This is a genomic window from Acanthopleuribacter pedis (assembly GCF_017377855.1).
In the GTDB taxonomy this organism is placed as follows: Bacteria; Acidobacteriota; Holophagae; order Acanthopleuribacterales; family Acanthopleuribacteraceae; genus Acanthopleuribacter; species Acanthopleuribacter pedis.
Genome location: NZ_JAFREP010000001.1, coordinates 1 through 57,671 on the forward strand (window position 1 = coordinate 1; position 57,671 = coordinate 57,671).

The 57,671-nt window shown below is 56.1% G+C and carries 39 protein-coding genes and 1 tRNA gene (1 of these 40 running past the window's edge); 18 read left to right on the forward strand and 22 right to left on the reverse strand.

Annotated features, from left to right (window positions below):
• The 4 genes from J3U88_RS00005 to J3U88_RS35180 all read left to right on the forward strand — a co-directional run.
• A partial coding sequence (locus J3U88_RS00005; RefSeq protein ID WP_207856056.1) for an RHS repeat domain-containing protein occupies positions 1 to 1,904 on the forward strand: 1,904 nt, incomplete at its 5' end.
• A 41-nt stretch (positions 1,905 to 1,945) separates the two neighbouring features.
• Positions 1,946 to 2,524: a hypothetical protein gene (locus J3U88_RS00010; protein ID WP_207856057.1), complete on the forward strand. Its 579-nt coding sequence runs from the start codon at positions 1,946 to 1,948 to the stop codon at positions 2,522 to 2,524.
• A gap of 81 nt (positions 2,525 to 2,605) precedes the next feature.
• Entirely contained in the window at positions 2,606 to 2,788 is a 183-nt protein-coding gene (locus tag J3U88_RS00015; RefSeq protein WP_207856058.1) for a hypothetical protein, read from the forward strand.
• Positions 2,789 to 2,806: 18 nt separating this feature from the next.
• Positions 2,807 to 2,983 (forward strand): immunity protein Imm33 domain-containing protein, encoded by a 177-nt coding sequence (locus J3U88_RS35180; RefSeq protein WP_423842024.1) that lies wholly within the window; start codon positions 2,807 to 2,809, stop codon positions 2,981 to 2,983.
• A gap of 146 nt (positions 2,984 to 3,129) precedes the next feature.
• On the opposite strand, the gene J3U88_RS00020 is transcribed toward J3U88_RS35180, so the two are convergent.
• Together J3U88_RS00020 and J3U88_RS00025 are read right to left on the reverse strand one after the other, a co-directional pair.
• The gene (locus J3U88_RS00020; RefSeq protein ID WP_207856059.1) at positions 3,130 to 5,850 is read right to left on the reverse strand and encodes a response regulator; all 2,721 of its coding nucleotides are present in this window, start codon (positions 5,848 to 5,850) and stop codon (positions 3,130 to 3,132) included.
• A 4-nt stretch (positions 5,851 to 5,854) separates the two neighbouring features.
• Positions 5,855 to 6,928, reverse strand: a complete 1,074-nt coding sequence (locus J3U88_RS00025) for a BMP family ABC transporter substrate-binding protein (protein WP_207856060.1) — start codon at positions 6,926 to 6,928, stop codon at positions 5,855 to 5,857.
• A 386-nt stretch (positions 6,929 to 7,314) separates the two neighbouring features.
• Between J3U88_RS00025 and J3U88_RS00030 the strand changes: the two genes are divergently transcribed.
• Entirely contained in the window at positions 7,315 to 7,830 is a 516-nt protein-coding gene (locus J3U88_RS00030; protein ID WP_207856061.1) for an adenine phosphoribosyltransferase, read from the forward strand.
• Between the two features lie 45 nt (positions 7,831 to 7,875).
• Here J3U88_RS00030 and J3U88_RS00035 read toward each other — a convergent pair whose 3' ends face one another.
• Positions 7,876 to 10,461 (reverse strand): beta-N-acetylhexosaminidase, encoded by a 2,586-nt coding sequence (locus J3U88_RS00035; protein ID WP_207856062.1) that lies wholly within the window; start codon positions 10,459 to 10,461, stop codon positions 7,876 to 7,878.
• Between the two features lie 195 nt (positions 10,462 to 10,656).
• Here J3U88_RS00035 and J3U88_RS00040 point away from each other — a divergent pair, with 195 nt between their 5' ends.
• Together J3U88_RS00040 and J3U88_RS00045 are read left to right on the forward strand one after the other, a co-directional pair.
• Entirely contained in the window at positions 10,657 to 11,868 is a 1,212-nt protein-coding gene (locus J3U88_RS00040) for an ROK family protein (RefSeq protein ID WP_207856063.1), read from the forward strand.
• A 115-nt stretch (positions 11,869 to 11,983) separates the two neighbouring features.
• Entirely contained in the window at positions 11,984 to 13,498 is a 1,515-nt protein-coding gene (locus tag J3U88_RS00045; RefSeq protein ID WP_207856064.1) for a hypothetical protein, read from the forward strand.
• A gap of 219 nt (positions 13,499 to 13,717) precedes the next feature.
• Here J3U88_RS00045 and J3U88_RS00050 read toward each other — a convergent pair whose 3' ends face one another.
• Positions 13,718 to 16,663, reverse strand: coding sequence for a glycosyl hydrolase family 18 protein (locus J3U88_RS00050; protein WP_207856065.1), 2,946 nt, complete (start codon positions 16,661 to 16,663; stop codon positions 13,718 to 13,720).
• 1,285 nt (positions 16,664 to 17,948) lie between these two features.
• Between J3U88_RS00050 and J3U88_RS00055 the strand changes: the two genes are divergently transcribed.
• The gene (locus tag J3U88_RS00055; RefSeq protein WP_207856066.1) at positions 17,949 to 20,699 is read left to right on the forward strand and encodes a TonB-dependent receptor; all 2,751 of its coding nucleotides are present in this window, start codon (positions 17,949 to 17,951) and stop codon (positions 20,697 to 20,699) included.
• A gap of 500 nt (positions 20,700 to 21,199) precedes the next feature.
• Here the strand turns inward: J3U88_RS00055 and J3U88_RS00060 are convergent, their stop codons facing one another.
• Positions 21,200 to 22,774: a TonB family protein gene (locus J3U88_RS00060; protein WP_207856067.1), complete on the reverse strand. Its 1,575-nt coding sequence runs from the start codon at positions 22,772 to 22,774 to the stop codon at positions 21,200 to 21,202.
• Between the two features lie 263 nt (positions 22,775 to 23,037).
• The gene (locus J3U88_RS00065; protein WP_207856068.1) at positions 23,038 to 23,940 is read right to left on the reverse strand and encodes a LysR family transcriptional regulator; all 903 of its coding nucleotides are present in this window, start codon (positions 23,938 to 23,940) and stop codon (positions 23,038 to 23,040) included.
• A 108-nt stretch (positions 23,941 to 24,048) separates the two neighbouring features.
• On the opposite strand from J3U88_RS00065, the gene J3U88_RS00070 reads away from it, so the two are divergent.
• Positions 24,049 to 24,840: an SDR family NAD(P)-dependent oxidoreductase gene (locus J3U88_RS00070; protein WP_423842025.1), complete on the forward strand. Its 792-nt coding sequence runs from the start codon at positions 24,049 to 24,051 to the stop codon at positions 24,838 to 24,840.
• A 313-nt stretch (positions 24,841 to 25,153) separates the two neighbouring features.
• On the forward strand, positions 25,154 to 27,115 hold the full coding sequence (locus J3U88_RS00075) for a fascin domain-containing protein (protein ID WP_207856070.1): 1,962 nt from the start codon (positions 25,154 to 25,156) through the stop codon (positions 27,113 to 27,115).
• 171 nt (positions 27,116 to 27,286) lie between these two features.
• Here the strand turns inward: J3U88_RS00075 and J3U88_RS00080 are convergent, their stop codons facing one another.
• The 3 genes from J3U88_RS00080 to J3U88_RS00090 all read right to left on the reverse strand — a co-directional run bounded on the left by J3U88_RS00080 (position 27,287) and on the right by J3U88_RS00090 (position 31,668).
• Positions 27,287 to 29,002: a hypothetical protein gene (locus J3U88_RS00080; protein ID WP_207856071.1), complete on the reverse strand. Its 1,716-nt coding sequence runs from the start codon at positions 29,000 to 29,002 to the stop codon at positions 27,287 to 27,289.
• A gap of 156 nt (positions 29,003 to 29,158) precedes the next feature.
• Positions 29,159 to 31,450: a PhoX family protein gene (locus J3U88_RS00085; protein ID WP_207856072.1), complete on the reverse strand. Its 2,292-nt coding sequence runs from the start codon at positions 31,448 to 31,450 to the stop codon at positions 29,159 to 29,161.
• A 20-nt stretch (positions 31,451 to 31,470) separates the two neighbouring features.
• Positions 31,471 to 31,668, reverse strand: a complete 198-nt coding sequence (locus tag J3U88_RS00090; RefSeq protein WP_207856073.1) for a hypothetical protein — start codon at positions 31,666 to 31,668, stop codon at positions 31,471 to 31,473.
• Between the two features lie 715 nt (positions 31,669 to 32,383).
• Between J3U88_RS00090 and J3U88_RS00095 the strand changes: the two genes are divergently transcribed.
• Positions 32,384 to 32,623 carry a hypothetical protein gene (locus tag J3U88_RS00095; protein WP_207856074.1) on the forward strand — a complete coding sequence of 80 codons (240 nt, stop codon included), beginning with the start codon at positions 32,384 to 32,386 and terminating at the stop codon, positions 32,621 to 32,623.
• A gap of 14 nt (positions 32,624 to 32,637) precedes the next feature.
• On the opposite strand, the gene mltG is transcribed toward J3U88_RS00095, so the two are convergent.
• The 4 genes from mltG to J3U88_RS00115 form a co-directional block, all read right to left on the reverse strand.
• Positions 32,638 to 33,687, reverse strand: a complete 1,050-nt coding sequence (gene mltG / locus J3U88_RS00100) for an endolytic transglycosylase MltG (RefSeq protein WP_207856075.1) — start codon at positions 33,685 to 33,687, stop codon at positions 32,638 to 32,640.
• Between the two features lie 470 nt (positions 33,688 to 34,157).
• Positions 34,158 to 35,963, reverse strand: a complete 1,806-nt coding sequence (locus J3U88_RS00105) for a tetratricopeptide repeat protein (RefSeq protein ID WP_207856076.1) — start codon at positions 35,961 to 35,963, stop codon at positions 34,158 to 34,160.
• 387 nt (positions 35,964 to 36,350) lie between these two features.
• Positions 36,351 to 36,788 carry a ribose 5-phosphate isomerase B gene (gene rpiB / locus J3U88_RS00110; protein WP_207856077.1) on the reverse strand — a complete coding sequence of 146 codons (438 nt, stop codon included), beginning with the start codon at positions 36,786 to 36,788 and terminating at the stop codon, positions 36,351 to 36,353.
• A 68-nt stretch (positions 36,789 to 36,856) separates the two neighbouring features.
• Entirely contained in the window at positions 36,857 to 38,089 is a 1,233-nt protein-coding gene (locus J3U88_RS00115; protein WP_207856078.1) for a TraB/GumN family protein, read from the reverse strand.
• An 818-nt stretch (positions 38,090 to 38,907) separates the two neighbouring features.
• Here J3U88_RS00115 and pruA point away from each other — a divergent pair.
• The 6 genes from pruA (at position 38,908) to J3U88_RS00145 (ending at position 49,418) form a co-directional block, all read left to right on the forward strand.
• Positions 38,908 to 40,542: an L-glutamate gamma-semialdehyde dehydrogenase gene (gene pruA / locus J3U88_RS00120; protein ID WP_207856079.1), complete on the forward strand. Its 1,635-nt coding sequence runs from the start codon at positions 38,908 to 38,910 to the stop codon at positions 40,540 to 40,542.
• Positions 40,543 to 40,628: 86 nt separating this feature from the next.
• Entirely contained in the window at positions 40,629 to 41,753 is a 1,125-nt protein-coding gene (locus J3U88_RS00125; protein ID WP_207856080.1) for a DUF4388 domain-containing protein, read from the forward strand.
• Positions 41,750 to 42,916 carry a coiled-coil domain-containing protein gene (locus J3U88_RS00130; RefSeq protein ID WP_207856081.1) on the forward strand — a complete coding sequence of 389 codons (1,167 nt, stop codon included), beginning with the start codon at positions 41,750 to 41,752 and terminating at the stop codon, positions 42,914 to 42,916. Before J3U88_RS00125 ends, J3U88_RS00130 begins: the two co-directional genes overlap by 4 nt.
• A 129-nt stretch (positions 42,917 to 43,045) precedes the next feature.
• On the forward strand, positions 43,046 to 45,067 hold the full coding sequence (gene dnaG, locus J3U88_RS00135; protein ID WP_207856082.1) for a DNA primase: 2,022 nt from the start codon (positions 43,046 to 43,048) through the stop codon (positions 45,065 to 45,067).
• A 2-nt stretch (positions 45,068 to 45,069) separates the two neighbouring features.
• Positions 45,070 to 45,927 (forward strand): hypothetical protein, encoded by an 858-nt coding sequence (locus J3U88_RS00140; RefSeq protein WP_207856083.1) that lies wholly within the window; start codon positions 45,070 to 45,072, stop codon positions 45,925 to 45,927.
• An 842-nt stretch (positions 45,928 to 46,769) separates the two neighbouring features.
• Positions 46,770 to 49,418: an immunoglobulin domain-containing protein gene (locus J3U88_RS00145; protein ID WP_341535168.1), complete on the forward strand. Its 2,649-nt coding sequence runs from the start codon at positions 46,770 to 46,772 to the stop codon at positions 49,416 to 49,418.
• 58 nt (positions 49,419 to 49,476) lie between these two features.
• Here J3U88_RS00145 and J3U88_RS00150 read toward each other — a convergent pair whose 3' ends face one another.
• The 9 genes from J3U88_RS00150 to J3U88_RS00190 all read right to left on the reverse strand — a co-directional run bounded on the left by J3U88_RS00150 (position 49,477) and on the right by J3U88_RS00190 (position 57,228).
• The gene (locus J3U88_RS00150; RefSeq protein ID WP_207856085.1) at positions 49,477 to 49,800 is read right to left on the reverse strand and encodes a methylated-DNA--[protein]-cysteine S-methyltransferase; all 324 of its coding nucleotides are present in this window, start codon (positions 49,798 to 49,800) and stop codon (positions 49,477 to 49,479) included.
• A gap of 179 nt (positions 49,801 to 49,979) precedes the next feature.
• Entirely contained in the window at positions 49,980 to 51,746 is a 1,767-nt protein-coding gene (locus J3U88_RS00155) for a HEAT repeat domain-containing protein (RefSeq protein WP_207856086.1), read from the reverse strand.
• Between the two features lie 509 nt (positions 51,747 to 52,255).
• Positions 52,256 to 52,957 carry a hypothetical protein gene (locus J3U88_RS00160; protein WP_207856087.1) on the reverse strand — a complete coding sequence of 234 codons (702 nt, stop codon included), beginning with the start codon at positions 52,955 to 52,957 and terminating at the stop codon, positions 52,256 to 52,258.
• 123 nt (positions 52,958 to 53,080) lie between these two features.
• Entirely contained in the window at positions 53,081 to 54,340 is a 1,260-nt protein-coding gene (gene hutI, locus J3U88_RS00165) for an imidazolonepropionase (RefSeq protein WP_207856088.1), read from the reverse strand.
• Entirely contained in the window at positions 54,337 to 54,930 is a 594-nt protein-coding gene (locus J3U88_RS00170) for a DivIVA domain-containing protein (protein ID WP_207856089.1), read from the reverse strand. Before J3U88_RS00170 ends, hutI begins: the two co-directional genes overlap by 4 nt.
• A gap of 304 nt (positions 54,931 to 55,234) precedes the next feature.
• Positions 55,235 to 55,513: a YggT family protein gene (locus J3U88_RS00175; RefSeq protein ID WP_207856090.1), complete on the reverse strand. Its 279-nt coding sequence runs from the start codon at positions 55,511 to 55,513 to the stop codon at positions 55,235 to 55,237.
• Positions 55,514 to 56,209: a YggS family pyridoxal phosphate-dependent enzyme gene (locus tag J3U88_RS00180; RefSeq protein WP_207856091.1), complete on the reverse strand. Its 696-nt coding sequence runs from the start codon at positions 56,207 to 56,209 to the stop codon at positions 55,514 to 55,516.
• A 5-nt stretch (positions 56,210 to 56,214) separates the two neighbouring features.
• Positions 56,215 to 56,925 (reverse strand): zinc ribbon domain-containing protein, encoded by a 711-nt coding sequence (locus J3U88_RS00185; protein ID WP_207856092.1) that lies wholly within the window; start codon positions 56,923 to 56,925, stop codon positions 56,215 to 56,217.
• A 229-nt stretch (positions 56,926 to 57,154) separates the two neighbouring features.
• A tRNA-Ile gene (locus J3U88_RS00190) sits at positions 57,155 to 57,228 on the reverse strand.
• Between the two features lie 415 nt (positions 57,229 to 57,643).
• Here J3U88_RS00190 and J3U88_RS00195 point away from each other — a divergent pair.
• Positions 57,644 to 57,671: the 5' portion of a ribonuclease HII gene (locus tag J3U88_RS00195; RefSeq protein WP_207856093.1), read on the forward strand. Its footprint extends 836 nt past the window's final position; 28 of the gene's 864 nt are visible here — the first part of the coding sequence; its start codon is at positions 57,644 to 57,646; its stop codon lies off the right edge, out of view.

The following is a 57,671-nucleotide window of genomic DNA, read 5'->3' on the forward strand; positions in this document are numbered from 1 at the left end:
ATCCGCAAGGGCCGGATTTCGTCCAAGTCATCGACCTGGCGCGGTTTCATCCATACAACGGCAACAACTTGAGCGCCGCCTATGATTTGGATCGTTGCCAATCAAAGGGCTGTAACGAAACCTTGCGCGCCATGACGGCGCCCGAGTTGGACCAACGCCATGGATTTGACGGCCAGGTCTTCACCACCACCGACGCCTACCTGACCTCGTTCGAGCAGAACACGCGATCCTTCGCACAATATCCCAACGTACCCTTCTTCGCGATCCAAGCGGTTGACAGTCTCGGTCGCCCTCGGCTCCACCGCCTGTTCGACATCCTCTCGACCGGCGACGCCCTTTTTACCGAAGCCACCATCCAGTACAACGCCTTCGGGTTCGTAGACCATTTGATTCGGCGCGACAACCTGTTCAGCTCGCGCTTGTTTTTCTACGACTACACCGAGCTGGGCCAACTCGCGAAACTCACCATGGGTCCGGCGACGGTTGATTACCGCTACGATCCACGCGGGAACTTGATTTCCCGATCCGGGTTAAACACAAACGTCGGCGGCGATACCCTGCAACTGCCAAGCTTTTCCGCGAGTTACAGCGGGGGCAACCCGTATCATCATGACAGCAACGGGATGGACTACGACGGGGCCGGACGCCTAACGCGGAAGTTCGCCTCGGAACATCACTACGACGCCGCCGGTTTTTTTGAGCTGGGGAAAAAGGCCGGAACCACGACCCAAGGCGCCGCCCAAACCGATGATTGGGAGGAATACTACCTCTACGACGCGTTCGGCCAACGGGTCGCCAAATGGGAAACCGCGTCCAACAAGGTGACCTATTCGGTGCGCGACTTAAACGGCGCCATCCTGACCGAGGAGGACTTCAGCACCGCCGCGACAAACAAAGGCCAACTGAAAAGCCGGCGCCAGTACATCCTATTCGACGACAAAGCGGTGTACACCGAGGAAACAAGCTTCTCAGCCAAAGGCACGCAAACCGGCCGCAAGGAAACCTACCGTTTCCATGATCGCTTAGGCAACCCGGCAGTCATTTGGGACGCGGACCAGGAACAACCCCAATCCCAGTTCTACGAGCCCTACGGAACACCAACGGTTTCGTCGGTGAAAACCAAAGGGGCTCACGGATTCACCGGCCACGACGAGGACAACACCGGCCTGGTGTACATGAAGGCACGTTACTACGAGCCGAGGATGGGCTGTTTCCTGCAACCCGATGAAGCGCGTGACTTCAATCCATTCCTACCCAACAGCTACAACCTCTACAGCTACACGTACCAAAACCCGGCCAACGCCTACGATCCCGACGGGAACGCGGTAGAAACGGCATGGGATGTCGCCAATATCGGAATCGGCGTGGCGTCCTTTGTGTACAACGTGAGCGAGGGTAATTGGTTGGACGCAACCATTGACGCGGGTGGCGTGATCATCGACACCGCGGCAGCTGCAACGCCTTTTGTGCCGGGTGGGGCCGGTGCGGTGATCAAAGCGGCTCGGGCTGGTGATAAAATAGCCGATGGTGCTCGGGCTGCAGACAATGTAATTGATGTGCGACAAGCCGCCTCTGCCGCGGACACAGCAAGTGACACAAGCAAAACGGTAAAGAAGCCCCCAAGAAACCCATATGGTTCCAAGGGAAAACCCGATCACCAAAAGAAGGTTCGGGAGCTTCAGGGAAAGGCTAGATCAGAGACAAAGCCGGGCGAGCAAGTCTTAAGCGAAAGGAGAATTCAAGGCCACCCATCTAACCGAAGGCCTGATGTTCAAATCTTGAACAAAGATGGCACAACCCGAAAGGTGTTTGAGGCAGAACGAAAACCCAATAGCAAGAGAAACAAAAATCGAGAAAAAGAGTACGATGACCTTAGTATAGAACACGAAACCCATGGCCTTTGAATCCACTTTCAATAATTACACAAAGAGAGCAGGTAAAACACATGTCCCAGTGTGACTTTTTTATAGAAGACAAGGATTTCGAAAATATAGTCTCCTTCTTTCTGGAGAGATCTTGCTCGCTCGTTCCTGACCTGGATTACGAGGAGCCGAAACTAAAAACTTTCAAAAGCCTTGATGAAATAACCGAGACTAGGAAAACAAAAATGTGTGCTCTCTTCTTCGTGATCCATGATGAATGGCTTGAAATGCCATTGAACTTTTCTGAAATCAAGAAAGATGGGCGCACCGTCTACTTCATCCCCCAGCGAGATGGAGGGCCGTCTATTCATTTGTTTTCCCCATTAGAATACAAGAATGCGAATAGAGCTTTTCTGCCCCACGGATTTCTCGGGCTTTACAAAAGCTACTGGAACTATAAAACAGAAACTTTTGTTGAAAACCCCGAGAAAATCAAAGCTGCATACAAAGTCGCACTGAAGTTCATGAAGACCAATTCAAAGAGAATACGAACAAGGAAGCGAGCTTACTTTGTTTGCCAAAATGCACTTAGACGGACTAGCTCAACGCTCTTTCTTGGAGCGCCCTTTGATGAACTAACCCAACCGCACCTTAAAGACTAGTCTCGCAGGAATTCCAACCATGGTAAGCAGCCCCTTCCTTTAGGGATGAGCGCTAGACTTGTTGAACCATATGGAGACTTTGTGCGTGACAATATTGAAGAACTGATTTCAAAATTAGATGGATCAGATAGTGAACGGGAAATAGTTGATCGATTAAAACGGATTTTGGCTAAAGATCTGGAGCGAAATGGTTTGGAAAAAGCGGAGGCGCACCCGTTGGGTGCGGTGAGCATTTTTACAGGCCGTTGCAGCCCAGAGGTTTAGCCAAAATCACCGCGAGTTATCGCGCTTCTTAGGTTAAAGGTTGGCATCTCGCTGCATGTAAAGTCTGAAATCCAGCCCTTGAATGGCTTGAGACACCAACCCGAAAAGGGAACTTCAGGATGGTACATATGGGCGGGGGTCGAAATCGTCTGTTTTTGGCATATAGCCGGGAAGGTCCCATACTTGGTGCAATGAAGTGGACGTCCATTTGGGTGTTTTTTTATTAGATGGAGAAAGCGAACACTGCTGTTTTGGTGATGCACTAGCGTAAAAAAATGATTTAAATAAAATACTCAGTATTGGCTTTCTCTATCCCTTTCACCCCTGGTCTTCTTCGCGGGTTAGGCGTCGACGATTTGCGCTTCCTCCCGGCATTGGTCCGCCGCCTCGAAAACTGCTTGCAGGTCGGTGTCGAGTTGGGCGATTAATGCGGCCAAACCTTCTCGCTCTTGTCCCTTCAGGCGTTTTTCCAAGGGGAGGATGGTTTGGTACAGCTTGTCCGCGCCCAGGTTCCCGCCGACACCTTTTAAATTGTGGACAATGGTGGCGGCTTCGAGGAAGGCCTCCTCTGCAACCGCGGCTTTGATGCGGGCGATTGCGTCGCGATGTTCGTTGCAAAACGAGGCCAAGACCCGCAGGTACAATGCACGGTTGTTGCCCATGCGGTGAATGCCCATGGCCGTGTCGAGGATGCTTGCTTCCCCCGCTCGGGGCGTTGGGGATGCGGTGGGGTTGTTTGAGGTGGCCGGCGGGCCCTCGCCTTGCCAACCCGCCCAACAGGCCAGCGTTTCAAACAGCACCGCCGGTTCGATGGGTTTGCTGACGAAGGCGTCCATGCCCGAGGCGAAGCAGCGTTCGCTTTCGCCGTCCATGGCGTGGGCGGTGAGCGCGATGATCGGCAGGCGGCCTTTTTCGGTTCCTCGTGTTTGCTCCCATTCGCGGACGGCCCGCGTGGCTTGGTGCCCGTCCAAAACCGGCATTTGCAAATCCATTAGCACCGCGTGCCAGGCGGGCCTGTTGGGGTCTTGGATGCGGTCAAGCGCCTCGCGACCGTTCTCGGCCAGGTCGACGATGACGCCCTCGCCTCGCAAGAGCTCGCTAACGACCTGGCGGTTGATTTCGTTGTCTTCCACAACCAAAACGCGCAAACCGGAGAGGCCGACCCTTGTGGTTGACGGGCCGCGGACCCGGTGGGGTTGGACCTCTTGGGCGCGGCCCCGTCCAAGCGCGGCCACCACGGCATCAAACAAAGAGGAAGGCGTGACCGGTTTGGTGAGAAACAAGGTGGTACCGGCCGAGACGGCTTTGACGCGGTCCTCCTCCGAATACAGGGTCGGCACCATGGTGATCAGCACGGCTTGGGTGAGCGCGGCGTGGGCTTTGACGGTGCGCCACAGCGCGAGCCCGTCGCGGCCTGCCAAGGTGCGGTTGAGCAGGACCAATTCGAAACGGGGCGGTTGTCTGCGGTGCAACACGGTACGCAAGGTTTCGGGGCTGTCGGCACCGGCGACCACCAAACCGAAGTGTTTGAGCAGTTGGGTGAGCGTGGCCAGCACGGCGGGGTTGTCCTCACAAACCAAAATGCGTGAGCCGGCCAGGTATGGTGGACACAGGAAACGTTGCGGTGCAGGGTGTTTGGGCATGGGGAACCGCGCGGTGAAGGTGAAGGTACTGCCTTCGCCCTCGGCACTGTTCACCGAAATCTCGCCGTCCATGAGTTCCACCAGGTACTTCGAAATGGTGAGACCCAGGCCGGTGCCGCCGTATTTACGGGTGATCGAGTTGTCGGCCTGGGAGAACGACTGGAAAAGTTTGTCGATTTGGGTTTGGGACATGCCGATCCCGCTGTCTTCGATATAAAAACGAACGGTGCAGATTGCCGCCGGCCCTTCACTCGGCGCGCGTTCCAGGGTGGCGCGCACGGTGACCATGCCTGTCTCGGTAAATTTCACGGCGTTGCCCGCCAGGTTGAGCAGCACCTGACCAAGACGCAAGGGATCACCGCACAACTGGACCGGCACGTCCAGGTCGATGTCGAAATGAATTTCCAGCCCTTTTTCCTCCGCGCGAAAGGCGATCACGTTGGCCAAGTTCTGAAACACGTTTTCCATGTTGAAGGCCACTGTTTCTAGTTCCATTTTGCCGGCTTCGATTTTTGAAAAATCCAAAATGTCGTTGATGATGCCGAGCAGGTTTTTGGCGGCCAGTTCAATTTTTGAAAGGTAGTCAAACAGCTTGGGCGGCAGGTTACCGCGCAAGGCGAGGCCGGAGAAGCCGATGATGGCGTTCATCGGCGTGCGGATTTCGTGGCTCATGTTGGCCAGGAATTCTGATTTGGTCTGGCTGGCTTTTTCCGCGATTTGTTTGGCGCTGGTCAACTCGGTGCTGACCTGTTTAAGGTGGGCGGTCATGTCGTTGAAATCACCGGCGAGGGTGCCCAGGTCGTCGTCCGCGAAAATCCGTGCGCGACGGTCGAAATTACCCATCTTGACTTCACCGACGGATTCGATGAGCTCGTCAATGGGTACTTTGATCAGGTTTTGCAGCAGAATCACGACCATCAGCGTGGTCATGGCCATGGTTAGGATGACCATGGAAATCAGGAACCAACGAACCTGGCGCACCTCCTCGAGGAGGTCGTCGGCTTTAAAGGTCATCACAACTTCCCCGATGGGGATGCCCTTGCTTTGGTTCCCGGCTTTGATGTAAATGGTGTTGCGGTATTCCACGGTTTGGAAGGCACGCGTGGTCGCGGCGGATTTGGCGGGAATGAGGTTGATGCCTTTGTCGTTGTAAACGGCGATTTGCTCCAAATTTTCGCTTTCGAGGAAACCGAGCGTTAGGGAGAGCACCGTGGCGTAATCGCTTTGGGCCAGGGGCGAGGCGTAGATGTCGGCCGCGAGTTTGCAAAGGTAACTGTTTTGCTCATCGTGTTCCTCGCGAAGATGTTTGACGATGAGTTCAATAAAAAAGAGTCCGGGAACCAGCATGAAACAGACGAGGCAACCAATCACCACCAGGTTCATTTTGGCGGAAATGGAACGCCGATTGATCCATTTCATGGGCTTACTCGTCGACAGCTTTGGCCGCGGCCTGACGCCAGGCCGAGGTGACTGAAATTTCGCCGGCGATGATCGCGGCTTTGGCGGCGGCGACCTTGGCGTGGGTCTCGGCGGGGATTTGTTCGTAGGTGTACCGCATGGGTGAGAGGCTGACGCCGTCTTGGGCCAAACCCGCGCCGTGGGCACCGGCGAGGAAGCGTCCGTTCACACATTGTTTGACGGTTTGCTCAAGCACGGTATCGAGTTTTTTGATGACGCTGGTGAGGATCACGCCCTTGGCGAGATGATCCTGGTCGGTATCGCAGCCAATGGCTTTGATGCCCAGCTCTTTGCATTTGTTAAATACGCCGAGATTGGATCCGCCGGCAACTGCAAACACGATGTCGGCGCGGTGTTCTTCCGCGAGCGCCTGGGTCAGGTTGGCGGCGGTGACCGGGTTGAACCAAGGCAGGGTGGTGGGGTCGGCGGCGTCGACCCAGCGTTTTTCGATGACGATGTCGGGGCGGGTCGCTTTGGCACCCTGCTCGAAACCGACCACAAAATCCAAGACGGTGTTTTCTTGTTTGCCACCGACGATCCCGAGCACCCCGCTTTGACTGAGGTCGGCCGCGATGATTCCGGCCAGGTAAGCCGCCTCCGCCGTGATGAAGTAGCGTGAAGTGAGGTTGGGCAGACCTTCGACTACTTTTTCGTCCATGAGAATGAAGCGGCGGTCGGGATGGACGGCGGCCAAACGTTCGACGGGTTCTTTGACCGAATAACCCTCGGTGGTGAGGATGATTTTACAATCGGCGGCGATGCATTTTTCGAGCACGCGTTCGCTGGGGGTTTCGTTGTCGGGGGTGAATAGTTCGAGGCGAAAGCCTTCCTCGACTTGTGCTTTGGCCATGGCGGTGTACTGCATGTCGTTAAAACCCTTATCGCCGAGTTGGTACTCTTGGAAGGCCATGCACACGCGCGGTCGCGTGGGATCATGGGCGACTTGGTTCGGCGTGGCGGGTTCGGGCGGTTGCGGCTGCTGGGAACAGTGGCACAAACAAACGGCAAGCAAGACGGCAAACCAGATGGTCCGTTTCACGTGATTTCCCCCAATGACATTTCCATGGTTGGTACTCTATAAACTGTCGGCACCGGGACGAATAAATTCAAATAAAAGATGTGTGAGAAAAACTTCGCATGGGGGTGCCTTCGCGGCAATGCGTTAGAATGGGGTCTCTCGATCATGGCAGCCCGTTTCACGGTTCTTTGTTCCTAAGTGCCATGTTGTTTCGATCCGGTGTGTGCACTGCCGGTGATCTCCATTTCGTTCGCCATGGGTGTAAAAGGTGTCGGTCAAAGTCGTTGTGGCCGTGGCACGGTCGACGCGGTTCTTCAAAAACGCCTCAGCCCCGGCGATGGTGGGAGGGTCCCGAAAAATTCGCGCACCCTGGACGCAAGCCACTATCTCATCAAAGGATTTCGACCATGGATTATCAGTCCCTGATTCGCGATATTCCCGACTTTCCCAAACCCGGTATTATTTTTAAAGACATCACGCCCCTGCTCGCCAACGCCGAGGCGCTTGACGCGGTTATTAAAGACATGGCGGCCCCGTTTAAAGACCAAAAAATCGACCTGGTGGTTGGTATCGAATCGCGCGGGTTCATTTTTGGACCCGGCGTGGCCCGTCAGTTAGGCTGTGGTTTCGCCCCGGTTCGCAAACCTGGCAAACTTCCCTACCACACGCATTCGCTAACCTACGATTTGGAGTACGGTACGGATACCTTGGAAATCCATGTGGATGCGGTGGTTAAAGACCACCGTGTACTGATCATCGATGACTTGCTGGCCACGGGCGGCACGGCGGAGGCGGCCGGTAAACTGATCGCCAAAATCGATGGGATTGTGGTCGGTTTCGGGTTCGTGATCGAACTCGGGTTCCTTAACGGCCGTGAAAAACTCGGCAACACCCAAGTTGAATCTCTGATTAACTACACCTAAGTAGGGGAAAAGGTGTGGCCGTCGTCCGATCACACCTTTTCCGCGTTAGGGCGTGGGCGCGCCTTTTTGTTCCGCTTCTTGTGGGACGGTTACCGTGGTGATGCGGCTGCCGCGGCCGCGTTGATCAAAGACGGCCAAGCGTACGCTTTGTGTTGCCCGAAAGGGTTTTGTATAGACGGGCGATTGCTCGGTGGGCGCGCCGCCGTCGGTGCTGTAGCGGATGGTCAGCCCGGGAAAGGCGGTGTTGGCGTGCACCAAACCGTCGCGCAATACGGCGCCGGGTGGCGGCAGGCGGTAGGCATAACCGCCGTTCAGTCGGTCCAGGCGCGGTAGTTCGACCTGTCCCAAACGGTGGGCGAAGCGGCGCCAGTCACGGAACAAGGCCTGTTCGCGCCCTGGCGAAGTGGGCAGCATTTCCCAAGCGGGTTTGGGGGACCATGCCCGTTCGGCCAGCCCGAAGAGTTTCGGTAACATCATGTATTCGAGCCGTTCCCGGTTGGGTACGGTTTCGCTCCACAACTGGCCTTGAATACCGATCACCCGTTTGCTGCCGGCTTCACTCAGGCGTTCGTGCCGGGTGTAAAAGGCGGGATCGATGGGTCGGCCCATGCGGTCAAAGGCGCCGCCCGCGTAAACGTTGTGGGGTGAAAACCGGAACACCTTAAAGGTATCGGTGTAGCCGGCCCAGTAATAGCCCGGCTCGAGATAATCCTTTTCGTAGGCCAAATCGAAGTAGAGATGGGCGGCCGAGGACAAAACCACCTCAAATCCGTTGTTGGCCAGTTGGTAGGCCAGCGCCTCGCGACCGAAACCGGGGATATCGTTCCACACGTGGGTTCTGGCGGGGGGTTGCTTGAGTTTTGGGTTGAATTCGCGGTTGGGATCGTCGGCGCCGTGGTCCTCCAGCAGCGCGATTTCTTCCCAGCCGGCCAGCGTGACACCGCGCTTGGTTAGGGCGGCGTGCAGTTGCTCGAAAAAGAAGGCAAACAGGTGTTTGCTTTCGGTGAAGCCGTGTTTGGCCATAAAGGTTTTGCAGGCGGGTGAATCGAGCCAAGCGCCCTTGGGGACCTCGTCACCGCCGGCGTGGACCACCTTCAGCGTCAAACCGGCTTCCCGATACATGGCCTCCAAGTCGGTGATCACGCTTTCGATGAAGCGGTAGCTGTCGGGACGGCAGACGCAGATGACGTTGTCTTTCCAGCCTTGCACCGATTTGTATTCGGACTGATCCTCGGGGTCGCGCAGGTTGGTGACTTGCTCGAAGGGTTTGGTCGCGGAGTCGCCACCTTTCTGCGCGCGTTTCTCAATGGCCTGAATGGCGGCTCGTGCGTGGCCTGGCAAATCAATTTCGGGGATGACCTCGATGTGGCGTTCGGCGGCGTAGCGCAGTAAGGAAACAAAGGTTTCGCGATCATAGGCGCCTGAACCGGCGTCGTTGTCGCGGGCGCCACTGCCGAAGCTGGGCAGGAGGTCGTCGGGACCGGTGCCGCGGGTGGCGCCGTAGTTGGTGAGTTCGGGGTAGTCCTTAATCGCCAAACGCCAGCCCTCGTCGTCGGTGAGGTGGAAATGGAATCGGTTCAGTTTGTACAGTGCCATCACGTCGAGGGTGCGGCGCACGGATTCGGGGCCGTGGAAATGGCGCGCTACATCGAGATGAAAACCGCGGTAAGCAAAGCGCGGTTCGTCGTCGACGCTGATCTCCGGCAAGCGCAAGGTGTCCGCCTTGCCGCCGTAGGCGGCGGGTGGAACCAAGGTCAACAGGCTTTGCAGTGCGTAAAACACACCGGCGGGAGCGTGAGCGGCGGCTTCAATGGGTTGGCCCTTGGCGATGCGGAGTTGGTACCCTTCCTCGCGTTTGCGCGGGGAATCGGCCGTGTTTTTTTCGAGGCGGCGCAGCAGGATGTGTCCGGCTTTGGCGGTTTGCCCTTCTTTGAGGGAGGCGCGGTGTTGAAAACGCTGTTGCAAGGTGTTTTGGAGGAAACGAGCCTCCGCGGCGAAATCGGGATGGTAGACAATCACGGTGTTGGCGCCGAGGTTGACGAACCCGGCGCCGAGGGTCTGTTGTTTGGGGGTTGGGAAAACGCCGGCGACGTCGACTTCTGCTTCCCCGTCGGCTTTCTGATTGCGTTGGAAGCGGTCGCTCGCGTCGGCCGCGGGCATGGTGTCGACCGGGCCGCGGCTAAGCAAGGAGGCGGGCGGGGTGGTATGGCTGACGGTAAGTGGGGTGACCGGTTGCTCGGCGGCGGGCCGGAAATAAGCGCCGTTGGGACCGAGGCTGAAATTCAGTGCCGCGGCCTCGAAAGCGAGTTCTAGGGCGAACGATTTGCCAGGTTTGAAGGTTTTTAGAGGCGCGATTTCCCAGACATCGCCGTTGACATGGTGCAGAAGCAAACCTGTTTCGGGTGCGAGCGGTTGGAACGCGAGCGGGAAATTAAAACGCAAAGACCAGGTGGGTGCGCTGAGATCAAAGCGCGTGTGACTGGGCCATTCGAGCCGGGCGCGGCTCCCGGGATTGTTCGTGTCGGGTGCGGCGGTAAGCCGCCAGGTCAAATCGCTGGGTGGGGTGGCGTGGAGAAACGCACACCAAATTGGAAGGAAAAGGACAAAAAGGGCGGGACGAAAAGGAGACATCGTGCTCACTCCCGAATTTGTTTTGTTAATTAACTAACATACTCGTGCGATTCTGCCAAGCTTTGGTCGCACCTGTTGGAAAAAAGCACGCTTTGTGAACGAATTGGCGCGGGGGCACAGCTTTTGATTGATTCAGTGCGGGTCTTTGCTAAGATGAGACGGTGTTAAACCTCGGAAACATCAGTCGGATATTTTGTGAATAAAGTTATTTCAGCCTCTCAAAAAGCCACGCGCGAGCAGACCAAAGAGCACAATAAACGCTTTATTTTGAAGATGATTTACGAGCGCGATCCGATCAGTCGGGCCGACTTGGCGCGATTGACAAAGCTGACCCGTGCCTCGATTTCCAACGTGGTTGGTACCTTATTGGAAGAAGGCATGGTGTCCGAGGTGGGCCTCGCCAAAAAAAGCGTGGGCAAACCACCGACCTTGCTTAGTTTCAACAAAGACGCGCGCCAGTTGATCACGCTTGATTTGGCGAGTGACATGTTTCGCGGCAGCTTGATGAACCTGCGCGGCGAGGTTTTGGAGCGCGTTAAGGTTTCCTTGGGTGAGCAACGCGGCCCGGCCGCGGTGGAACAGGTCATTGCCTTGATTGAGCAGTTGCAGGAACGCGCGACCCAGCCCGTGTTGGGGATCGGCATTGGGACACCGGGTGTGGTTGAGCCGTACCAAGGTGTGGTCAAAAATGCGATTAACCTCAACTGGACCGACCTAGCGCTGCGGGATGTGTTGGAAGAACGTTTTTCGTTGCCCGTGTATTTGGCCAACGATGCACAGTTGGCGGCGCTGGCCCAATTCCTTTTTTCTTCACGGGAAGACGGCATCCAAAACCTGATTTTGGTGAAGGTGGGCCGCGGCATCGGTTCCGGTATCATTTTCGGCGGCGAGATCTTTTTTGGCGACGGCTTTTCCGCCGGCGAGATCGGCCATGTGGTGGTGGACCCCAACGGTAAGTTATGTACCTGTGGGCACAAGGGTTGTCTTGAAACCGTGGCTTCAACACGGGCGTTGTCCGAGCAAATGTCGCAAATTGCCGCCGCCAATCCCAGCTCCAAGTTGCACCAGACCGTGCGCAACGGTGAGCCACTTAGCTCCAACGCCATTTTACAAGCCTACCTGGATCACGATTTTACGGTACAGCCGGTGATTGAACGCTCCGGTCGCTCTCTGGGGGCGGCCATGGCCCACCTGGTGGGCGCGATGAACATTCGCCATATTTACATCGCCGGCAGCATGGCTCGGTTCGGCGACGCCTTCCTCGAACCCATTCGCCAGGAAGTGTTTCGGCGCTCTTATCCGGTGTTGATCAACCAAATTGAAATCAAAATCTCCGAGCTTGGCGCGGACATTGTCTTGTTGGGCGCGGCCGCCTTGGTGCTGAACTTCGAACTCGGCATTGTTTAGCTAAAACCATCGCGACCGAGTTAACCGAAAGGCTGTGGTTCTGCTCGCGGTTTGACGTGTCGACGTTTCGTCGGCCTTTTTGCGCGTACTCCCAATAAGGGCGTTTGCTTGAGTCGTGCAACCGGTCTTAACGCCGCGCGGTATCCTCGATGATATCCGGCTTTATTTGGAGTTTCTCGTGTCTCATTTAAATTGGTTAGGGTGTTGTATCTTATTTTTCTGGGGGGGCGCTGTTGTCTTGGCCGCCGGTTCCGCGATTCCCGCCGACGTGCAAGTTGTGGTTCATGAAAAGTCCCATGAGCTGGCTGATCCAGACCAGCGCTTGGTCGATTTAGAACAAAAGATTTGGTGGACCGCCGAGGGCAGGTCGCTCAAGCTTGTTCAAGCGGTAAATGAACCGGGTTTGCCTATTTACTCCTATTTTAAAGACATTGAATACACCGTGGTGAACCCGGAAACCGGGGACACCGCTTTTTTTGCGAAGCATCGCTTTCTGCAAAATAAGAAAGTTGGTTTGTTTGTGTTGTCGGCCGACGGGCGGCTTGAGGTGGTCTTTCCCTACAGTCGAAGTGAAGGGCCCAAAAAGACAGGTTCCTACGCGGCGGCTTGTGCGGATTACATGGACACGGTGACGGTGCCGAATACCGTCAAACACCCGATTAAGAGAAAGGGCAAACCTGTTAAATCCGGGAGCCTGCGCAAAGCCTATCAGAGTGGTTATCGGCGGTTGGCCTGGATACCCGGTACCCGAAACCTGATGTTGATCGGACAAAAGCATCTTTGGATTTTGGACCGGGAGCAGGGCGAAATTCGCGAAATTAAAGCCAAAAAGTACCTTTGCAAGCCTTTTAACCAAGACCATTACCTCAATGTGGTGGGTGGTCAACGCTTTGAAGAACCTTTCTTTATCTGGCATCGTAGCGGCCTGTTGCGTGTTGAATGGGACGGGAAGCTCACCAAAATGTTTGAGGCTCGAAAGGGAACGGCGCAATCGGATGTATTCGGCAGGAGCAAGGTCGATCTGGGAGATAGTCTGTCTACCGCTGCTTTTGAGGTTTTTCAACGGGGCGCCTATTTCCGTATCGGAAAACAGGTTTACAATGCCGAGGGCGAAGCGTTGTATGCGTTTAAACCCAAGCAAACGCGGATTGAGATTGCCTTGGATCAGCCGACCATGGCCGCGGTGAAGCAGACACGCAAAATCTTGTGGCTAATCGATTTGGAATCGGGCGAAAAGCGCGGGCAGGCCAAACTGAAGAGAAAGGTGTCTGACGTGATCCTATCTCCCGACGGGACTTTGGTTTCAGTACGTTATACGGCTTTTTATGGAACCGAGGAGCCTGAGTTTGCAGTGTTTCAGTTGCAAGAAGAGGGCTTGATCGAAGTCCTTGCCGGTAAAAGCCTGTTTACGCCTATTCTGGTGCGCGACCACATTTTTTATCTGTCTGACAAGCAGTTATTCGTGCAGAAAATAGGAGAGGCAGCTTGGTCTTCCGCTCCCTTTCAAGGGCGACCTACCGATTGGTTCTTGAAAGTGAACAACGAGGTGGTGTTTAGTTCCCTGAGTCCGATCGACGAAGAGGCGATCTTGCGGCGGAGTGCGCATCTGAACCCGATATTTCCAAACTAAGTCGAGCAATTGAAGCTCTTATTTTGCCCCGCCGTTCCTAACCCAATCGAAAGTTGTACTTTGTTTTTTTGAGGCGGTTCACGGCACGCGGGATCTGAAAAGGCCTGCCGACCCGAAGGTTGATCGTGGCGGGCGCGATTAATCGGTGTTCCTCAAGCAGATCGACAAAAAAGGCACGCCGAGGCGTGCCTTTTCCGGCTCATGGTTCATGGTCCATGGTTAGCAACCGCCGGCGGGGCCGACGTCTTCCCAGACCGAGGCGCGACCCGGTTCTTCACCGCGGGTCCACCACTTGGCGCGCCAGCGGCGACCGTTGTGGTCAACCTCGTCACCGCCGTTGTAGGCCTTTTGGTTGTTCCATTCGGCCGAGCGCGACATGGCTTCCCATACATCGCTCGCCCCGGGTTCATTACCCTGCGACCACCACTTGGCGCGGTACACTTTTTCCATGTAGGAAACCATGTCGCCGCCTTGGTAGGTCGCGGCGGCGTCCCATGCCGGGTAATCGTTGGGGTCGTAGTCGTCGGGGCAGTCATCGCTCGGTTGAACCCGCAACATCACGACCTGGCTGTCGCTCAGTTGGCCGTCGGAAACGCGCAGGGTCAGCTCGAAGGTGGTTTCGCTCGCGACCACGGGGGCGCTGAAACCCAACACGGCGTCGTCGGTTACCGGGGCGTCAATCTCGCGGGGGACGTCCCAAGAAAAGCTGATCGGGTCGCCGTCGGGATCGCTGGAGCCACCCGCGTCAAAACGCACGCGGTCGCCGGATTTGACCGTGTCGGGGCCGGTTACGCGCGCCTCCGGTGCTTGGTTCACACCGCGCGGGTCGAGGATGACCACCACGCTGTCGCGGTCGCTCAGCTCGCCGTCGGATACGGTCAGGCTGAAGATGTAGGTGGTGGTGTCGCTGAGCGCATCCACGCTGAAGCGCGGGGTGGCGGTATCCGCGCCGGTCAAGGTCACGCGGGGGCCGTCTTCCTGAATCCAGCTAAAGGTGATGGGGTCGTTGTCGGGATCGCTGCCCGCGCCCATCAGGGTGATTTCGGCCGGGGCGGTGCCGCGTTGGTCCCGGCCCGCGTCGGCGTTGGGTGCGCGGTTGGCGACGGGCGGCAACAGGGTGATGGTCACTTGATCGCTGACACGGTGTTCGCTGTCGGCCACGGTCAGTTCAAATACCAAACGGGTTTCGGCGGTGATCGCGGGGGTATCGAAACCCGCGACCGCTTGGTCCGCGTTGCGCAAAGCAACGCTTGGGCCGCTTACCTGGGTCCATTGGTAGGTGAGGCGTTCGCCCTCGGGATCGCTGGAGCCGCCGCCGTCGAGGCGAACCTCGGCCGGTACACGATAGCTCGCGTCGGGGCCCGCATCCGCCGTGGGGGCGCGGTTGCCGGGTTCTACCTCAAAGCTGGATGCTTTGCCGTTGAGCACAAACAAACGCGGGCCGCCCGAGAAGGTCAGTTTCATCATGCCCTGTAGGGTGATCGATGCGCCAGGTTCGATGTTTTGCCAGCCCGAGCCGGTTACCTCGTAGCGTTGGAAATCGTCGTGTTCACCCACGCGGGTGAAGGTGGCGCCCCAAACCGAGGTTAAGGTGGTGGTTTTGGGCAAGCTAAAAGCCAGTTTCCAACCGCCCGCGATGGTTTCGGTGCCGTGGTTGGTCAGGTTCAGCGCAAAGGTGTAGTTGGGGTGGTCGTAATTGCCGCCGAAGGTGATTTCGTAATCGGCGGTTTCCGCGGGAAGTGGGAAGGTGCTCATGCGGGGATCGGCGGGCGGTACGCCGCGCAACAGGTTGGCGGCCAGCGTGGTTAGCGTGGCGCCCATGCCGTACTCACCGTTGGGTTTGCGTTCGTAATCGCCCGCAAATTCCCACATCATGATGCCGCCCAATCCTTTTTCCACCACGTAATCGATGCGGTGGCGCAGCGATTCCTCGTCTTCAAGGCTGAGGAACACCCGTTTGTTTTCGTTCCAGACGTAAGGCACCTTGGAGACATCGTCGAAAAACCGTTCGTAGGTGCCGCCCAAATCGGGATCAAAACCCCAGTCGGCCGCGTAACTCAGGTTTTGGCGGTTTTCGGCAAGGTTCATCACGTGCCACAGCGGGTTGGCGCCGGCGGGAATTTCCACGCCGTTTTCGTCCTTGTCGTGCCAGATATTGTCGATGCCCACGGCGCCGCCGTTGCTTTGCGCGGCGCTGCCGTACAGACCGCCGGGAAGGCTGCCTTTGTTGACGTTACGCCAGCCGCGGGTGTAGTAAGGCACACCCATGGTGATTTTGGACGGGGGAATAATGCCGCGGAAGTAACGGTAGGCCCAGTCGACGTTTAACACGGGCACGCCGAGGGGGCGGGTTTCGGGATCGCGGTCGTCGGGGAGTAAGGCGGAGTTGTGGCCGACGAAGCCGTTCCAGGCGCCGTGGAAGTCGTAGGTCATCATGTTCACGAAATCCATGTATTCGGCGTATTCGCCCATCATCATGCCGCCGAGGATCCAGGAGGAGGCGGGCGCGGCCATGGTCAGCAGGTATTCACGACCGTCTTCGCGGCCTGCTTGGTCCAGACGCTCGCGAAGTAACTTTACCAGTTCCAGGTAGTCGGCGTACAAGCGGCCGCGGCGGGGTTCAGCCACGTCTTGATCGTTGGGGTTGCCGGCCTGGGCGGTGGAGGTGGGGTATTCATAATCGATGTCGAGGCCGTCGAAATCGTAATCGCGCAGGAATTGGACGGCGCTGTCGGCGAACGCCTCGCGGCCCGCGGCCGTTTCACACATGGTGTAAAACCCACGCGACGCGGCCCAGCCACCCACGGCGATCAGGGTTTTGACGTGGGGGTAGCGTTGTTTGTGACTGCTCAATTGGTTGAAATGGCCCGCGTAGGGGTAGGCGTCCGAGTTGCCGGGGAATTCGGTTTCCACGGCCGCGACCCGGTCGATGAAATCGATGCGGTTGGTGGTTTCATTGACTTGGGCAAAGGCGTAGTTGATGTGGGTGATGTGTTCCCAGGGAATGTCCTCGACCATATAGGTGGGTAACCCGTTGGAACCATTGCGCCATTCAGCGAAATAGCCGACGATGCGGCGGTTGGGCGGCTCGGCGGCCGCAAGGGGAACCAGAAGTTGGCCGATCACACACAGGATCAGCACGAATTGCCAACGAAAGCGAAGCATATTTTCTCCTCATGGTAGGCCACGCCGGGGTGGCGTGATTGAAGTGGGAAACTTAGGGCGGGGATGGAAGCGGCCGTCGTCGGGGCATAGCTCGACCCTCGCCGCCGGACGGGGATGGAACGGGGCATGGGTGATGGGGAAACCAACGACGGGTGAAGGACGACAATCGGTGCATCCGAGGACGGGGGGCGTGACAGCGCGGGTGGGTGCGAATGAAGCACACAAACCCAGCGGGTTAGCCCGAGGACAAAGTGGCAGCAGAGGCGGGTGGACCACCGAATTGATTTTGTAAATTCACTGTACTTAAAAAGTACACCCTAAACTAGTTTCCATCCGTCGGCTTGTCAATAGGCCGCGTGTGCTTTTTTTGGGGAGGGTGATCGGGCCTACACTTGGATTCACGACGGGTCCAAAGAAAACAACGATCACATCTTTTTTGAGGCGATCCTTTATATTGATGTGAATCCGAGCTATCCATCACCGCGGCTTTTGTTGTGTACCAGCGCATCAGAAGGCGACAAGATGGCAGGCTTGCTGGTGGCGCTTGCTCCGCGGAAAAATAGCGCTTTGCGAAAAACGGCGCATTCTGTAAAATCATGCTTGCTCTGCCCGTGTGGTGCACCTGTCGCGACGCGTCCCCGCGTCAACCAACCTGGAGGTGTGACGCACGGTTTTTTTGAGGAATCTTTGTTTGTTCACTTGACAAACTAATCTAGGCTCCCCATAATTCCTTCAATTGGACGTGATCTCTACATGTTTCTCTTTATCGGTGTTCATGAGAGGCGATCATTTACCGCGTCTCACGCGTTTCCCCCTCGCCCTTTCCGCTAGAAAAGGGCGAAACGCAATCAACGGTTGCGTTAGGAGGGTTCCGCGTTCGTCGCGCCCTTGCTTTGGGTCTTCTTGATTGTTTCTCCCGGTCTGTTTCGCGTTTGCGCGGACGCCACCTCGAAGAATTTCGGGTTCTTCACGGCGCCGTGACCGATTGTGAACCGCTTGACCGCTTGCCGGTGTATCGATCCAACTGATCTGTACCCTTCCCCTCGGCCTCAAATCTCACACGACACAAGGAACCGCGCCTCGGCTCGGCATGGAACGCCTCCCGGCGTTCGTGATGGGTGAGTGTTTTTGTCCTCGGATGATCGGATCAAGTTCAGGCACCATTTCGGTGCTGCAGAGGTCCCGCAACGTATCCCCCACACACGGAGGTTTTCCAGTGTTGAGAAAACATGCTTTGACCCCTCGCCCATCGGCGAACGCGTGGCTAAGCCTGGACCACACACGTTTGCAGCAGTGGCCCGCGGCTCCCTCGCGCCTTCTTTCCGCCCTTTTATTGTTGTGCTGGCTGGGTACCGGCGCGACCGTTTTGGCCCAGAGTAACGCCACCATTCAAGGTAAAATCGCCACCCCCGACGGTGCCCCCCTTTCCGACGCCCCTGTTTTGGCACGCAACACCGAAACCGGTATGGAGTGGAACGCCAACACCCAAAAAGACGGTGGCTATTATTTCTATTCCGTTCCCCCCGGTGTCTACGAGGTTCGCTTCGAACACGAGGGTTTTGAACCTCAGGTAAAACTGGCCAAGGTATTCATCGGCCAGAAAGCCATGATCAACTTTGAGGCGCGCCAAGGCAGCCTGTCGGAAGAGGTGACGGTGGTCGCCGAGGTCGATGTAAATGATTTGACCAAAAGCGATCTATCCATTCCGATTCGAAACGAGCAAATGGAAAAACTCCCTTTGAACGGTCGCAACTTCTTGGAAGTAGCAACGTTAGCTCCTGGCACCAAACCTGCCTCGGGCGGTGCATCGGGTTCTGGTTTGACCACGGGTGCCTCCACGTCTTCCAGTCTGGGTTTTTATGTGGACGGCAGCGACCGCAAAAACGAAATCGTTGACGGCGGCATGGTCGGCCAATTTATTTCCTCTTCCAATGCCTTCCCGCTGAGCGCGATTCGCGAGTATCGGGTTGTCACCCAACTCTACAAAGCCGAATTCGCCAAGGCCAGCGGCGGCGTGGTCACTGCCGCGACCAAGTCCGGCACCAACGAACTGGGCGGCGAGATCTTCTTCACCTATCGCGACAAAGATCTGAACAGCCGCAACGCCTTCGCCTCCGAAAAACCCGCGTACGAACGCAACCAACTCGGTTTCTCCGTCGGCGGTCCGATCATCAAAGACAAACTGCACTACTTCCTGACCTACGAGGACACCCAAGTTGACGAGTTCTACGTTTCCGCGCCAAGCGGTGACTTCGCCGATCTCGGCGGTAACTTCGAAACCCCGCAAAAATCCAAACTCGGTTTCCTGCGTTTGACCTACAAGCCCGCGCCCGAACACTTCCTCGACGTGTCGATTGACGACCGCGACGAATCCAACAAAGCCTACTGGTTGTGGTTCTCTCAGCCCTACACCGAGGACCGCGGCTTGGATTTCACCAACGACGTCACCAACATCAGCGCCAAGTACCAACTGGTTTCCGGGACGGCCTTACACGAGGTTCGTTTCAACTCCCAGGACTACGGTTGGGCAACCGGTACCCTCGCGGACAACGGCCCCGGCTTGCGTTATCCCTCGGTTCACATCGGTCCTTTCTCCCACGCGCCTCAGGATTGGGCACAGGAACGCTACTCCTTGAACTACGACATCAGCATGGGCGTCGGCAACCACTTTATTAAAGCGGGCATCGGCATGCAGCGTCTGCGTTACCAAGCCGAACAGCAGATTTTCTTTAATCCGCAGTTCGACTTCCTCACCGACGATGCGACCACCCCTTACCGCGCTTCCATCGGCGTGGGTGAACCCGGCATTTCCAAGTACAACACCCAATACGGCGTTTTCGTTCAAGACGACTGGACCGTTAACAACAAGTTAAGCCTGAGCCTCGGCTTCCGCTGGGACTACGAAACCGACATGCTGAACAACGATTTCGTAACCCCCGACCACGTCCGTACCGAGTTGTCCCCTTACTTCGACGACCGTTACTTCAGCGACGGCAGCAACCGCAAACCCTTTACCGACACCTACCAACCCCGTATTGGTTTCACCTACGATATCAATGGTGACGGCACCAAGTTCATCACCGGCGGCGTCGGTATTTTCTACGACCGCACCATCTGGAACGTGGCTTCCGACGAAGCGCTGCGCTACAGCTACCAAATCTTCAACATCAACTTCAGTGAAAACGGCGAAGGCAACACCCTGGCTTGGGACGATTCTTACTACAATCGCGCCAACCTCTTGGACCTGGTTTCCTCCGGTGAAACCGATCCGCCCGAGGTGTTCCTGATCCCCGACAACCTCAAGCCGCCCAAAACCACCCAGTTCAGCCTGGGTTACCGTCAAAAAATCCAAGATGCCACGGTTAGCGTGAGTTACGTCGGTGTGCGCGGCGCCAACGAAACCGCGGTTTACGACGCCAACGCCAACGGCCAAATCCCCGGCTACGGCAAAATCAACGTCTGGACCGATGAAGGCAACTCTTGGTTCGACGCCTTCTACCTGTTCATCGACCGTCCCTACAAAAACGGTTGGTTCGGTCAGTTGTCCTACACCTTGGGTTGGGCCGACAACGAATCCGATTCGCTGTACTACGGCTACTGGCGTTACACCTCGGCCGACATGCTGCGCCGTGCGCCCGCCGTCACCGATGAACGTCACCGCGTTTCGGTTAACCTTGGCTTCGACTTACCTTGGAACATGCAGTTCAGCGGCTGGGGCACCTACGCCACCGGCACGCCTTACGACATCATCGTCGGTACCGATGAAAACGGCGACGGTTTCGTGAACAACGACTACCCCGAGGGCGCCGGCCGTAACTCCGGTCGTCGCGACGACAGCAAGGTGTTGAACCTGCGTCTGTCGAAAAAGGTCGACCTGCGCCAGTTCGGCTTCCAGGTTTATGTCGACGCCTTCAACGTGTTCGACTGGAAAAACTACACCAGCTACTTGAGCAACATGCAGTCGGAAAACTTCGGTCGCCCCAACGCGGCCGCGGATCCGCGCCAGATTCAAGTCGGTGGTACCTTTAGTTTCTAGCCCGCATTTCTCACAAGGATTCGTAGCGAGAAGCTGAAAGCCTTGTGAGTACGAAGATTACGACCGAGAGCAAACGGAGCGGGGCCGACCTTTCGGCGTAGCAGCGCTACGTCGCGTATTGATCGACTGAGTAAAGCGGAAGGCCGCCCCCTCGTAATCGCATGGGTTGCCCCGCAGCAGAACGCCTTGTGAGAAAAGCGGGCCAATTTTTGTCCTCGTCCGTACGATCCCCGGAGACCCAACCCCCCGGCTCATGGCTCGCATGAGTCTGGGTCTCCTCCATAACCCCCCCTTGCAGCGCAACGTGCCGTCCCCCCGGTTCGTTGCGCTGTTCCCTTTTTGGCGACCTTTGTTCGGGTGGTTTCCTTGATTCGCCCGCCGTTCGCGGGCTGAACGCGCGGTGCAATTGAAAAACCCCGACACACCGGGCTGGGGCCGAGGGGTCGGGGTTGTGCTTGGGGAACCTTGCTTTCAGGAAGGCTTTATATTGTTTGGTTGGGTTAGCTCCTTTTGAGCCTTTTGTTGAACTTGCGGCGCAAGTCGGCGCGGCGTTTATTCTGGATTTTGCGAGGACTGTCAAGAACAAAGCCTTGGCTGACAAACGGGGTTCCGTTGCCTTGAATCACGAAATCAAGCTTTAAGGTCATGCGGACATCCACCGGTTTCCCTTCCCTTTGCCCAGGTTGAAACTGCCATTGGCGCAATGCCCTGACCGCTTCTAACTCGAAACCGTACACCCAGTCATGCATGCCGCGCAGCACGCGAATATCGCTCACCTGCCCGTCTTTGCGCAGGATCGCTTCAAGAATAACGCTCGCGTTCATTTTAAGGGCCGTTGCCGCTTGGGGATAACGGGGCGGTACTTTTTGGGTGAAGGTGGGTGGGGTGACGTCGGGGCACAGGTTCGAGAAAACCAGTTCGACGGGTTCACATGCGTCGTCGCTTTTGACAGTCCCGATGTGGCTTTTCTTGACCAAACGCTTCATTTTTTTGAAGTTGGTTAGGTTTTGATCGAAATGAAGTGGTTGGCCTGCTTCGGTGCGACCGTAAAGCGTGCCGCCCTCGCCCCGGAGCAACATCACCATGGCCTCATCGTCGTTGAGCACGGCGACGCCCAGCGCCGTTTTCCCGCTTGGCGTGATGAGGTTGGCGTCGGCGCCTTTTTCCAATAACAAGCGGGTTAAGGCGAGGTTGCGGGCCCGCACGGCGCGGATGAAATAACCTTCTCCCCGGCTGTTTTTCGTTTCGATATCGGCGCCTTGTTCGAGGAGAAAAGCGAACATGGCGGGCGAGGCATGGGCACTCGCAAAACCCAGCGGGGTTCCGAAATGGGGAAAATGGTGGTTGAGGTGTTCCTTAAATTGAGGGTGCGCCTTAAGCGTGTCGATGTCCTCGTGAAGAACCGCGCGCAAATACGGGGGGAGATGGTAGTCGGCCCCGGGGGCGATGTCGCCTTCGAGGCGGATGCGTTTGTGGTCGGCTAGCAACAGCAGGACATCGTGGCGACGAAACAAGCTCGCGTAGTCAATGACGCCCGCGCTAAAGCTGTCGGTGACGGTGTGGTCCGCGCCATGCTCCAGCAGCAATCGGATCAACAGGGTGTTGCCGCTTTTAACCGCCGCCAAAAGGGGCGTGTCGAGGAACAGGTCAAAGGTTTCAATATCCGCGCCCGCCTCCAGCAAGATGCGGGTGGCGGCGACATGGCGCCGGTGTACCGCGATCATTAACGGGGAGCGTTCCAAGTCATTGCGGCGATTGGGATCGGCGCCCCGTTCGAGCAGGGTTTGGAGCGCGTTGACACGGTGTTTCTTCGCGGCCAGGTGGAGCGCCGTGTTGCCGTTTTTATCGACGGCGTTGAGATCCGCGCCGGCGTCGATCAGGGCTTCAATGACGGCTGGATGGTCGTGGTGAACAGCCAGCATCAGCGGGGTGCTTCCGCCTTTCAATGATGTGTTTAACTGGTCGCTCGAGAACGGGGCGAGGGCTTGGGGCTCGCCGTTTTTGACAGCTTCGACAAGGGTTTTTGGTGCCGAATAAAACGTTGTTGCAAGCAGCAACATCCATAATTGGGTCATGGCATTCCTTCTTTGGTGGTAGAAAGCGGGAGCCGGTTGAGCCCGGCGTTGTCATAGGATGCATGGAAAAGATAATAGAAAACACTGTTGCGTCTTGATAAAGGTGTGTTGCAACAGGGGTTATCCCGGAACGCATGCGGAAAAACTGTAGCCCAAGGCGCTGGGGAGAGCTGAAAAGGGTCGGTAAAATTTGCGCAGGCGGCGCTGTTATTGTTGGAGGTGGTGTTTGGATGCTGTGTCGATTTTGCGTGAGGGGCGTTGGCTCAACAAAATGAACGGGGTTGGTTCTGGAACCAGCTCTTGGTGAAACGTGCGAATCGGCGCACGCGGCTGGGAACCACGTTACCGGGCGCGTAGAGCAGGACGACTGGAAACGTGGGGAGCTTGTAGTCGGCGAGCAGGCGCACCAGGCGGCCGGCGCTCAGGTGCTCTTCCACCGCGTAGGAAGGCATGCGGGCGATGCCTGCATCGTCGAGCAAGGCCTGCATCATCATAAAGTGGTAGTTGGTGCTGAGCCGACTCGGCACGGTCACTTCAATTACCCCGCTATCTTTGGTGAACCACCAGCGGTTGACGGGGTCGGGATTGCAGTTAAGCAGGCAGTGGTGATCGGCCAGATCCATTGGCGTGGTCGGGGTGCCGTGTTTGGCGAGGTAACCGGGCGAAGCGACCACCCATTCGTGCATGCTCGTGAGCGGCAAGGCGATGTGGTCGGCGGGTAAATCGTGGGAAATGCGGATTGCGATGTCGATGTCGTCGCGGACCAGGTTCATTTTTTGGTTTTCCAAGATGAGTTGCGCGGTGATCCCCGGATATTGATCGCAAAAGGCGCGCACCAAAGGGTCCATATAGGCCTGGCCGAAGGTTACGGGTGCGGTGATGCGCAACAACCCGGCGACCATGCCTTGCTGTTCGGCCAATTCCTCCACGGCCTGTTCCGCGATTCCGGTCAAGCGGCGACAGTGTTCGAGGAAGCGGGCCCCATCGGCGGTGAGTTGTAGGGCGCGGGTGGTGCGTTGCAACAGGCGGGTTTGCAAGCGGGTCTCCAAGGTGCCGATCTTTTTGCTTACCAGCGATTTGGAGACACCGAGCGCCCGCGCGGCGGCGGTCATGCTGCCTTCCTCCGCTACCTTGGCAAAAACCACCATCGGTTCCAATAAATCCATGTAGGTTCCTATTGTCGCATTTTGGAAACAATGTGTTTCAAGCTTCTAGCTTATCATCGCTGCCGATTTGGTGCATATTTAGGCCCAACAAATTGAAGGAGGTCCATGATGGACTTGGGCTTAAAAGGAAAATTGGCATTGGTTACCGCAAGCAGCGGCGGTATTGGTGAGGCGATTGCGCGGGTTTTGGCCGGCGAGGGTGTGCGCGTGATTGTTTCCGGCCGAAGCCAAGAAAGCGTCGAAAAAGCACAAACACGCATCCGCAACGCGGTTTCCAACGCCGATTTGTTGTCTTTGGTGGGCGATTTGGGAACGGCGGCGGGTGCCGAGGTTGCGATTGCCGCCTTTCCCGATGTGGATATCCTGGTCAACAACCTGGGGATTTACGAGGCGAAACCTTTTGCTGAGATTCCCGATGAAGATTGGCAGCGTTTGTTTGACATCAATGTCATGAGCGGGGTGCGCCTCAGCCGTCACTATTTGCCACGAATGATCGAACGCAACAGCGGTCGCATCATCTTTATCTCCAGTGAATCCGGGGTGCAGATCCCACCCGAAATGGTTCACTACGGCATGACCAAATCGTGCCAATTGGCCATTGCGCGGGGAATGTCGGAGTGGACCAAGGGTACCAAGGTTACGGTTAACACGGTCATGCCGGGACCGACCCTAACGGAAGGCGTCGAGGCCTTCATCGCGGGCATGGACGAAGCGGGAGCTGCTGATGAAGCGGCCCAGCGTCGCTTCATCCAAACACATCGCAACACCAGTTTGACCCAGCGGTTGGGTGATCCGGTCGAAATCGGCGCGACGGTTGCCTTCTTGGCGAGCCAATGGGCGGGGTCGACCAATGGTGCCGCGGTTCGCGCCGAGGGCGGCCTGCTGCGCTCACTTGTTTAACCTGGTTCGTTAACTCGGAACCTTCTTTATACGTGGGGGATAACCATCCCCCTACCTTCTGGTGTGTATTTGTTTCATTTTTTCGCGAAATACCTTGAATCTCCTACTTTGTTCCACATTTTCGACACAATCGCTTTCTAGATTAGCCTTCCAAGAGGAATAACACGGTTCAACAATCGACCCATCGAATTTTGTAACTTGTTTGCAATGCGATGCTTGTGTGCTTGCTTAGATTGCTTCTTGAACTGCTGCCGACCCAAACCCTTGTCGCGATTTTCAGCTAAGACGACAAGGTTATCTCTCGGAGGCTTCCATGTTTTCTCGCCTTAACGCGCGATTGACTTCTATCTTCTTTGCCCTGTTTTTCTGTACTGCATTCGGCCAAACCAACATCAGCGACGTTAATATCACCAGCTACGAATACCAAACCATTTTCGGTGTTTTCACCAACTACACCATTAAAACCTTCCCCTACGATCAGTCCTACGGTGCCGATAACTTTTGGACCAAATGGGACATCCGCTACAACGCGGACAACAGTGTTTCCTTCCATGTCGGCGGCTATTATGTCAGCGCGACTCAGTCCGGCGGGGTTGGCACCGCGACCAGCATCGGCACGTCAGAAAAATTTTGGCTTGAGGAAGGCAATCAAGGTACCTTCTACATTAAAAACAGCGAGGGCTTGTACCTCACCTGCCAAGGTTCCGGCTTTAAAGCGGTTAAGCTGACTTCGCAAAAAACCAATACCGAACGTTGGTACTTCTTCCAACCCAAGAACCCCGGCTCCGACACCATCACCGACGCCAACATCTCGAATTACAGCTACCAAAACATCGTGGGTGTTTTCACCAACTACATTCTGCGTTCCTATCCCTGGGAAGAAACCTACGGGGCCGACACTTATTGGGCCAAATGGGATGTGGTCGACAACGGCGACAACACCTTCAGCTTCAAAATCGGCAACTACTACCTGCTTGCCGACAGCACCAACGGCAACACGGCCGAGACAACCTTGACCGACGCCGGCAAATTCACCCTTTCCGAGGTTTCCGGTAGCTATTACCTGCAAAACCACGAGGGTCTCTACCTGACTTGCCGCAATGACAACTTCTCAACCATGGACCTCGAAGCCGATCAAACCGACGCCGCTCGCTGGTACTTCTTTGAAGTGGAGGCGCCTTTTGTCGACAGCGCCGTGCCCACCGCCGACGCCGGCGATGTGATCGAAGCCCAAGTAAACGAAAGCGTTACCCTCGACGGAAGCGGCAGCAGCGATCCAACGTACACCATTACCGATTACTTCTGGACCCTGATCGCGCAACCCAGCGGCAGTTCCTTGAGCTACAACAATGTCAGCGGTTCCACCTTGAACTTTACCCCCACGGTCAACGGCGATTACATGTTCCAACTGACGGTTGAAAACAGCAACGGCGACGTCTCTTGGGCCGATTCAGTGACGGTTGACACTTCCTACCGCGTCGAGCATGCGGTTTACGGCTCCCTGGTTGACGACACCACCTCTACCGTGAGCTTCAGCGCCAACTTCGAGGCAACCCCCGCGGTGTTCTCGGCGATGCTGACCCACAACGGCGGCGATACCTCCATCGCCCGCATCACCGATACCGGTGCCGACAGTTTCGATGTCTTCATTGAAGAAGAAACTTCCAAGGACAGCGAAACGAACCACGGCAGTGCAGAAACCATTGGTTATTTAGCCATGATCGAGGGCGACATTACGGACATCAACGGCAATGTGATCGGCGAAGTGGGTACCCTGAACCGTGCCCAAGGCGGCGCCGACACCTGGTACAGCTTCAGCAGCTACAGCAACACCTACACCAACCCGGTTGTATTCATGCAGACCAACACCATCAACGGTTCCGATCCCTGCCACATGCGTGTTCGCAACGTCACCACTTCCGGCTTTGAATACCAAGTAGAAGAGTGGGAATACGACGACGGTACCCACAACAGCGAAACCGTTGCCTACATCATTGTAGAAGCGGGTTCGTACACCTTGCCCAACGGCAGCAAACTCGGCGCCAAAACCCAAAACAACGTCGATGAAAACTGGGACACGGTGACCTACGCCCAAAGCTACAGTGGCACCCCGGTGATCCTGAGCATGACGCAAACCGAAAACGGCAACGACCCGGTTGTCACCCGCCACAAAAATGCCAACGGTTCCTTCTTCCAAGTCAAACTCCAGGAGGAGGAAGCCAAGAACAACAGCCACGACAACGAAACCATCGGCATCATCACCATCGGTAACTAGATCAACTACCGGGATCACTTTATCTGGGACGGAGGTTTGCCTCCGTCCTTTTTATATTTCTGGGAAGATTCGCATCAAACGAGACTGGGTGCGCTGGTTACCTAAAAAGAAACGGGGGATCCGAGTTTGTTAAACGCGGGTCCCCCGTTTCTTGGGTTGTGTTGGGCGTGGTTATTTCTTTTTCGCCGCCGACCAATCGAGCCAGAGCATGCCGTCTTTGAAGACTTTGCCGGTTTCGCTCAGGTCCGTGTTGCCGTTTTCGATGCGTTGGTGGACGTTGTCGATGGGACCGAGTAAGGCGTCACGACCGTGTTTGAAGGATTGCTCTTTGACGATTTCCAGGTAGGCGCGGTTCAGGTTGAGGGCGCGCTCGCGGCTGGGGGCGATCAGCCAGGTGATGTCTTTGTCGCCGCCGGGCGCCGCGCGGGCGATGTCCGTTTCGCGGGGTTTGCCGTCCTCGAAAAAGCGTTCCAGCACTTCTTGGTTGGCGCGGAATTCGTCGCCGCCGCCGACGCGTTCGAAGTACAGCGCAATTTCGGGTTTGGGGTTGCCCTGCTGGGGTACGTCGCTCATCCCGACGGGGTCTTGGTAACGCCAACCGTCGCGGCCGGGTACCTTGCGGGCGAGCGTGAAGGTTTGGTCGACCGTGGCGCCGACCGCGCTGTGGCAGCCCATGCAGAATTGGTGTTCTTCTTGGGTTTGCAGGCGCAGGCGGCCTTTCGCGTCCTCGATGAAACCCTGGAGCATCCAACCGAAATCGTTGCTAATGCCGACCATCGGGCTGCCGTAAAACTGCGGCAAGGTGCCTTCCTCTTTTTCGTTGTACTCGCGTTCGTAAACGTAACTCATCGCCCAGGAATCCAGGTACCGGATCTTGCGGGAGTAACGCAGTTCCTTCATGCGGGTGGCGATCATGTCGGGTTTTTCGGGGTCGAGGTAGCGCACACTGTGCAGGAACTCAATGTATTTGGGGTAGACGTACTGACGGGTTTTTTCGTCAGCCGCGTCGGCCACATAGGTTTTGGGGAAACCGACGATGTCGGTGACCTCGGCGGTGAGTTCGCCGTCCTTGTTGAGGTCGACGGCAATGGCCGTTTCATCGATGGGTTCCACCGTAAAACGGAACTTCGCGCCGCGGCCGGCCTTGGGCCCGGCGGCAATAACGGCTTCCAAAATGGCGAAATTGGCTTTTTCGGCGGCGCGCGATGGTTTTCCATTCAGGGTGCGGAACTTTTCGGGTAAGCGGATGAACACGTCGTCGGTGGAGCCGTTGGTGGGCCAAAAGGTACCCAGAAAGGGTTTGTAACGCAGGGCGCGCCAGTGGCTGCCGTCGTTGGCGAACCCGTCCTCATCGAATCCTTGGGCGAGATCGAGATCGGGGCGGTAGCCTTGGTAGTCGTCGCGGTCGGCCAATGCTTTTTTGAGAGGGGTGTAGTTGTCTTCACGGACGTAGGACAAAATTTCTTCGTCGGTGGTATTGCTCAGGAAATCACCGCGGTCTTTGAACAAGTTGAACCAGCGGTTGGTCATGGCGAAATCGCTAAAGGCATATTCTTCTTGGAGTTCCCAGTCACTCATTTCATTGGGGGCGCGGTAGCCGGTGTGGCAGGTGTAGCAGGGATTGGCGGTGCCGGCAGTTTTGGTGTAGCACTGCGGTGGGACGGTGGCCTCGTAGTTGGTCATCTTGCCAAAGGTGGCGACGGCGTGTTCGAGGGGATCGAAAGTGTCGTCCTTTGGATGGGCGGCGGGTTTGGTTTCGGCGACGCCGCGAACGGTGAGGTGGGCGCGTTTGCGCGGGTTCTCGTCATCCGGTTCATTGGGAAAGCTCGCGCTTCCCGCGGCAATAAACATAGCCAGGGATGAGAGGAAGATAAGGATGCTTTTCATGCAGGGGCTCCTGAAACACGGGCTGTCCCGCCCCATCAAGGGGCTCAAAAACGACCGAGGGACAGACACATGAAAACCTGGAAACCGATGCGGACCGGATTCCAGGTTTTTCTTGGGGCGCGGGAGGAGCGCGGCCGTTTCGACCGCGCCGCGCGCTTAGTTTTTCTCTTTCAGTACAGGGGTGGGACGCTGGATGACAATCGGCGTTTTTACGCGCTCTTGCGGCCAGGTGGAAGGCGAGGAGACAAAGTCTTCGCCGGGGTGCTGTACGTTGAAGAAGAGGGTTTTTTGGTCGGGGGTGAACCAGGGGCCGGTGGCCTCTGAGTCGCCGGGAGAAGCAACGATACGGAACGCCTTACCATAAGAAGGATTCACGATACCTGGCTGACCTTCCTTGTGGTTGGGGTCGAGGTCCAGGTAGTAAATCGCATCGGAGCGGGTGTCACCGGTGCTGCCCGCGTTGCCGTCGGTACCGAAGAAGACTTCACCGTTGGCGCCGATGGCGAGGTTGTCGGGGTCGCCGGCGGCGAAAACGGCTTCTTCTTCAACCGAGTCAGGCGTGTAGCCGTTCCAAACTTCGAAGAAGCTGAAGGTTTTGGAACCGGAAGGATCGGCGGGGTTGGCTTCTTGGATCGAGAAGATGGCGCCGTCGCGCTCGCCGCGGCTGGGGGTGCTGTCGTCCAACACGCCGGCCTGGTTGTTGGCGGAAGGACGAGTGTGGTTGGTGAAGGCCACGTAGATGCGAGGAACACCGCTGGGATCGTTGGGGTTGTAGTCAACGTCTTCAGGGCGGTTGAGTTCGGCAATACCCAGTTTGTTGGCGGCGGTGAAGAGGGTCGCCAGTACGGTGTTCTGATCGGGGTAGCCGCCGATGCTGTTCCAGTTGACGTCGGCCAAGGCCTGACCCACGGTTTTGTTGGGTTCGCCGAGGGCGGCGGCGTTGGGTGCGATGTCTTCGTTGTTGTCCAGGCTCATTTTGATCCACTGACCGTTGCCGGGTGCGGTTTCGGTGGGCGTGATGCCGCCGCTGTCGGGGTTGGCCGGGTCGTGCAGGGTGATGCCGGTGCTGATGTCGAGACCCGCGAAATGGGCCACGTAGAGATCACCGCTGTCCAGCAAGGCGCGAACTTGGGCGCGGGTCATGCCGGGCGTGTAGTTGGCGGAGCTGACGAATTTGTAGATACGGCCGCCGCGACGGTCGTTGGCACCGTAGATCACCACGGGTTTGTTGGGGGTCAGTTTCCAGTCGCCGTTGGTGGCAACGGTGGCGTTTTCCCAACGAACGCGACCCATGGGGCCGATTTTGCGGTGGCCGAGGCCGTTGCCGCCGGAAGCCGCGGAGTTGTAATAGGTTCCTGGCTCTTGGCCGGGATCGATTTCGGTCAAGAAACCGTAGTTGTCGCGGTTGTGACGTTGGTTGGGATCACTGATGCGGCCGTAAACCTGGAAGTCGGTGGTTTGCGGGGCGGCGTTCAGGGTGATCATGGCGCCGGGGTCAAAACCTTCGCCTGACTTGAAGCGGTTGCTGGAGGACCATGCGGTTTCCAGGTCACCGTAGTAACCCTGCACGTTTTCTTCCGCGGTGATGATGGTTCCCCAAGGGGTCAAACCGCCGGAACAGTCGCCGGCGATACCGGCGACAACGCCGGTGGGCAGGGGGTTGCCCGCGTCGTCCGTCGCACCTTCGGCAAGGTTGAAGCCCTGGACACGCAGCAAGGTGTCGGAGGTGGAGTCGTAACGCTTGTTGTCGGCTTGACGGTCCAAGCTCCACTCAAGGGAAAGCGGATTCTGGACAACGCGGAACCAAGAGCCGCCGATTTGTTTTTTGTTCCAGGCGATGTAGGTGTCCACGTCGGCTTGTTCCCAGACGTCGGCGGTGACGTCGTTGGAGAGAATCTCGTATTTTTGCAGCCATTTGGCCATGGTCATTGCTTGACCCTGAGGGGCGCTTTGAGGCGTGGGATAGGCGTTGGAGATGTACTCGTGGTTGACCCAAACCCAGCCTTCTTTGCTGGAACCCTGGGTGAAAGGCGAGCCGTTGACGGCGCCGCCGGCCCAGTCACTGTCCCAACCTTCGCCCATGTAGGCGATGAAGTCGCAGTTGGCGCCGAAGCGGGGCGCGTTGGGGGACTCGTCTTCGGTCAGGGGGTCGAGCCATTTGGCGACCACGCTGGTGCGGAATCCGATGGTGCGAACGGTGTCGCTCATGCGGTTGGCAAGGGGAAACTCGGTGCCTTCGCGCAATTCGCCCTTGGCGTAGGCGTCAACTAATTCTTTGGTGATTTCGGGAATGGGTTTGCGGGAGCTAACCGCAACCATGGAAGACAAAGGCAGCAAGGGGCTGACTTCGTCGCCGGACATGATGGGGGTTCCGATAAACATTGAGCCGGCCATGCCGAAAGCGGCAGCCCATTTCATTAACTTGGATCGAAGCAAATTTTTAAACAAAACGCCGTCTCCTTTAGGTATCAGGTCAAATCGAATTCTGTGGTGACCAATCCACCACCCTCGTAAAAACAGAAAAAATCCTTCCTCGGCGCCGTGGCCGAGTCGGGTTGTGTTCCGGTGTGCATTTCGTGTGCGCCGATGGGCGTGCCTGTCCGAAATACGCATGGTTTTTTGATTTCGTGCGTGCCGATGCGGCGCTTCTCCGGCGGATGATTCATCCGTGTGACCTTCAACCTAAGAAGCGCTGACGCGGTCCTTTTTGCTAAACCTCTGGGCAGCAACGGCCTGTAAAAATGCTCACTGCACCCGGTGGGTGCACGTCGTGCGCGACCTCGGGCCGCTTTTTCCAAGCCATTTCGCTCCAGATCTTTAGCCAAAAATCCTCGCGCTTATCGCGCCTCTTAGGTTTAACCCTCCATGGGACGACGGCGGCTTTAACGCCGATAACCTAGGTTCGCGGTGCGAAGGGTGTGTCCAACCAATGGGGCGCGTCACAAGGAATGGTTCCGGTCTTCCGTTACTCAGTCCTGCATGGCACCTGTTACCAACCGACCGGGATTTTAATCCCAGACGTGTGAGTCACGAGTCAGCACGCCGTGATCAATGAGTCAGAAAAATAAGAAGTTACGGTTAAGGAAAATGAGGATACGGTGAGTGAGGCAAACAAGGGTGCCCGCTTGGGCGCGGTCCGGCAGTGAAACCCCGCCGATAAAGTGGTTTCTAATTCAGGGTGGTAAAACCGGTGTGTTTGGGTCCATTGGGTGCGCGCTTTTCTTTGCGGTAGCCGGTCAAGGTGTTGGGGGTGCGGCCGCGTCCGTGGTATGAATGACGGCGCACCCGGGGGTCGGCTTTTGGAAACCCCGTCTCGGTGATTCGAAGCGCCGCGTTTGGTCGCGGTACCCTTGTGAAAAGATTGGGTTGGGAAGGTGAACTTTGGTAGAAGAACGACGCCGCGCGGCGCAAGTCGGCAGGCACTTGCTGAATCATTTGACAATTTTGCTGCCCACCCTCGAGGGGTTGTGCCAAATCACGGTGCAAGACGGCAAGCAGGGACATATCTTTTTTCGCTATGCACCAAGCGCACAGGAAGATATGGAGCGGCTTTGGGCCTACCTCTCCGAAAAATACGGCGAAGCCTTTGTGCTCGGTGAAACCTTAGCGGCGGCGCCCTAAACGCTTCGTTCTTTTTAGCGTCTTCGGTAGCGTGCGACGTCGCGGTTGTGTTCGCGGAGGCTGCGGTTAAAAGAATGGGTGCCGTCGGGTTTGGCCACGAAATAGAGGTATTTGTGCTTTTCGGGGGCGAGGGTGGCGGCGAGGCTGGCATGACCCGGGCTGGCAATGGGGCCAGGAGGTAAGCCCTTGTAAACGTAGGTGTTGTACGGGTGGTCGTAGCGAATGTCGCTTTTGTAGATTTTGCCCCGGTAGCGATTGTCGAGTTTGAGGCTGTAAATAATGGTGGGGTCGCATTGGAGCAACATGCCACGACGGGTGCGGTTGGCGAAAACCCCGGCGATGCGGGCCCGCTCGTCGGGGACGGCGGTTTCTTTTTCAATGAGGCTGGCCATGGTAACCCATTCACGGATGGTGAAACCCGAACCATCGAGGTGGGTACGCAGTGTTTTGGTTTCTTCGCGAAAATGATTGATGATGGTGTTGACGATTTCTTGCGGGGTGGCGTCCTTGGCGAAGAAATAGGTTTCGGGGTAAAGGTAACCTTCGAGGTTGGTGGCTTTGGCGTCGAGGGTGCGAATGGGCGTGGGGTCGAGCAGGAGTTGCAGGAAGGTTTGTTCATCGCCCCAGGGGGAACGGCCGAGAAGTTTGGCGGTTTCCCATAAATCAAGTCCCTCGGGAATGGTCAATTTGCTTAATTCAACGCGACCACTGCCCAGCAGTTGAATGATGTCCCAGGTAGAGGCTTTTTCGGGGAGTGCGTAGGCGCCGCGTTTAATAAGGATATCCGGGTCGTGGCGCCACAGCGCCAAGCGCACGTAAAGTGGTTGCGGCGCAAGGTCCTTTTGGTGGAGGTCTTTGAGCAAACGGGTGAGGCTTTGACCCGCGGGAACCGAATAATTGCGGTGCCCGTTCGGGACCGTGCGTATGCGGTAGACGTCTTGGTACCCACGGAAAAAGTAGAGGGCCAAGCCACCCAGGTGGGCGAGGAGTAGGAAAACAAAAACGTATTTGAGCAGGGTCTCAATACGGCGTTTGAACTTTGAGGGATGTTGTGGCTGCGGCATAGGTTACCCAGATGAAGGTGGAACTCGGGGGGGTTCGATGGCGGTCGTGCGTTCAACGGAGGCGCAAAAGGTGGAACCCTTGCAAAAAAGGTCCTCCGACGGCATGTGCACGACGGGGGATGGTGTCCCCGCCGATTCTACCCCGATCCTGACAGTGCCTTCTCGGTTCGTGCGAACGCGGTCGGTTTCGTTCCGAGGGCGTCTCATCATAGCATTGCCGTGACCTGTTCCGGTACGGATTGAGATCGGGTGGTTTCAGCCCGCATCTTGCGCCCAAATGCCTTGCGAAGACCAGGCGGCTGGTTCACTTAAATTCGTGCGCGTAGGATGGTTGTGATTAAGGAGAAACAGATCCGCTGTAAGGCCGCGCCGAGGCCGGCTCATCGGCGCAAAGCAGCGATGATGCCGAAGAAGCGAAGACGCCCCAACGATTTCGGCTTTGCCGGGGGTAGGGTGATGCGCCTTGCCGGTTAGGCGGGGACCCGGTTGAGAAAGTCCTGAACCTTTTCTTCCAGATCTTTGGAATCCATGTGGTTCTCGAAATCACTTAGGGTCACGCGTGGGAGATCCTCGGGGGCTTGCTTGAGGAGGTCTTTCCATACATTTTCAAAAGTGGCACTGGGCCCCTCGTATTTTTCGAGGCTCGTCGCTTTGAAGGAACAGCAGAAAATTTTACTTTTGTTGCGGGTGACGACAAAACCGTGATAGCCGCGGTCACCACCCAAGACGTGACAGCCGTATAAAGCGAGAATCGCTGTCCAGGGTAGTTTCTGGTATTTGCCGCCCAGTTCGACGGTGATGTCGTTGCCTTGGACGCGAATGATTTCAACCGCCACGAATTTTTGGATGTGGTAACTGGGTGTGGTAACCGGTTCGGGATCCAGGCTGGGGGCGGTTGCGTGTAGGAACTGGTTAATGCGCATGGACATCGGGTCGCCGGGAAAGCTGAATTCGAGGGAGCGTTGGAGCTCGTGGAGGTAGTTGCGGTCGGGCTTTGATTGTGCCAAGACGGCGTCAATGTGGCGATTGTATTGACGGTGAACGGTTTCCGGCAATACATCAGGATGATCTTGAAGATGCGGCAATATTTTGATGACGGTAGCCTGGCTGCCCATGGTGTAAGCGGCGTCGAGGGTGCGCTCAATGGTGGCGCCGGGGACGCGTAGGTTGCGTTCGAGCATTTCCAGAACGAGATGAACGCTGTCGTGGGACTTACCTTCCCGCAAGTGGCGGCGCAAAACCGCTTGGTAGGCCAAGCTTGCTAAATCGATGTCTTCGTTTTGGAAGGCGAGGTGGGCGATGCGCATCAACTGGGCGTTTTCGAGATCGAGCTGGAGGAGCTCGCGCATGGCTTCTAGGGCTTCTTTGGGTTTTTCCTGCTCGAAGAGCCCCTCGGCGCGGGCGAGTTCTTGGTTGCCAAACACTTCAGGATTTCGGTTAAGTTTTTGTTCGCGTGTTGGAATGCGCGTCATCAGCAGGGCTGAGACCAGGGCTAAGGCGGCCGTGACCGGTAGGGCGGATGAAGCGGTTCGGACGGGGAAGTCGGTGAGGTACCAGGTGATTGCGCTACCGCCGCCGAGGAACATTAAGGGGAACAACCACAGCTCTAGTTTGAGATCGAAATCCTTGGTATTGCCGAGCCAGAGGCGTAGGGTGAAGGTGATGTCGGTGCGTGGTTTGAGAATGCAGGGGATGACCATCATGATCAGGGAGAGCCAAAACCATGCGTAGACAAGCGAGGGCGTCCACTGATTGCCGACATAGAGATCGAGGGTAAACAGGGCGGCGGCATTGAGGAGGAGACAACTGGCGATCCAAAGGCTGTCAAAGAGGTGTTCAAACACAAAACCCGTGGCGATGAGGCATACCAGGCCGAGCAGCATAATGAAGGCGTGGTGGGGTTGGAGAAGGAGAAGCAAACGCTGGTCGGGCATGGCGGCGGCCCGCTCAAGGAAGGGGTGACGCAGTAATTTGAATTCGGCATAGGCGGCTTTGACTTGATCGTCAAACACATGGTTGAACTCGGGGAGTTCGATCAGGTTCGGGTTGGTTACGGCCTGAACATAAATCCCTTGTTTGAGATTGCCGCCCTGGAGTTGTGCTTCAAGGGCTTGCTCGATGCGTTGAAGGCTGTCGGCGCGGTGGGTCCGGTAACGCTGTTCCGCGGGGAGCACGGACAGGAAAAAAAAGCCCAGGGTGGCAAGGATCCAGACGATGGAAAACCACGGGGGCGATTTGATAGGGGTTGCGGACTCAGAAGAAGGAAAGACGAACATGGCGGCCTCGAAAGTGGGGGGTCCAGATGGAGGACCCTCGGGCTCGCGAAGAGATGCAACCAGATGATCAATCGAAAAATTCAGGGGTTGGCGGCCCGGTCAATAAAAGATGTTACCTACATTGTTAGTACCAAATGGAGGCGGGCGCCACTGAAAACAGCAAGAAAGCGCAAGCCGATCCCGGTGGGGTTAAGTATAGGGCGGGCTTATCCGTGGTATGGATGAGCCTTGTCAACTTTTGTGTTTTCCCAAAAAACGAATGGGGTGTGACGGGCCGACGGAAAAGGCAAAAAACGCAAAGTATTAAAAGGGGTGTTTGTGTATGGAAAACCGCGGATAACTTAAGGGGGAGGCGCGGGCCTGTCGGGCGACGCACCTCGACGGGTATTATTCGAGTGCGCTGATTTTGTCCAGGCGTCGTTGGTGGCGCCCGCCCTCGAATTCGGCGCTGAGGAATTGGGCCAGAACCCGTTTTAGCACGTCTTCTTGGACGCCGCGGGCGGCCATGCAGATGACGTTGGCGTTGTTGTGGTTGCGGGCCATCTGCGCGTCGTGTTCGGTGCGACACAAGGCGGCGCGGATACCTTTGATTTTGTTGGCGGCGATGGAAACGCCGATACCGGTGCCGCACAACAGGATGCCCAGTCCGTCGTTGGCCTCGGCGACGGCGCAACCCAGGCGTTTCGCGAAATCGGGATAGTCGACGGAGGCATCGTCGTCGGGTCCGAGGTCGATCACCTCGTGACCGAGTCCGGTCAGGTGGTCTTTGAGCGTGGCTTTCATGTCAAAGCCGGCGTGATCGGAGGCGATCCACAATTTTTTCAAGCTGTGCTCCTTCTCGCCCGCGTGTGATGGAGGTGGGGCGGGCTGGTGCCGATCTTAGCGCAAACGGCTTAGCTGGGGGAGCCGCCGACGAGAGAAACCATCCAACCGACACCGATCCAGGTTCCGAACATGGACCCGAGGTTGGCCATCATGAACACGACAAGGCAGCGGGTGAACTGGTTGCGGAAAAAGCCGCGGAAGCTTTTGATGTCCTCGGGAATTTGTTCGCAGTCTTTGACGGTGGGTTTGCGTTGCCAGGCCTCAACCAAGCCGACAACCATGCCCGCCCCGAGCGCGGGGTTGAGGGAGGTGATCGGGGCCGCGACAAAAGCACTTAAAATGCTGAGGGGTCGCGCGCCGGCGAGTAGGGTAAACACGGCGCACATGATCGAGTTGGGCAAGATCCAGGCTTGCAGCATGTCGATCCATGCCCGTTCATGATTTTTATGAATACCGTAACCAAATAGGGCGATGACGAGGACGGGAATGGCCCACTGGGCGATCTTGAGCCAGCGGGAGGGCGGTGGAATTTTGCTGATTCGGGCGCGATCCACCGTTTTGCCGAGCCATTGGGTCATGCCGGCGACGTGGCCGGCGCCGACGACGGCCACGATGGTTTTCCCCGGCGCTTCTTCAATTTTGGACATTAAGAACTGGTCTCGTTCGTCGATGAGCGGGGTTTTTACCTCGGGCATGGCCTCGGCGAAGGCTTCCATGGCGTCGGTGAGCTGGTCTTTCTCTTTAAGCTTTTCGAGGTCTTCGTCGGTAATTTTTTCATCTTCCAGCATGCTCTCCAGCAAACCGCCGAGCAGCATAAACTTCTTCCAAAAGCCGAGGTTGCCCCAGGTTCGTTTGAGGGTGATCTGAATATCGCGGTCGGCCAGAACCAGTTCGGCCCCATGGGCCTCGGCTTGGCGAATGCCCTCGAGGAGTTCGGAGCCCGGCTTCACGCCGACTTGGTCGCCCATGCGTCGCTGAAAGGAAGAGAAGGCGAGGCTGGCCAAAAGGAACAGGGCTTTGCCGTCGCGAATTACCTGACCGATGTTCAACTTCTCCCACTGAGATGCGTCGGTGAGGGCGCGGTAACGTGTTTCGCAGAGTTCGACGCAGACGGTGTCCGGTTTGATTTCCTCAATTACTTTTTTCACCTCGTCGACGCTGGTCTGCGAGATGTGGGCGGTGCCTAGGATGTAATAGGTTTTGCCGTCTTTCTGAAGGGAAATCAGGTTTTTGGACATGGCTGCCAGGGTTTCTTGAGCGATGGGGGTTTCGCTAGGGGTGGTTGATGGGATGTCGGTCATGACAGGAGACCTCTTGGTGGAATGAAAAACGCGTGGGTACGCGACCTTGGCGGTGATCTGTGCATCGGTCATGGCAACAGCCGGTCGCCGGCGGGAAGGCACATTCTACCCCTAATGAAGGGCCGCGGCATAGGGTGGATCCCGCCCGGCGTGACATCCTTCGGATAGGGCGCAAAAGAATCCTTACGTTGCCGCGGTAGAAAGGTTGGTTTTCGATGAGCAGGCGTGGGAATCGGCCGCCCTTTTTTGGGGTGCGTGGCTTCAGTCTACAAGGGTAGGAAAAGCGTTCTGATTGCTGTACTATGGCAGGAGTTTGTCGCCGCTTCGTTCGCATGAGCGGTTGGTGATAAACGATTGCCGGTTTTCGTTGGTGCGCCGGTGGGGTTCCGCACAGCGCATGCAGCGATTGGACATCAGATCAAATCCATGATTGAGCTTGACGATGGCAGCGCCTTTGACACAAGGTTTAGCCCCCGTAACTTCGGGCCCCGCACCTTTTTTGCACCCTTTTATTTCTTGGATGAATGGGATCAATGATCTGATGACGCTTCTTTTTGACGGCGAAACCACCGAATCGTCGTCAACCGTCCCGCGCCTTGCCGGTGTTTGGGATGGACGGCGTTCCGGCAGAATCCCCGTGTCGCGTGATCGAGCTAAGGCTCGTTTGTCTCCGCGCCGGGATACGGAGGCCGCGTATCGTTTTTGATTGCTTTACCTGTGATGACCGCCTGTCGGTCCTGGTGATACGCCGCCTCGATGTGAACTGCACCGCGTGCATGTGTTTTTCATGCACCTAAAAACAGGAAGGAGATCCCAAGATGACCAATGCTTTTTTCAAAGTTCCCACCCCGGTGAACGAACCGATTCTCGATTACGCCCCTGGCAGTCCTGAGCGGGACGAACTGCAAAAAACTTATGCTGAGATGACGGCGGAAACCATCGAGATTCCTCTGATTATCGGCGGCAAAGAGATTAAAACCGGGAATCTGGCGGATTGTGTGATGCCCCACGATCACCAAAAAGTGATCGCGCGTTACCATCAGGCCGATGCGAGCCATGTGGCGCAAGCCATTGAGGCGGCGGCGGAAGCGTGGAAAACTTGGTCCGAGATGCCTTGGCAAGAGCGGGCGGCCGTGTTTATCAAAGCCGCCGAGTTGTTGGCCGGTCCCTACCGCCAAATCCTCAACGCTTCCACCATGATGAGTCAGGGAAAAACCTGTTTCCAGGCCGAGATCGACGCCGCTTGTGAGCTGATCGACTTCTTGCGTTTTAATGTCGAATACATGACCGACATCTATAAAGAGCAACCCATGGTTTCGCCCGCGCCGACTTGGAACCGTTCGGAGCACCGCGCGCTCGAAGGTTTTGTGTTTGCCATCACCCCGTTTAACTTCACCGCGATTTGCGCCAATCTGTGTGCCTCGCCCGCGATGATGGGGAACGTGGTTTTGTGGAAACCTTCTGATACCGCCGTTTACAGTGGCTACCACATTATGAAGCTCTGGCACGAGGCGGGTCTGCCCGCCGGCGTGATTAACTTCATTCCGGGTCCACCTCAGGAAATTGGCGCCGCCGCGTTGAAACACCCCGATTTGGCGGGGATCCATTTCACCGGCTCTACCAAGACCTTCCAATACCTTTGGAAATCGGTTGCTGAAAATATTGAGAACTATAAGTCTTACCCGCGACTGGTTGGTGAAACCGGCGGTAAGGACTTTGTTTTTGCCCACGAAAGTGCTGATGTTCCCTCACTGGCGGCCGCGTTGGTACGGGGCGCCTTTGAGTACAGTGGTCAAAAGTGTTCCGCGGCTTCGCGTGCCTACATCCCCACCAACATTTGGCCCGAGGTCAAAAAGCGCGTTGGTGAGATGACGGCCCAAATCACAATGGGTGATGTTGGTGATTTTTCGAATTTCATCGGTGCGGTCATCGATCAACGTTCGTTCGACAAATGCGCGGCTTTTATCGCCCATGCGCGGGAAGCGGCGGATGCTGAGATTGCCTTCGGTGGGGAAACGGCCGGCGATAAGGGCTTTTTTGTACAGCCGACTGTGATCGAGACCACCAACCCGCATTACAAAAGCATGTGTGAAGAAATCTTTGGGCCGATTTTGACCGTTTACCCTTACGATCCTGCAAAATTGGACGAAACCTTAGATCTATGCGACCAAACGTCGCCTTATGCGCTGACGGGGGCGATTTTCGGTCGTGATCGTGGTGACCTGGTCATGATGGCGGATCGCTTGAAACACGCCGCGGGCAACTTCTACATCAACGACAAACCCACCGGCGCCGTGGTCGGCCAACAGCCCTTCGGCGGTGGTCGCGCATCAGGAACCAACGACAAGGCAGGCAGTAAGCTCAACCTTCTGAAATGGACCAGCGCGCGCAGCATCAAAGAGAACTTCGTACCACCGACCGGCTTTGCTTATCCACATATGCTGGATTCCTAAGCCGTTTTACGGCATGCTTGAAGGGAGCCGTCTCGGGTTCCCTTCTTTCCCGCTCCGTTAACCTTTGTTGAAAAGGACCCTTCTAAATGAGTTTAACCGGCAATATCTCGACGATGTCCCTTGCCGAAGTGTTCCAGTGGTTGCACAGTGGGCGCAAGACGGGCACGCTCCATGTGGACGGCCCGGACGGGCTTCAAAAAGATGTCTACTTCGGCGATGGGATGATTAACTCCGCTTCTTCCAGCGACCCACGCGAGTTGATCGGCCAGTTTTTACTTGTTAGCAATCAAATTACGGAGCAGCAATTATCCGAGGCATTGGAGCGCCAAAAGCGTGACCATGTGCTGTTGGGCAAGATTTTGGTTCAGCAGAACATTATTACTAAAGAAGAACTGCATGAGTTGTTGACCACGATTTCCGAGGAGATTATTTACGATCTGTTCCTCTGGAAAGAAGGGAAGTTTGAGTTTTACGACGGCAACCTGCCGGATCGTGAAATTCCCCAACTCAGCTTGGACGTGACCCACATCGTCCTTGAGGGAGCGCGTCGTGAGGATGAATGGGACCGTGTAAAGGATGTGATTCCCGAGGCATCGACCATTTTGCGGCCCAATGTTGAAAAGATCATTCCCCATCTTCCCCTGGATTCACGCTACGCACGTTTGTTGTCCTTGGTGAATGGTGCGAGGAATGTCGAAGACATTACGCGCCTGTTCAAGTCGACCCGTTTTGAGGTGTCACGCCTGCTGCTCGACCTGCACGAGGCGGGTATGATCGAGGTTGGCAGCCATCGCCATTTAATGATTCAGCCGCCGTCCGCCTCCAATCACGATCCCATCAAAGACATGATCGGCCAGGTTGAGGCCTTTTTGGATGAAGGACGTTTGGACGAAGCGGAACGCGTGCTGCAGAAATTGCTGCGGGCGGCGCCCAACAACAGCCTTGTTCAAAAGCTGCGTGGCAAAATCCAAGATAAACGCTACGAGACCACCGCCAAGCAAGTGATCAACCCGGACGCGGTGCCGGTGTTGGCGATGGATGTTGGTGCGATTACGCGGCTTGACCTGAGTCCCGAGGCCGGGTTTATTGTTTCGCGGATCAACGGCGCCTGGGATGTTAAATCGATTATTAAGATTTCCCCCTTCGAAGAGTCTCTATGCCTCAAGATTTTTAAGAATTTCCTGGACAACGGGGTCATAACCTTCAAATGAGTGATTCTTCAAAGGACAGCCAATCGTTTGATTTCGACCAAATGGAGTTGAAATCGGATATTCCCATTCACCGGCCGGCGTCGGAAACGCCGAATGAGCCGAAAGCGGGACGGTCGCGGGACAAAACACCCAGCCGCATGCCTTTGGTGCTTGTGAGCCTGCTCTTTTTAGCAGCGGCCGGCGCTGCTTATTATTTTTTTCTCGAGGCGGCGCGGTTGGGCGAACAGCTCGCCGACAGCAAGCGGCTTAGCGCCGACACCCAAGAAAACCTCACGGTGACCCATCAATCCTTGGCCCAGTCCGAAAAGCAGATCACCACGCTTACCCGGCAGTTGGGTGACGCGCAAGCCAAGTTGGCTGAGATGGAAGCGCTGACCAAAAATCTGGACGCGGATAGCAAAAGCCGTTTGGCCGATTTAAAAAAGCGGGAAAAAGCGTTGGCAGAGGTAAGGGGCAAGCGGGATGCCTTGCGGAAAGAACTGGATCAAGCGCAAGCCTCTCTAAAAAAAGTGACGCTGGAACGCGACAGCTCGCGGACCGCTTTGGCGGAGGTTCAGAAAGAGCACCGCGAAAAACAGGCGGCTTGGGAACAGGAAAAACAAACCCTCAATCAGTCCTACGAGGTCAACCTCAAGCGTTTGCGTCAGGAGGCGGATGCGGCCGGGGATCGCTTGGCCGCCGCGGAACAAACAGCCTCGCGCATGGAGGCGCTTCGCAAGAAAGATTCGGAAGCAGGGCTGGCTTTGGCCCAGGAGAATACCCAGCTTAAAAGCCGCTTGGAAACCGCAAAGCAAGATCGGGAACGTTTGCGACGTGAACGCGATCAAATCGAAGAACAGCTTGGCAAAACGAAAGCGCAGTTGGGTGTTTATACCGGAAAGCTGGTGCCCTTCTCTGAGAATGTCGGCGGCTTACGGCTTTTGTTTCGGGAACCGCTGCCGGATGATGTTAAATTCCCACGGCGGCAGGCGCCTATTTTGGTGCGGGCGCTGATCAGCGATACGGGGGCGGTCGAAAAAGCGTTTATCGCGAAGGATCAACAGATTGAGGGTCCCTTGGCGCAGGCGGTCATTCGCGCGGCTTACCGCTACAAGTTTTCTCCACCAACCCTTGAGGGGAAACAGGTGAAATGCTGGCATGCGTTTTTGATCGGGCCGGAGTGATTTTTTTGTAAAAGCTTGAACCTGTGGTGCTTGTGGGTGTTGCTGGACGCTTGGCGCTCGCCTGCCTACAATAGAAACGCGCGGGCGATCCGTGTGGTGACTTTGCAGCGTGGATGAGGGGAGCGGTGTATGGCTGACGGGGTGACCCTTGTAAAAGAAGCCTTGGCGTTATCGACCGTGGTTGGTCGCTACACCAAACTCGAGCGGCGCGGGAATCGATTGGCGTGCTGTTGTCCGATTCACGGTGAAAAGACGCCGAGCTGTTACGTCGACGACCAAAAAGGTTTTTTCCACTGTTTTGGGTGTGGACGTGGTGGCGACATTATCAAATTCGTCATGGAAATCGAGAATATGGATTTTCGTGATGCGCTTGAGTTTTTAGCGGATATCGCCGGGGTCGAGCTGCCCAAACGGGGCGCACGGGGTCCTGGCCGCGACGTCATTGAGGCGCTCCGAACCATTAACATGGCGGCCAAGGAGTATTTCCACCGATTGCTCCTGCAGAACAAAAGTGCCTTGGCTTATTTGAAAGACCGTGGATTGACCGACAACACCATCCGCCTTTTCAAATTGGGTTACGCCGCCAATTCTTGGGATGGGTTGTTGCACCATCTGCAGGGCCGTTTTGACGAAAAATTATTGCGTCAGTCGGGTTTATTTAAAGAGGGGCGGCAGGGGAAACCCTACGATTTGTTCCGCGACCGCATCATGTTTCCCATCAGTGATGCATATGGAAACGTGATTGCCTTTGGTGGGCGTTTGATGGAAGGGGACGGCCCAAAGTACATCAACAGTCCCGAGTCGCCTCTGTATACCAAGGGCCGTCATCTTTATAACTTGGACTTTGCCAAACCCTACCTCAAACGTGAGGAAACGGTGGTTGTGGTGGAAGGTTATATGGATGTGATCCAGGTTTATCAGGCTGGTATTGGTTCGGTCATTGCCTGTTTGGGAACTGCTTTTACCCCACAACAGGCGAAACTGTTGAAGCGTTATGCCAAGCGAATTTTGCTTAATTTTGATGGTGACAAGGCCGGATTTAAAGCGGCGCGAGCTTCAATTGAGACGTTTCTCAAAGAAGACGCCGACATCGGTGTGGTGACCTTGCCCGACAAACTTGATCCCGATGATTTCATTCAACGCGAGGGGGTGGAAGCTTATCGAGGGCAGTTGGATCGGGCCAATGATTTCTTCAATTACCTTTTGTCTTACTTGGGTGGGGAAAAAGATGTGAGGAATGATCCCCATGCTCAGTCCCATGTCGCCCGTGAGATGGGTGGCACCATTTCGCTGATTCAAGATGAAATTGTGCGTGATAACTATATGTCGAAACTGTCGGAAGCATTGGGGATTCGCAAAAGTGTTTTGGGCAAGGTGATTAAAGCGCCGGCGCCGCAACCGAAACCACCTCCCGCGCCAAAGGCAAAAGCGCCGTCGCCCGCGCCTTCCCGTGGAACACCGCCTCAGCCGGCGGGTCCGCCGCCGGGTGCCGCGCCTGTCACCGCGGATGATCCCTACTTTCACGAAGAATTTCACCCGGTGGATGATTTTGGCGATGCGGGCTTTGAGCCGGTTTATGACGATTTTGAACCCGACCACGGTCCACCGCCCGATCTCGATGTTGGGGCTGATTTCCCACGGGAGAATCATCGGGGTGGTGGCAACGATGTGCCGCCACCGCGGGGACGACCCCGGGACGGCTCGGTTCGCACCGGCCCGGCCGCGGGTTTTAGCGAAACCGAGAAACAATTTCTCTATCAGGTTATGAACCACGACGATTATACGGCCCAGCTTGATGCTGAGACGCGTGGCGTATTGCCAGGCGTTCTGGCGACCTTGTTTCACGACCGGCCTTGGGTTTTGGAGTTTCTCAACGAGGACCGGGCCGCCGATTTTGAACTTCAATTAGAAGTTGTACCGGAATCATTGCGGGGGACTTTGCGTGAAATTAATGTCATTGGCGCGTACGAGAAGCTCGAGGGTTCTCAGTTGGCCACGATGGTGATGGACTTGCTCAAGGATATGATTCGCAAGCAGGTGGCGATTAACAAGCAGCGATTGCGAAGTTTACCGATTACCGCCGATACCCAGAAGCGCGCCTTAATGCGTCAGAATGCGCAGCTTATGGCCCAGTTGCATAAGGTCGGCTGAGTTTGAAGCGCTGGTTTTGGCTGGTTTGTTTTGCGGTGCCCGCCTGGCTGTGCGGGCAGGTGCCGGCCGGTGTCGCCTCCGCCCAGGCCCACCATCGCGCCTTACCTGAAACGGAGGCGGCGTTCACCGAACTGTTGCGTGGCTTGGAAAGCTGTGTCGCGCGTTTTAACGCGGGTGAGCGGCCGCCCGGTTTGGCTTCACTGAGTCCTGAGCTCGAGGTTTTGGCCGCGGCCGTTGAAACCGAGGCGGCGGTCGCCGTTCCTCGTTTTTCGGGTGATGAATCCAGCTTGGATGTGAACGGTTCGGTATTTTTCAAAGCTTATCCGGTCCTTCCACCGGAGATAAAAGATGGGGACAATTGGCGTTTTGAAACGATTCGGTTCGAGGTCGTTCCAAAAAATATGTTTATCTTCGCGTTGACCTTTAAAGCTTCGCGGACCATTCGCCTCAAGAAGGTGACCTTGGTATTTCGAGACGGTCGCCGTATGGTTCATGATGCTTGGGCGGATCTTGAGAACGGGAATGGCCGTCCCTTTCGAAAGCGGCTTTACCTGCCTTGGCTGGATGCCTTCGAGCGTGGCGAAATCCGAGTGGCGCGGCCTTTGGCGGCCGTGGAAATAGAGGGTTCGGCGCAGGATGCCGGTTTTGAAGCCTTGCTCGATTTTCGCGTCAAGATACCGGACATTGAAGCGGCGCCCCATCAAGAAACCCGGGAGCTGGTGGTACGGATGCGCCGTGAATGGGCCCGCCGTCCACTTAATGCGGAGGCCCTGAACCAGAGCTTGCAGGAGATGGCCCGGTTATCTGTGTACCTCTCGATCCCTTTTACACCAAGAACCGCGCTATCCGTGGATCCATGAACATCGGTGGGGTGCTCGGCTTTCCTGGTGGTTTTTCACGAGTTGTCGATTGTTACCCGATTCGGTGTGATCTAATGGGGCTCAGGCTTTCTACAGTTCGCTCATTTTTGCATTGATCCCGACGCTTAGAAATGGGTCAATAGAAGTATTCAACCGCTGACATCTCTTTGAGGTCCGTTTTTTCCGTGGGTCGTTCCTAGCGACGCCTTGCCGCGGACGGTCCGCCACCGCCGCTGATTCGTGTTTGTGGTCGCTACCAAACGCCGGTGCCCACCCCGAGGAAACCCTCACTGGGCATGCCCGTGTTGTTCGCGGCTGTTTCCCCATTGGTTGTGACGACGCGTTTTCCCTTTGCCTTCCTTTGGGTTGTTCCTAATAGGGCCGGTGACGAATGGCGCGCCTGTTTCAAGGACGTCATATCTGTCACATCATTCCCGTTTGAAAATCTGCATGCTTGAAGAATAAGCGCCCCACCCCACCCATCCCGTCGACGGAATGCCGGCGACGGTGCGACAACAAACCAATTTCAATTTAAAGGAATAGGTCATATGAAGGATAACATTCGGAAACGGTCCCTAAGGCTCCGGTTTTTGCTTACCTGTGTGTTCGTATTGGCTTCAATTGCGAACGTATCGGCTGAGATAAGCGTCATTATCCGTGGCGATTACCAGTTTTGTGTCTCAGAAATTACCAACCAGCGTTGTGTTCAAATTCCCGTGAGTATTGTCGATGATGTAGGTGGGACGGATTTAACTCAGATATCTCTTTCGTTAACGATGGAAGGGCCGGCCGATAACCTGGTAAATGGAAGTTCCGGTGAATATTGGGTGTCCAACTTGTCCGTGCTTGATATTGACCGAACCGGGATTACCAGTCCCGCAACCGATCTGACCAACCGGGTCCAAACGAGTTCGGGCACCCCGGATTGCAGTGGCAGCACCATGATTAACAGCGCCACCGAGGGTCAGGGCACGGTTTTAGATTTTCCTCAACTGACAAGTAACCCGGTAAGTTTTAGTTTTGATAACGCGGGTTCCGGCTTCCCTGCTTTGCGCACCTTAACGGTCGTAAATTTTGCGCCCTTCTTCACAACGGTTCGTGACCAGGAAACCCTGGTTGGGATTCTCGAATTGCCCATCGCCGCGAATCCTCTCGCGGGTGAGTTGGTCATTCGCGCGGTAACCGATGCTGAACTGTCCAATGGCAATATTTATGGTGATGGGGACTTTAATGCATTCGGCTTTAACCTGGACAATGCCCGTGCCTCGATTACCTTCACCGCCAACCCCGCGATTCAAACGCAACCATCCAACCAGCTTAACCGCTGCACCGGCGACACCGTGGCCTTCACGGTGGGTTCCGACACACCCGGTGTTACCTACCAATGGCAGAAAGACACCGTTGATATCCCCGGTCAAACCGGAACTACCCTGCAGTTGACCAACATTACGGCGGGTGATGCCGGTTCCTACCGCTGTGTGGTTACCAACGGTTGTGGCTCAACCACTTCGAATGCCGCCTCGCTAACGGTTCTTCCAGGCGCCACGATTGACCTTCAGCCACAAAACGCCTCGGGGTGTGAAGGGCAGTCGGCTTCCTTTAGCGTAAGTGCCTCGGGTGACGGCTCGATTACCTACCAATGGCGTCGAAACGGATCCCCGCTTGCCGGCCAAACATCGAGCACGCTAAATCTTACGGGCCTGGCCCAAGGCGATGAAGGTAGCTACGACTGTCAAATTACCAGTAATTGCGGCACCATCACCTCAACCGCGGCGACCCTCACCGTGGCCGCCTTGCCGACCGTGACCACGCATCCTTCCGCGGAACCTGGCGGCTACTGCGAGGGCGGGACCTTGTCCTTAACGGTTGCCGGTAACACTGAAAGCAGCTTGAGTTACCAGTGGTTAAGAGGTGGCAGTCCCATCGCGGGTCAAACGAGTGCGACCCTGACCATCAACGGTTTAAGCGCGGGTGACGCGGGCGATTACAGTTGTCGCTTAACCGACAGTTGCGGGCAGGTGACCAGTAACGCGACAACCGTTACGCTGATCGATGCCGTGTCGATTACTGCCGTGAGCGGTACCGTGGATGCCTGTATCGGCGATTCGCCAACCCTAAGCGTTACCGCAACGGGTGACGGGGTCCTCTCTTACCAATGGCGCCTGGGCGGCCAAAATGTTGCGGGTGCCACCAATGCAACCCTCACCTTAACCGATATTCAACTCGCGAATGCCGGGTCGTACACCTGCGTGGTTACCAACGACTGTGGTCCGGTGACCTCCGATCCGATTGTGGTCAATGTGCAGGATGGGCCGGCCTTCAGTCAGCAACCCCAAAACCAAACGGAATGTGAGGGCCAGTCGGCTACCTTTACCGTCACGGCATCGGGTCAAGGGACCTTAACCTATCAATGGCGTAGAAATGGTGCAACGCTTGCGGGGCAAACCTCGGCGACCCTGACACTCACCGGCTTGACCCAAGGCGATGAAGGCAACTACGACTGCGTTGTGGGCAGTGATTGTGGCTCCTCCACCTCAACCGCCGCGAGCTTAACCGTGGCGGCCCCGCCGACGGTTGATACCCATCCAACCGCCGACCCCGCCGGTTATTGTCCCGGTGGGACCGCCAACTTCACCGTGGCCGGCATCACCGAGAGCAGTTTCACCTACCAGTGGCTCAAGGAGGGGGCACCCATTGCCGGTGCAACCGCGGCGACCTTGAATCTCACCGATCTTGCGGCCGAGGATGCCGGAAGCTATAGCTGCCGCTTAACCGATGATTGTGGTCAAGTCACCAGTAACGCCGTTACCTTGACGCTTAATCAACCCCTCACCATTGATTCGATTACCGCCGATACCGAGGCGTGTCCCGGCGAAACAGCCAGTTTCACCGTATCGGTAAGTGGGGACGGTCCCTTGACCTACCAATGGCGTCGGAACGGTCAGAATCTAGCGGGTGAAACCAGCGCCACCATTAGTTTTGATCCCGTTGAGGGAGGCGACAACGGCACCTATTCTTGTGTTGTCACCGGTCCTTGTAATTCTGAGACCAGCGGGGATGCGCGTCTGTTCAGCACCTTTCAGGCAGACATCATTACTGAAAACACCGCCCAAGGTTTAGAAAACATCACCTTACGCAACAGTGTTTTCTGCGGCGCACCTGATTTCAGCTATGCCTGGACCGCCTTGGGGAATCCAACCGTGTTGGGCACCGCGGCAACCTTTACGGTTGACCCGGCCCCACAGGTAACCACGACCTATGTGCTGACGGTTACAGACGCCGGCAGTTCTCAGGCGACCGACCAGGTCACCATTGTGGTCAGTCCTGTTAGCCTGGATCCCAACGGTGACGGCCGTAACGACATCGAGGATTTGTACTTCTTAATCCAAGAGTGGGTTGCAGGCGACCTCGAGTTTGATGCTGATGGTGATGAGGAACTCACCATTTTGGACATTCTCCACCACAACTGGAACATTCAGGTAGCACGTTAAGCGAACGGGCTTTACCTTCCACTCGGGCGCGGTGCTGTTTTGGGCATCGCGCCTTTTTTTATGGGTGTTCGCCCGTCCAACCAAAGGTTCGTAAGTTAATTCGGTCCTTGTCGCTGAAAACCACGCCTTCTTCCAGCAGCATGGCTTTTTGCAACCGGTACTGATGACTGTCGACGGGAAATGAAATCATGCCGCGGCTGTTGATGACCCGCTGCCAGGGAATGGTTCGATCCTTGGGTGTTGCTGCAAGGGCATAGCCCACGTGACGTGCTTTGCGCGGGGCACCCAGCATCCGGGCAATTTGACCGTAGGATGCAACTCGGCCGTGGGGAATTTTTGCCACCATTTGCCATACCCGCTCGTTCCAAGAGTTTTCTGCCACGGTGCCTCCCTCTCGGTGGCATTTTGAGGCAAGCGGATTGCAATTGCGAGGGAAACCACGGGAAAAAAGTCGCGGATTAGCCCGCATTGCTCACATGGCTGTTCGCTAAAGGGTCGCGGTTCTTGCGAGAAAAACGCAAATGATGCGCCCTCGCGACCAATCCTCATGAGAAAAGCGGGCTAATTCTCGCTAGACAGCGCTTGGTGACAGGCTTGTCGTACCTGTTCGTCCTTATCCTGGATGAAGGTGGCGAGATAGGTGAGATGTTGTGGGTGGATCGCCAGGGCTTTGACCGCCGCCACACGCCTTTTGCTTGAGGAGCGTTTTTTGAAAAAGCTGGTTTTGGCAAGAATCGATTTGAGGTAATCCTGGGCTACCCGTGTTTCTATATGGCCCAGAGTGGCGATGGCCGCCAATCGAATTGAGGCGTCATCATGGTTTTCCGCGATGCCGATCAACAGCGGGCCGTATTCCGCCAAACCGCCTTCACCCACGAGCGGAAGCAACTCCAGCAAGGGTTCTTTCTTGTCGAGGTTTCGGTTGATGAGGTCATAACCCCGGTCAAAAGCGCGAGGGTCTTCAATGCGGAAAAGGCATTTGTGAACCAAACGCAGCACCCGTTTGCCGGTTTCGTGTTGGTCGAGGTGCAACAGTCGTGGTACCAGCTCGGTGGGGGGTTTGGGCGATAACAGCAGGAGCAGGTTGCGTTTGACGTACCAGGGTTTGTTTTCGCTGATTGCCTGATCCAATTCATTGAGGACGTCTGGAAAAATGACCGTGCCCATGTTGTGTAAGGTTTCGAGAATGACCTTGCGTAACCGTCGTTCTTTGGTTTCAAACAGAACGGTCAACAAGGTGTTGAAAATGCCCAGCGCATGTTCGCGAAACAGAATGTGCATTCGCTTGCGCAGGTCGGGGTCACGTTCTGCTTTGGTAACCATGGATTCCAACAGGTGCGGGGTTAAAAAACTTTTGAGATGGTCTTCAAGAAGGGATTTGAAGGGATCGCGGTGACGGAGGCTTTGCTCAGCCAAAACCGTTAAGCCGTAGAGAAAGGGGCGGTATTTACTCTTGTCGACAAAGTGTTGCAGGATGCTGGTGAAGGTGACCAGGTGAATGCGGTACAGATCGTACTCTTGGCAGATCCGCAAATCAAACGGCATCGCCTTAACAATCCGGTACAGTGCTTTGGTCTGCTCCGTCTCAACCAAAATACGGACTACAACTTGGTAGCTTGAGAAGGCCAGTTCGCGATCATCCCGATCCAAAGAACGCAGATCGTTGCGCATCAGCGTGAGGGCGTCGGCAACCCGCGTCATGTGCCCCTGGGCGATGAGATGGGTCATGGTGGTACGCAAGGTGTCAAAGTCATCTCGTGAAATGAAGAGGTTTTCGACCAAGCCGGCTTTTTTGGCGGGGGTTGCTGTCTGTTCGGGAAGGTGAAAGTCGGCCTCGCGGTCTTGGTCGGGAAAATAACCGCGCCCCATGCTGAAGGGTACTTGAACCGTGAAGCTGTCTTCGACCGAGGGGGGATTGATTTGAATGCGATGAACACCCGCCTCGGCCAACCAATGGGGTGCGTCGGCATGGTTGGCAAACAGGTAGGCATCACGATGAAAAAGCGCGATGAGCTGGATTAGGTCTTCCACCGAGGTGTCGCGTAGGATCAAAATTTCAAAAATATGTCGTGACCTGCAACAGTCCTCAAACCAAGCAAAAGCTTGGTCTTTGAGTTGCGGCTTGGTTTCCACCTGGTGATTGAATTGAACGCGGCCGGGGTCGATGCGAATGGTTAGGCTCCCGTCGGTACGCAACCAAAAATCCATCGCTTCCAATAACAACCGACCATGGCGCGTGATCACCGGGCTGTTATCGGGGTGTTGCCCGGCTGCATCGAAGCAGGCCTTGAAAATAGGAATGAGGCTGTCGCAGGGTTTTCTGCTCATAAAAATATTCCAACGGGCGAGGGTTCGTTTGATGAGGACCCGGGTATCGCATTTTTAGCATCGGCAAACGGGCTCAATCCAAAAAGGCTCCAGCCCGTTTTTCTCACCAAATTCTTGGCCTGCATTGCTTCTGCTACGGGGCAACCCATGCGACTACGAGGGGGCGGCCTTCCGCATTACTCGGTCAAGCCGCCGTCGCCTCAGCTGCTACGCCGATAGGTCGGACCCCGAATGGTCGGACCCCGATAGGTCGGACCCCGAATGGTCGGACCCCGATAGGTCGGACCCCTGTGCCGTCTCTCGGTTGTAATCTTCGTACTCACAAGGCTTTCGGCTTCTCGCGACGAATCCTTGTAAGCAATGCGGGCCGGCGCGCGTTGGAAAGCGCTTTATTTCATCGTTGTTTCGGCGATCTCAATTCTGGCGACGGTATCTGCTTGCGATATTTTGAGCGTTTTCGGGCGTTGCTGCTTGTTCCGGTTTGTCGCGAAGTAGCCCGGCTCAAGGGATTAGGATTCAGCCGGCTTGGTATGCTTTTGGAATTTCTTAAAAGTTTCCCCGTCTACCGGCCGGTCTTCGATACCTAAAAATTGTTCGATCTGGTTTTCAAGAAAAAGGATGGTTTCGAGACTGCTTACGTTGCGAAGGATCGGGACACGGACGCCACTGTTTAAAAAAACATTGAGTTGGTAGACAGGGTAGGCACGTCCCTGACGGAATTCGCGTCCCTCGGTGCAGAAAAACTGATCAATCTGGTCCGTACCGAGTTTTAATTTGCCGTGCCAAGGTACCGGAAAGTGGCGCTTGATCAAACGGCCGCGGCCCACCAAAATCCGGGTGCGGTTAAGGAGCCCCGCCAGCGAGCCGTAAAACAAAATGACGGCAAACAAAACATTGACGACCATCACCGCCGTCCACAATCGACCGCCGCCGAGTTGCATCAGTTGAAAACCGGCGACAACCCCGGACCAGGAAATCGCCATCATCAGATACAACCACATGTGCGGTCGGTACCAGCGACGTACTACCTTGAGATGGTCTTCCTTGAGGTGGATCTCAACATTGGCGACGCTTTTCGCGCTTGGGCTATGTTCCGCGTGGATCAAAAACACCGCACCGCATGCGGTGCAATGGGCGATGCGGCGCGCGGGTTCGATTTGGTCCCCGGGGATCGGGGCACTGCAGCTTTTGCAGGAAATAAAGGAAGCCACCGGTGTGCCTTTTCTCGGCCCAAACCTGCAACCGAATCCTACAGCTTGTCGGTGATAGGCAAGCTGAGAAAGGTTGCGGTGGGCCGGTGGGTTTCTGAAACCGTCCTTACGAGCGCGCGTGGTTTAAGTCGTGATCAAACGTCGGTCGGTGACGACCCGCCGTCCTGCTTTGACCACATCGCTCACGTGGTTGACGCCCCAATAATAAACCAGATGCATGGCGCCCGGCGTGTCGAGAAAAACAATATCGGCCTGTTTTCCCGGTTCTAGCGTTCCGTGGGTATCAGCCTTTTCAATGGCGGCGGCAGCGTTAAGGGTGACCGCCAAGAACGCCTGTTCAAAGGTCATGCCCATCTTCATACAGCCCAGGGCCATCATTAAGGCTTGAGAGATGGTGTGGGAACTGCCCGGATTGTAGTCCGTGCTGAGTGCAATGGTGCAACCGGCTTCTTGGAACGATGCCGCATCGGCATAGGCCGCGCGCAGGAAGAAACTGGTACCGGGTAACAAGGTGGCAATGGTTCCACTCGCGGCCATGGCGCGTTGGTGTTCCTTGGATGCATGGACTAAATGGTCGGCTGAGACGGCACCTAACTCCGCGGCCAAGCCTGCACCGCCCAGGGGGAAGAGCTCGTCGGCGTGGAGACGAATCTTAAAGCCGTGATCAAGCGCGGCTTGCAAGTGTTTGCGGGAATCTTCGAGCTCAAAAACGTTTTTCTCGCAAAAGATATCCACGTAGGTGACCGTGCCGCGCTCTTTAACTTCGGGCAAAAGCTCTTGGTTGAGCATGTCGATATAATCGCCGGGGCGTCCCGCGTATTCAGGTGGCACTTCGTGAGCGCCCATAAAGGTTTGGATCATTTCAATAGGATGCGCCGCGCTGAGCTGATCCATGACGTCGAGTTGCTTCAGCTCGGTTGCCCGATCCAGGCCATAGCCGCTTTTGGCTTCAATCGTGGTAATGCCGTGGAGCAGCATCGTGTCCAAGGTTTTGCGTGCCTTGGTCGCCAAGGCATCCGCGCTCGCGGCCCGCGTTTGCCGTACCGTTGATTTAATGCCGCCGCCTTCGGCTGCGATTTCTACATAACCGGCGCCGTGCAGGCGGCGGTTAAATTCCCCGGAGCGATCACCACCCCAAACAAGGTGGATGTGCGGATCGACAAAACCCGGAATGGCGGTTTTGCCCTGCATGTCGACGAACCGGGTGTCCGCTGGACAGGCGGCACGAACCTCGCTTTCGGGGCCGACGTGTTCAATCTGTTCACCGCGCACCAAAATCGCGGCATTGGCGATGCGTTGCACCGCCTCGGTACGGGTGGTGCCGGCGCGGCCGGTGCCGCTGAAGAGTTCACTGATGCCGACATAGCAGGTGGGGGAGGTCATGATCCGGTTCCTTTCCTTATACGTTGATTGTTCGGTTTTTTCTCGAGTTGTACCAAGCGGTGTTCATCTTCGTCCTGCGTGGCGTCTTCCTCGCGCCCGGCGGGCGGCATGAACGACAATTTTTGAAGTGCATCCGCCTCGTTGGCCAAATCGCGTTCGGCCTCTACGAAGTGGGTAAAGCGACTGACCATCATTTCGGCCTCGGCCAGCAAATCGTTGCGGGTGCGTCGCAAATCGGCCAGGTGGGTTTGCGTGGTGCGGACGTCCTCGCGGGCGCGCTCTCGCAGTGCGTCGGCCTTTAATTGTGCTTCCTTGACAATCAAATCGGCTTCTTTTACCGCGTTTTCTTGAATGTCTGCTTTGATTTGCTGTGCAGAAACCAAGGTGTCTTTGAGGACTTTCTCGCGGGATTCCATGTCTTTAATCCGTTCGCGAGAGACGGCCAGTTCCTGGGCCATTTGGTGGTTTTGTTCAATCAGTTTCTCGAATTCTTCCGCGACCGCGTACAAAAAATGCTTCACTTCTTCGGGGTTGAAGCCCCTCAAACGCGAGGTGAACTCGTGGTTCTGGATCTCCAGGGGTGTGATCACGTTATACCTCCCCAATAAATGCGGTTTCCAACAGGGTTGCCGTGTTCAGATGGTTGCGGGCGGTCCCTTCTTTCGGTGGAACCGGCAAGCGCGCTCAGTACAATTGGTACCGCGTCACGCAAAGGGCTTTTCGGTAGGATCGGGCAAGGACTTGTGGGTTTTGACCAAAAAACGGGTGATAACACCCCATATGTGGCGGATGAAAGCGCGACCGGGAGGGTGCGGTGGGATGTCATCGGGAAAGGAACCCGATTGTAACATGGGCTTTGGCGCGGTGCGACCGGAAGGCGTGGTGATCACCCGATTAGCGGAAGAAAATGCTCCTGACCATGCTGGTAAGGAGGTGGATCGCAAAGAAGAGGACCAGTGGCGTTAAATCGAGCATGCCGATGGTGAGCTTGTTCTTGGTGACACGGCGAAGCCAGGCTAGGGGTGGGTCAACCAACCTTGAAAGAAACACGAACCAGCCCGCGTAGCGGTTTTGCACAAACCAAGTTGCGATCAGGTACGCAATCAGGATCCAGCTGTAGGCCTGGAGGGCGGCAACGACCATGTTTCCGATAAAGACTTTGAATACAAGCATCTAGATGCGGTCTCCGAAGATTTTGCTGCCGACGCGAATGTAATGGCTGCCCGCCTGGATGGCGAGCGGGAAATCGCCCGACATGCCCAAACTCAAATTGCCGGGCCAATCGGGGAAGCGCGCTTTCAGTTGGTCGCGTAGTTCGACCATGCCTTGGAAATAGGCTTGGATGCGTTCATCGTCGGCGTTGGCGGGTGGGATACCCATCAGGCCGATGCAGGCTACATGTTTCATGGCCAAACCTGCTTCCAGCACGGTTTCCACGGCTTCCGGGTGGAGGCCGTATTTATCCGAATCCAGCGCATAATTTACTTGCAGAAAGATCTTGGGGCAAACCCGTTCTTCGGTGGCAATGGCGTCCACGCGGTGCAACAAGCTGAGGCTGTCGATGCTGTGGAGGTAGTGGAAGTGAAGAACGGCCTTGCGAACCTTGTTCTTTTGCAGGTGGCCGATGAAATGCCAAGTAATATCGTCCGGGCAGGCCTTGACCTTGGGAACCCCTTCTTGAATTTGGCTTTCACCAAAATCGCGAATGCCCAATTGGTAGGCCTGGTGGATCACCGCCAGCGGTTGTCGTTTGCTGACGGCTACCAGGGTCAGGCCGGAACGGTTGCGCAACGCGGTGTCGAGCGCCGTATCAATCATTTGATTAAGCGTGTCCAGGCGTTGCTGCATGTCCTGTTCGGCTGCATTCATGGGGATTACTCGGTGTCGGCGAAGAACAAAATGCGTTTGCAGGATTCGCAGGTGATGATGCGATCAAAGCGGCGCAATCGGTCGACAATGTTCTGGCGAACACGGACGTGGCAGGATTGGCACACGGCTGAGACGCACAAGGCTAAGCCGACACCGTTGCGGCGAGCGGCGATGCGGTCGAATTTGCGACGAAGGTCGGGTGGTACGGTTCCCGCCAGTTTCTCGCGGATTAATTCTTTTTCGCCTTTTTCTTGCGCGTTTTCGCCCATGGCGGCTTTGTGTGCTGCCATCGCCGTGTCGAATTTCGACTTGGCTTCTTTTTCCTGCTCGCTGCACGAGGCCAGCTCGGTTTCGATCTCGTTGATTTCTTGACGTGCGCCGGAGATGTCTTCCTCGATCACACTGATGTTCTTTTTGGCCGTGTCGATCTCTTTGAGGACTGCGTGGTACTCTTTGTTATTCGTCACTTCTTGGAGGTCGCCGTCGAACTTGGTTTCTTTTTCTTTGAGTTCGGCCAGCTTCAGTTCGCTCTCGCGAATCTCTTTTTCGCGCTTCTCTTGTCGCGTTTTCAGTTCCTCGGCGCGTGCTTGTGTGTTTTTCCAATCCGTTTCCATTTGGACGATTTCGTCGGGAACAAAAGATAGCAAACGATCCAGCTCGGCGATTCTCACCAAGACATCTTGATAATCCCTAAGCGCGTTTAATGCTGCTCTCAAAACTTCCTCCGCTTATTGGTTCACCTTGAGCTCTTTCCACGCGAGAACCGCGAGAACAGAGCAAAACGCAAGCTCCGCTTGCGTCAGGAGCGATTGGCATAAAAAAAAGGTGTTTCCAGTCATTTGGACTGAACACCTTCGGCTCTTCGAAAAAAATATTCTGTTTGTTCGAGGGGAGCAATACTTCGTGCCGTTTGTCAATCGCAATCAACTCTCCTTCCAACATGAGTGGGCCCACCAGGACTCGAACCTGGGACGACCCGGTTATGAGCCGGGTGCTCTAACCAACTGAGCTATAGGCCCATGTCAGAGAGGACGTCCTGTGCGGGACGCCAGGACTGCATATTATAACAATGAACCGCTGGAACTCAAGAGAGTGGCCGTATCCGCTGTTTTTTTCTTGGTGTGGGTTCCTACCCGTCGTGCTCCCCGGGAAGGGTGATTTGCGCGTTTGCAGTGGGGACGTTATTCTGTACGCCCTAAAGAAATGCGACGTTGCATGGTGGCGGGGCTTGTTTCCTGGCACGTTTACTTCGAGAATAGCGAGGCGGGTTCGAACGCGTTCCGGGCGTCGCCGACCTGCAAAATTCCTTGTCATGCATATTTTTTTGCGGCGTTTTGGTTGGTTTTGTCGTTTAAGGTATCGTGGCCACCGCAACCAGGAGAGCATCCCATCACCCACTTTTCGTTTGATCGCGACACATTCGTAGGATCCGCGATGACCGGCATCGACGAGGCCGGTCGCG

Bases quoted from the DNA above. Each gene is read 5' to 3' on its own strand.
- hutI (WP_207856088.1), bottom strand. From the start codon at position 54,340: ATGACCTCCCCCACCTGCTATGTCGGCATCAGTGAACTCTTCAGCGGC.
- J3U88_RS00035 (WP_207856062.1), bottom strand. From the start codon at position 10,461: ATGTCTCCTTTTCGTCCCGCCCTTTTTGTCCTTTTCCTTCCAATTTGG.
- J3U88_RS00050 (WP_207856065.1), bottom strand. From the start codon at position 16,663: ATGCTTCGCTTTCGTTGGCAATTCGTGCTGATCCTGTGTGTGATCGGC.
- J3U88_RS00020 (WP_207856059.1), bottom strand. From the start codon at position 5,850: ATGAAATGGATCAATCGGCGTTCCATTTCCGCCAAAATGAACCTGGTG.
- J3U88_RS00180 (WP_207856091.1), bottom strand. From the start codon at position 56,209: ATGAATGCAGCCGAACAGGACATGCAGCAACGCCTGGACACGCTTAAT.
- J3U88_RS00105 (WP_207856076.1), bottom strand. From the start codon at position 35,963: ATGTTCGTCTTTCCTTCTTCTGAGTCCGCAACCCCTATCAAATCGCCC.
- J3U88_RS00130 (WP_207856081.1), top strand. From the start codon at position 41,750: ATGAGTGATTCTTCAAAGGACAGCCAATCGTTTGATTTCGACCAAATG.
- J3U88_RS00175 (WP_207856090.1), bottom strand. From the start codon at position 55,513: ATGCTTGTATTCAAAGTCTTTATCGGAAACATGGTCGTTGCCGCCCTC.
- J3U88_RS00070 (WP_423842025.1), top strand. From the start codon at position 24,049: ATGGACTTGGGCTTAAAAGGAAAATTGGCATTGGTTACCGCAAGCAGC.
- J3U88_RS00075 (WP_207856070.1), top strand. From the start codon at position 25,154: ATGTTTTCTCGCCTTAACGCGCGATTGACTTCTATCTTCTTTGCCCTG.
- J3U88_RS00010 (WP_207856057.1), top strand. From the start codon at position 1,946: ATGTCCCAGTGTGACTTTTTTATAGAAGACAAGGATTTCGAAAATATA.
- J3U88_RS00155 (WP_207856086.1), bottom strand. From the start codon at position 51,746: ATGAGCAGAAAACCCTGCGACAGCCTCATTCCTATTTTCAAGGCCTGC.
- J3U88_RS00115 (WP_207856078.1), bottom strand. From the start codon at position 38,089: ATGACCGACATCCCATCAACCACCCCTAGCGAAACCCCCATCGCTCAA.
- J3U88_RS00030 (WP_207856061.1), top strand. From the start codon at position 7,315: ATGGATTATCAGTCCCTGATTCGCGATATTCCCGACTTTCCCAAACCC.
- dnaG (WP_207856082.1), top strand. From the start codon at position 43,046: ATGGCTGACGGGGTGACCCTTGTAAAAGAAGCCTTGGCGTTATCGACC.
- pruA (WP_207856079.1), top strand. From the start codon at position 38,908: ATGACCAATGCTTTTTTCAAAGTTCCCACCCCGGTGAACGAACCGATT.
- J3U88_RS00080 (WP_207856071.1), bottom strand. From the start codon at position 29,002: ATGAAAAGCATCCTTATCTTCCTCTCATCCCTGGCTATGTTTATTGCC.
- J3U88_RS00125 (WP_207856080.1), top strand. From the start codon at position 40,629: ATGAGTTTAACCGGCAATATCTCGACGATGTCCCTTGCCGAAGTGTTC.
- mltG (WP_207856075.1), bottom strand. From the start codon at position 33,687: ATGCCGCAGCCACAACATCCCTCAAAGTTCAAACGCCGTATTGAGACC.
- J3U88_RS00060 (WP_207856067.1), bottom strand. From the start codon at position 22,774: ATGACCCAATTATGGATGTTGCTGCTTGCAACAACGTTTTATTCGGCA.
- J3U88_RS00065 (WP_207856068.1), bottom strand. From the start codon at position 23,940: ATGGATTTATTGGAACCGATGGTGGTTTTTGCCAAGGTAGCGGAGGAA.
- J3U88_RS00090 (WP_207856073.1), bottom strand. From the start codon at position 31,668: ATGAATCATCCGCCGGAGAAGCGCCGCATCGGCACGCACGAAATCAAA.